Annotated in this window: 54 protein-coding genes (2 of these 54 cut by a window edge); 23 read left to right on the top strand and 31 right to left on the bottom strand. The window is 53.5% G+C overall.

Going from position 1 to position 57,671, the window contains the following annotated elements:
• The 8 genes from F7231_RS26020 to F7231_RS25985 all read right to left on the bottom strand — a co-directional run.
• Positions 1-760: the 5' portion of a helicase-like domain-containing protein gene (locus F7231_RS26020; protein ID WP_166694166.1), read on the bottom strand. Its footprint begins 4,409 nt before the window's first position; only the first 760 of its 5,169 coding nucleotides appear in the window; its start codon is at positions 758-760; the stop codon falls past the left edge of the window.
• A gap of 129 nt (positions 761-889) precedes the next feature.
• Positions 890-1,105: a hypothetical protein gene (locus tag F7231_RS26015; protein WP_166694165.1), complete on the bottom strand. Its 216-nt coding sequence runs from the start codon at positions 1,103-1,105 to the stop codon at positions 890-892.
• A 57-nt stretch (positions 1,106-1,162) separates the two neighbouring features.
• On the bottom strand, positions 1,163-1,879 hold the full coding sequence (locus F7231_RS26010) for a PD-(D/E)XK nuclease-like domain-containing protein (protein WP_166694164.1): 717 nt from the start codon (positions 1,877-1,879) through the stop codon (positions 1,163-1,165).
• A gap of 76 nt (positions 1,880-1,955) precedes the next feature.
• A complete protein-coding gene (locus F7231_RS26005; protein ID WP_166694163.1) occupies positions 1,956-2,615 on the bottom strand; it encodes a hypothetical protein in 660 nt (219 codons plus the stop codon).
• Positions 2,616-2,863: 248 nt separating this feature from the next.
• The gene (locus F7231_RS26000) at positions 2,864-3,559 is read right to left on the bottom strand and encodes a hypothetical protein (protein WP_229370392.1); all 696 of its coding nucleotides are present in this window, start codon (positions 3,557-3,559) and stop codon (positions 2,864-2,866) included.
• Positions 3,560-3,618: 59 nt separating this feature from the next.
• Positions 3,619-6,375 (bottom strand): toprim domain-containing protein, encoded by a 2,757-nt coding sequence (locus F7231_RS25995; RefSeq protein WP_166694162.1) that lies wholly within the window; start codon positions 6,373-6,375, stop codon positions 3,619-3,621.
• Between the two features lie 13 nt (positions 6,376-6,388).
• On the bottom strand, positions 6,389-6,673 hold the full coding sequence (locus tag F7231_RS25990) for a hypothetical protein (RefSeq protein ID WP_229370389.1): 285 nt from the start codon (positions 6,671-6,673) through the stop codon (positions 6,389-6,391).
• Between the two features lie 5 nt (positions 6,674-6,678).
• Entirely contained in the window at positions 6,679-7,017 is a 339-nt protein-coding gene (locus tag F7231_RS25985) for a hypothetical protein (protein WP_166694160.1), read from the bottom strand.
• A 172-nt stretch (positions 7,018-7,189) separates the two neighbouring features.
• Here F7231_RS25985 and F7231_RS25980 point away from each other — a divergent pair, with 172 nt between their 5' ends.
• Both F7231_RS25980 and F7231_RS25975 read left to right on the top strand, forming a co-directional pair.
• On the top strand, positions 7,190-7,795 hold the full coding sequence (locus F7231_RS25980) for a M23 family metallopeptidase (protein WP_208295697.1): 606 nt from the start codon (positions 7,190-7,192) through the stop codon (positions 7,793-7,795).
• A 6-nt stretch (positions 7,796-7,801) separates the two neighbouring features.
• Complete coding sequence (locus F7231_RS25975) at positions 7,802-9,979, top strand: YWFCY domain-containing protein (RefSeq protein WP_166694159.1); 2,178 nt, start codon at positions 7,802-7,804, stop codon at positions 9,977-9,979.
• A 91-nt stretch (positions 9,980-10,070) separates the two neighbouring features.
• On the opposite strand, the gene F7231_RS25970 is transcribed toward F7231_RS25975, so the two are convergent.
• From F7231_RS25970 to F7231_RS25905, 14 genes are all read right to left on the bottom strand, one after another.
• Complete coding sequence (locus F7231_RS25970; protein ID WP_166694158.1) at positions 10,071-11,069, bottom strand: hypothetical protein; 999 nt, start codon at positions 11,067-11,069, stop codon at positions 10,071-10,073.
• A 186-nt stretch (positions 11,070-11,255) separates the two neighbouring features.
• Entirely contained in the window at positions 11,256-11,573 is a 318-nt protein-coding gene (locus F7231_RS25965) for a hypothetical protein (protein WP_166694157.1), read from the bottom strand.
• 59 nt (positions 11,574-11,632) lie between these two features.
• Positions 11,633-11,890: a hypothetical protein gene (locus F7231_RS25960; protein ID WP_166694156.1), complete on the bottom strand. Its 258-nt coding sequence runs from the start codon at positions 11,888-11,890 to the stop codon at positions 11,633-11,635.
• 211 nt (positions 11,891-12,101) lie between these two features.
• On the bottom strand, positions 12,102-12,383 hold the full coding sequence (locus F7231_RS25955; protein WP_166694155.1) for a hypothetical protein: 282 nt from the start codon (positions 12,381-12,383) through the stop codon (positions 12,102-12,104).
• Positions 12,384-13,433: 1,050 nt separating this feature from the next.
• Positions 13,434-14,171, bottom strand: coding sequence for a COG4705 family protein (locus F7231_RS25950; protein ID WP_166694154.1), 738 nt, complete (start codon positions 14,169-14,171; stop codon positions 13,434-13,436).
• Positions 14,168-17,362 carry an efflux RND transporter permease subunit gene (locus F7231_RS25945; protein WP_166694153.1) on the bottom strand — a complete coding sequence of 1,065 codons (3,195 nt, stop codon included), beginning with the start codon at positions 17,360-17,362 and terminating at the stop codon, positions 14,168-14,170. Before F7231_RS25945 ends, F7231_RS25950 begins: the two co-directional genes overlap by 4 nt.
• The gene (locus tag F7231_RS25940) at positions 17,359-18,330 is read right to left on the bottom strand and encodes an efflux RND transporter periplasmic adaptor subunit (protein ID WP_166694152.1); all 972 of its coding nucleotides are present in this window, start codon (positions 18,328-18,330) and stop codon (positions 17,359-17,361) included. The genes F7231_RS25945 and F7231_RS25940 overlap by 4 nt, the downstream gene beginning before the upstream one ends.
• The gene (locus tag F7231_RS25935; RefSeq protein WP_166694151.1) at positions 18,305-19,639 is read right to left on the bottom strand and encodes a TolC family protein; all 1,335 of its coding nucleotides are present in this window, start codon (positions 19,637-19,639) and stop codon (positions 18,305-18,307) included. Before F7231_RS25935 ends, F7231_RS25940 begins: the two co-directional genes overlap by 26 nt.
• 409 nt (positions 19,640-20,048) lie before the next feature.
• The gene (locus F7231_RS25930; protein WP_166694150.1) at positions 20,049-21,077 is read right to left on the bottom strand and encodes a sulfite exporter TauE/SafE family protein; all 1,029 of its coding nucleotides are present in this window, start codon (positions 21,075-21,077) and stop codon (positions 20,049-20,051) included.
• Positions 21,078-21,842, bottom strand: coding sequence for a phosphatase PAP2 family protein (locus tag F7231_RS25925; protein WP_166694149.1), 765 nt, complete (start codon positions 21,840-21,842; stop codon positions 21,078-21,080).
• A 3-nt stretch (positions 21,843-21,845) separates the two neighbouring features.
• Positions 21,846-22,976, bottom strand: a complete 1,131-nt coding sequence (locus tag F7231_RS25920) for a tetratricopeptide repeat protein (RefSeq protein ID WP_208295696.1) — start codon at positions 22,974-22,976, stop codon at positions 21,846-21,848.
• 39 nt (positions 22,977-23,015) lie between these two features.
• Entirely contained in the window at positions 23,016-23,753 is a 738-nt protein-coding gene (locus F7231_RS25915) for a phosphatase PAP2 family protein (protein ID WP_229370386.1), read from the bottom strand.
• A 108-nt stretch (positions 23,754-23,861) separates the two neighbouring features.
• On the bottom strand, positions 23,862-24,212 hold the full coding sequence (locus tag F7231_RS25910) for a hypothetical protein (RefSeq protein ID WP_229370383.1): 351 nt from the start codon (positions 24,210-24,212) through the stop codon (positions 23,862-23,864).
• Between the two features lie 71 nt (positions 24,213-24,283).
• Entirely contained in the window at positions 24,284-25,105 is an 822-nt protein-coding gene (locus F7231_RS25905; RefSeq protein WP_166694147.1) for a hypothetical protein, read from the bottom strand.
• A gap of 159 nt (positions 25,106-25,264) precedes the next feature.
• Here F7231_RS25905 and F7231_RS25900 point away from each other — a divergent pair, with 159 nt between their 5' ends.
• The 13 genes from F7231_RS25900 (at position 25,265) to F7231_RS25840 (ending at position 40,066) form a co-directional block, all read left to right on the top strand.
• Positions 25,265-25,852, top strand: coding sequence for an RNA polymerase sigma factor (locus F7231_RS25900; RefSeq protein ID WP_166694146.1), 588 nt, complete (start codon positions 25,265-25,267; stop codon positions 25,850-25,852).
• Positions 25,845-27,290 carry an outer membrane beta-barrel protein gene (locus tag F7231_RS25895; RefSeq protein ID WP_166694145.1) on the top strand — a complete coding sequence of 482 codons (1,446 nt, stop codon included), beginning with the start codon at positions 25,845-25,847 and terminating at the stop codon, positions 27,288-27,290. The genes F7231_RS25900 and F7231_RS25895 overlap by 8 nt, the downstream gene beginning before the upstream one ends.
• Before the next feature lie 235 nt (positions 27,291-27,525).
• Positions 27,526-29,967 carry a TonB-dependent receptor gene (locus F7231_RS25890; RefSeq protein WP_166694144.1) on the top strand — a complete coding sequence of 814 codons (2,442 nt, stop codon included), beginning with the start codon at positions 27,526-27,528 and terminating at the stop codon, positions 29,965-29,967.
• Between the two features lie 250 nt (positions 29,968-30,217).
• Positions 30,218-31,108, top strand: a complete 891-nt coding sequence (locus tag F7231_RS25885; protein ID WP_166694143.1) for a sterol desaturase family protein — start codon at positions 30,218-30,220, stop codon at positions 31,106-31,108.
• A complete protein-coding gene (locus F7231_RS25880; RefSeq protein ID WP_166694142.1) occupies positions 31,105-33,630 on the top strand; it encodes a DUF5686 family protein in 2,526 nt (841 codons plus the stop codon). Before F7231_RS25885 ends, F7231_RS25880 begins: the two co-directional genes overlap by 4 nt.
• 22 nt (positions 33,631-33,652) lie before the next feature.
• Positions 33,653-34,138, top strand: a complete 486-nt coding sequence (locus F7231_RS25875) for a DUF2147 domain-containing protein (RefSeq protein ID WP_166694141.1) — start codon at positions 33,653-33,655, stop codon at positions 34,136-34,138.
• A 201-nt stretch (positions 34,139-34,339) separates the two neighbouring features.
• Positions 34,340-35,296 carry a PepSY-like domain-containing protein gene (locus F7231_RS25870; RefSeq protein ID WP_166694140.1) on the top strand — a complete coding sequence of 319 codons (957 nt, stop codon included), beginning with the start codon at positions 34,340-34,342 and terminating at the stop codon, positions 35,294-35,296.
• Positions 35,297-35,424: 128 nt separating this feature from the next.
• Positions 35,425-35,805 carry a hypothetical protein gene (locus tag F7231_RS25865; RefSeq protein WP_229370380.1) on the top strand — a complete coding sequence of 127 codons (381 nt, stop codon included), beginning with the start codon at positions 35,425-35,427 and terminating at the stop codon, positions 35,803-35,805.
• Between the two features lie 53 nt (positions 35,806-35,858).
• The gene (locus F7231_RS25860; RefSeq protein WP_166694139.1) at positions 35,859-36,098 is read left to right on the top strand and encodes an acyl carrier protein; all 240 of its coding nucleotides are present in this window, start codon (positions 35,859-35,861) and stop codon (positions 36,096-36,098) included.
• Between the two features lie 206 nt (positions 36,099-36,304).
• Positions 36,305-37,636: a chloride channel protein gene (locus F7231_RS25855; protein ID WP_166694138.1), complete on the top strand. Its 1,332-nt coding sequence runs from the start codon at positions 36,305-36,307 to the stop codon at positions 37,634-37,636.
• A 50-nt stretch (positions 37,637-37,686) separates the two neighbouring features.
• On the top strand, positions 37,687-38,364 hold the full coding sequence (locus F7231_RS25850) for a response regulator transcription factor (RefSeq protein ID WP_166694137.1): 678 nt from the start codon (positions 37,687-37,689) through the stop codon (positions 38,362-38,364).
• A complete protein-coding gene (locus F7231_RS25845; RefSeq protein WP_166694136.1) occupies positions 38,361-39,632 on the top strand; it encodes a sensor histidine kinase in 1,272 nt (423 codons plus the stop codon). Before F7231_RS25850 ends, F7231_RS25845 begins: the two co-directional genes overlap by 4 nt.
• An 8-nt stretch (positions 39,633-39,640) precedes the next feature.
• On the top strand, positions 39,641-40,066 hold the full coding sequence (locus tag F7231_RS25840) for an EamA family transporter (protein WP_166694135.1): 426 nt from the start codon (positions 39,641-39,643) through the stop codon (positions 40,064-40,066).
• A gap of 57 nt (positions 40,067-40,123) precedes the next feature.
• On the opposite strand, the gene omp85 is transcribed toward F7231_RS25840, so the two are convergent.
• Entirely contained in the window at positions 40,124-41,530 is a 1,407-nt protein-coding gene (gene omp85 / locus F7231_RS25835) for an Omp85 family outer membrane protein (RefSeq protein WP_166694134.1), read from the bottom strand.
• Between the two features lie 67 nt (positions 41,531-41,597).
• Positions 41,598-42,218 (bottom strand): DedA family protein, encoded by a 621-nt coding sequence (locus F7231_RS25830; RefSeq protein WP_166694133.1) that lies wholly within the window; start codon positions 42,216-42,218, stop codon positions 41,598-41,600.
• A 323-nt stretch (positions 42,219-42,541) separates the two neighbouring features.
• Between F7231_RS25830 and F7231_RS25825 the strand changes: the two genes are divergently transcribed.
• Complete coding sequence (locus tag F7231_RS25825; protein WP_166694132.1) at positions 42,542-42,994, top strand: PepSY-like domain-containing protein; 453 nt, start codon at positions 42,542-42,544, stop codon at positions 42,992-42,994.
• 46 nt (positions 42,995-43,040) lie between these two features.
• Here the strand turns inward: F7231_RS25825 and F7231_RS25820 are convergent, their stop codons facing one another.
• The 5 genes from F7231_RS25820 to F7231_RS25800 form a co-directional block, all read right to left on the bottom strand.
• Positions 43,041-44,105 carry an AI-2E family transporter gene (locus F7231_RS25820; RefSeq protein ID WP_166694131.1) on the bottom strand — a complete coding sequence of 355 codons (1,065 nt, stop codon included), beginning with the start codon at positions 44,103-44,105 and terminating at the stop codon, positions 43,041-43,043.
• A gap of 27 nt (positions 44,106-44,132) precedes the next feature.
• A complete protein-coding gene (locus F7231_RS25815) occupies positions 44,133-44,651 on the bottom strand; it encodes a hypothetical protein (RefSeq protein WP_166694130.1) in 519 nt (172 codons plus the stop codon).
• An 81-nt stretch (positions 44,652-44,732) separates the two neighbouring features.
• Complete coding sequence (locus tag F7231_RS25810) at positions 44,733-45,839, bottom strand: efflux RND transporter periplasmic adaptor subunit (RefSeq protein WP_166694129.1); 1,107 nt, start codon at positions 45,837-45,839, stop codon at positions 44,733-44,735.
• Positions 45,820-49,068 carry an efflux RND transporter permease subunit gene (locus F7231_RS25805; RefSeq protein ID WP_166694128.1) on the bottom strand — a complete coding sequence of 1,083 codons (3,249 nt, stop codon included), beginning with the start codon at positions 49,066-49,068 and terminating at the stop codon, positions 45,820-45,822. The genes F7231_RS25810 and F7231_RS25805 overlap by 20 nt, the downstream gene beginning before the upstream one ends.
• Positions 49,069-49,079: 11 nt before the next feature.
• Positions 49,080-50,468 (bottom strand): TolC family protein, encoded by a 1,389-nt coding sequence (locus F7231_RS25800; RefSeq protein ID WP_166694127.1) that lies wholly within the window; start codon positions 50,466-50,468, stop codon positions 49,080-49,082.
• A 180-nt stretch (positions 50,469-50,648) separates the two neighbouring features.
• On the opposite strand from F7231_RS25800, the gene F7231_RS25795 reads away from it, so the two are divergent.
• Positions 50,649-51,326, top strand: coding sequence for a response regulator transcription factor (locus F7231_RS25795; RefSeq protein WP_166694126.1), 678 nt, complete (start codon positions 50,649-50,651; stop codon positions 51,324-51,326).
• Positions 51,323-52,696, top strand: coding sequence for a sensor histidine kinase (locus tag F7231_RS25790; protein ID WP_166694125.1), 1,374 nt, complete (start codon positions 51,323-51,325; stop codon positions 52,694-52,696). The genes F7231_RS25795 and F7231_RS25790 overlap by 4 nt, the downstream gene beginning before the upstream one ends.
• A 107-nt stretch (positions 52,697-52,803) precedes the next feature.
• Here F7231_RS25790 and F7231_RS25785 read toward each other — a convergent pair whose 3' ends face one another.
• The gene (locus tag F7231_RS25785) at positions 52,804-53,409 is read right to left on the bottom strand and encodes a YceI family protein (protein ID WP_166694124.1); all 606 of its coding nucleotides are present in this window, start codon (positions 53,407-53,409) and stop codon (positions 52,804-52,806) included.
• A 115-nt stretch (positions 53,410-53,524) separates the two neighbouring features.
• Here F7231_RS25785 and F7231_RS25780 point away from each other — a divergent pair, with 115 nt between their 5' ends.
• The 5 genes from F7231_RS25780 (at position 53,525) to F7231_RS25760 (ending at position 57,530) form a co-directional block, all read left to right on the top strand.
• A complete protein-coding gene (locus tag F7231_RS25780) occupies positions 53,525-53,911 on the top strand; it encodes a DUF8478 family putative metalloprotein (protein WP_166694123.1) in 387 nt (128 codons plus the stop codon).
• A gap of 96 nt (positions 53,912-54,007) precedes the next feature.
• Complete coding sequence (locus F7231_RS25775; RefSeq protein WP_166694122.1) at positions 54,008-55,231, top strand: di-heme oxidoredictase family protein; 1,224 nt, start codon at positions 54,008-54,010, stop codon at positions 55,229-55,231.
• A 34-nt stretch (positions 55,232-55,265) separates the two neighbouring features.
• Positions 55,266-55,724: a QcrA and Rieske domain-containing protein gene (locus tag F7231_RS25770; protein ID WP_166694121.1), complete on the top strand. Its 459-nt coding sequence runs from the start codon at positions 55,266-55,268 to the stop codon at positions 55,722-55,724.
• On the top strand, positions 55,724-57,064 hold the full coding sequence (locus F7231_RS25765) for a hypothetical protein (protein ID WP_229370377.1): 1,341 nt from the start codon (positions 55,724-55,726) through the stop codon (positions 57,062-57,064). The genes F7231_RS25770 and F7231_RS25765 overlap by 1 nt, the downstream gene beginning before the upstream one ends.
• A gap of 88 nt (positions 57,065-57,152) precedes the next feature.
• The gene (locus tag F7231_RS25760) at positions 57,153-57,530 is read left to right on the top strand and encodes a hypothetical protein (RefSeq protein ID WP_166694120.1); all 378 of its coding nucleotides are present in this window, start codon (positions 57,153-57,155) and stop codon (positions 57,528-57,530) included.
• Between the two features lie 28 nt (positions 57,531-57,558).
• On the opposite strand, the gene F7231_RS27530 is transcribed toward F7231_RS25760, so the two are convergent.
• Positions 57,559-57,671, bottom strand: the 3' portion of a protein-coding gene (locus tag F7231_RS27530; protein WP_166694119.1) for a GDCCVxC domain-containing (seleno)protein. The gene runs 97 nt beyond the window's last position; only the last 113 of its 210 coding nucleotides appear in the window; its start codon lies off the right edge, out of view; it ends in the stop codon at positions 57,559-57,561.

The following is a 57,671-nucleotide window of genomic DNA, read 5'->3' as shown; positions in this document are numbered from 1 at the left end:
GTCGCTGCAAGATTTGCCCCGATAGCCGGTCTTTCTCGACCGCAACCCACGCCGACCGCTCCCGAATGGCCGGGGGCATAAGTCCGATAAAATAGCCGATACCAGCGGCTGGCTCCAGAATACGCCCACCCGTAAAGCCAAACCCTTCTACGGCCTGCCACATGGCCGCTACAACGTGCGGAGCGGTGTAAAAGGCGTTCAGCGTCGATGCTTCGGCGGCTGACTGCTCGGCGGGGGTCAACAGGTCGGCTAAACGCTGGCGGGTACGTCCGTACTGACTGCCCCAGCGGTTTATTGAATCGTCAACGGCTTGGGTTGGGTCTGCCTGTGCGCGTTGCCATCGCTCGTAAACGTCGTTTTTCCAGACCTGCGATAACCCGCCCCAACCCGTATAAAGCGATAACAAACGCTGTTCCTCTATTGTAGCCGGGCGTTGCTCCTGCTCAATCCGTTTTAGAGTTTCAATGGCGGCAACGTTAGCCCGTAGCTTGGCCGCGTTGCCGGTTGGTAATGTAAAGTCGTGGGGGCAAAGACTGAAAGCGCACGGCTCCGAGGTTGGCCGTAGCTCTATCCGTTCATCAAGGGTCAATAAAGTAGCCGCTTCGGGCCGGGCCACGCTTGGCCGGGCCTCACAAGGCTTGCGTTCTCCCCGCGTAGGTGGTACAAGAACGGGCTGTCCAAACAGCGTGTATTGGTTGGCAACAATGACCACGGGCCGGGCCTGGGCCGAACGAGTGCGGGGGGTTGGGTAGCGCGTCATAAATAGCTGAATAGTTTCACGCTATAAAGATAGCTAACTATTCAGATATTTAAATATTCAACTAACTATCTATCAGTCTTTTACAACCCGCTTGATTCTAACGTTGCTCAGCTGTTACCCCTTGATTTTTTATTCGATGATTACCTCTTCAGCGTACACCTTGAAAACAAGGTCGTGGTTTGTCGCTGAGATAAACCGAAACATGGGCTTGCCATCCGCGTCGATGGTTTCGACATCGGCGGATAACCATCCTATCTTACCGGCTGGCATCAACGGTCCCAACGGTGCGGTAAGTTTTGCCCGGTGGTACTTGCCCTCGGGTGGTTTCGGCTCGGTTCGGTTCATGTAGCACCAACATAAAATTTATCAGATAGCTGAGTACCCAACTATCTGACAAGTTGATTAGCGAAATCGATAGATAGGCGGGTAGCTGGATTGACTTAACCGCTGACTCATCGGCATGAGCAGCGAAGCTACTGGTTTGTCCTGAGTTGTCCAGGCTGAGGGGCGAAACTCGGATCGGGCGAGCAACGAGAGCAGGCGCTGGTAGCGTACCCGGCCATCCTGTATGAACGCCTGACCAATCGCGTCGGCAGTTGGCTCGAAATAGAAGACTTGAAAAGGCTCTGCTTTCTGAACGCCCAGAAAGACAAACCGCCGTGCCTGCACTCCATCTAAGTAAAACGCAGCCTGCCGGTCATACTGATACTCCTCGCAGCACTCAATGAATTGGCGATACGTCCGGGCGCGGGTGGTCTTGATGTCAACGATTAACCCATGCCGCAGCCGAATGTCGGTTTGGCATTTGCAGAGCTGGCCCGTAGTGGGGTCTCGAAACAGATAAGGCTGCTCCTTCTGCCCCCACTGCAAGGCCCACCGGCCAAAGCGCGTAGCCCGAACGGCTTTTGCCATTTTGCCCAACCGCTCCCAGTCGATGGCCTCCTCAAATGGTCGCTTACTCCGTGGCTCCAACAGCAATTGGTGAAAGGCTGATCCTTCAGCAAATGCCTTAACAGGTTTTCGGTTGGGTTCACCCAATAAAAACCGCTCATACTCGGTTAAATCTGTATTGGAAAAAGCGGGGAACTGACGGTAATTGTCTGGCGTAAGGACTTGCATACAAGACATAATATTTAGTTTGTGAACTATATAGTTGAGTAGCCATCTATTTAAATAGATGGCTACTCAAAAAAATTTAGACTACCTCTGCTACTTCAACTTCAGCGGGGGGTACATCTCCGACACTGAGCGAAAGCGGCATGACATCCGCAGCCGGAAGGGCAAAAGTTTCTGAAAAGCTGAAATAGCTTGCCGTTTGTTTCAATGTGTCGCGTCGGTAGATAGGGCAATCAGCCGCGTACTCAGCGAGTTGCTGAACAGTTTCGGAGTTGGCAAACTGGTAGCTAAACCGGCCAATGAACCACGACTTCGTGGGGTCGTTTTTACACGTTAGTTTCTCCGGGCGGATGGTCAGCACCACATCGCAGAGGTTCAGCGGTTCGTTGCCTTCGTAGATGAGTTTTTTCATAACGCCCCGCAACTCCGTCAGCGTAGTGCCGTTGAACATAATGCTCGATACGCAATTGAGCGCGTCGATAAAGAACAATTCCGCCCACGCTTCGCGGTTCCGGTTGAACAGCCCGTCCTCGAAAATGCGGAAGACGAACGGCTGAAACGAAAACTCTTTAATAGGCTTGCCCGACTTGTCCAAAACGGGGGTGTCTCCGTCAATGTTAAACTGCCCGGTCTGGGAATTGTAGCGGTACTGCTTCGGCTCGCCCTCGATGTAGCGGAAGATGTCCGAAATGACGGTTTCACCATGTTTGTTAACGGTTTCTTGCTGATAGGATTTCATACCTGTATAGCGTAAAAAAGGGGTTGGTGCCTGGGCTTACATCGGCCAAGCGTTTGCGGTTTCAACATTACAAAGATAGCCAACTATCTGACTATTTAACTATATGTCTATTGATAAACAGCACTTTACAAACCCGATTGATTTAGGAACCAGCAACAGGACTAGTTTACAAACCCCTTGATTAAAAAAAGGTAGCTGACTATTTGAATAGCCAGCTACAGATTTATTTTTGTAGATTCTACGAATCACTACCGTTTTAAACGCGTCAGTTCCTGCTCACGGAGCCGAAGCTGATGTTGTTGCTGGCGCGTGTCAAGGATGCTTTCCAAGCGTTGCAGTTCAGCGTTGAACGTAGGCGATTTGTAAAGCGAATCGGCATCTGACAGCAGCCGTTGCAGCGGTACGGTTCGGGCCACGGCTATCTGAGCTGATACGTACCGGTGCTGCCAATAGCCAGCGGCATATGTATCGCGCTGTTGGCGGGTTTGCAGCCAGGCAAAGACTAACCCACCAACGAGCAGGCCAGCGACGACCATGCCCGCCGTCAGGTAACGAACCAGTTTAAGCAACGCCGAACCCGGCTGCTCCACCCTCACTACCTTCGGGACCAATTTATCCAGATGCTGCTCAAGGGCAAGGGTGAGAGTTGCCGGAACCTGGGGTAGCCACTCGGTAAGCTGGCGATTCAGGTGCTCCTGCTGCGACCGGCCCATCTTCTCAATAACTTCCACCAGCCCGGCAATCAGGTGGGGAGGCAGTGCATCGGTTTGCGTAGCCGGGTGTGGCAGCACTTCCTTTGAGAGTTTGGCCTGTTCCGTTTCGTCTGGTGGCTGGGGGCTACGACTCCAATACGGATTCGATGAATAAAACTTGTTGGTTGGAGCGGCAACGGGCCGGTCGGAGCCGAGTGTGTCCATATCGGGATGAGTAGGGGAGGGGGTCATAGGTTACGTAATAGGGTCCGGGCAAGATCAGGTCGACTTTGCCCGGACCTGGGTTACCATTACAGTTTAGCTTTGTACGTACGGGCCGAGTCCGAAGCGGATTGAACCGTTTCGCGCTGAGCGGCCTGTTGCGCCTTGATCTCGGTGTGGGGTTTGATGAGGGGCGGAGCACCCATCTTCAGCGGACTCGAATCAGGCAAGGCCTCGCCCTGACGGTTTTGCAGAATATCATTGAGGTCTTTCTGCTGCCTTGTAGGTCTGACAACGTGGTAGAGCGACTGCCCCTGTCGGCTGTTGATTTCGTCAGTAAGTAGCGTGAGTGCTTTCACCAGCAACCGCCCATCGTTGGGAAAGTGAATCCGGGTGCGGGTAACGGCCTGCCCCTGATCGGGGTCAACCAGGGTTTCGCGCTGAAACTCCTGCACCCGTTTCTCCTTGTCGTTCGGGTCATTGTTGTAATTGAACTGCTTGGTGAAGCGGTTCATCTCGTCCATAAAGCGATGGAGAAACGCTTCGTTTCGACCACCAGCGACGTCGGCGCCCGCGCCACCGGGCGACAGGGGTTGCCGTAGTTCCAGGTCCAACTTGTTCACACCCGAGTACAGATCCTTTTCCAACTTGGCATCCTTGTGGTACTGAATGCGCTGATCCATCTCATCAGGCGAAATCATAGCTCGTTCCCGTGCCACCCGAAACTCGTTCCCAACCTTTGTCTGCATGTACTCCGACTGAGCCAGTTTTCCAATTTCCTCGGGCATGGAGATACCATATGCCTTCGCATAGGTAAATGCCGGAATCACTGACTGCACCATCTCGACAGACACTTTAACGTAATCATCAGGCATGATTTCTTTAAACCGGGCCTGGTGGTTAATGGCCAGTTTATGCCCTTCCGACAAGTTGCCATCAGGTACGTCGAACCGCTTCAGCACGTCGCTGAATGTTTTTATCTCGGGGTCGAACGCAAACTTAGGTCCCAGTATGTTAGTGAGTGGATTCGGCGGAAGGTTCGGGCCGGAATAGGCAATGTCGGGTTTGACGCGCAGAGCCGGGTCAGCAGCGGGATGTTGCAGGGCGAGGTAGTTAATGCCGAACCGCAGGCCGGCGTTATCGCCATCCTGCGCGATGACAAACTGCGCCTGTGGGTTGCGGTCGAGCACCTTCTGAACAAAGCCCATCTGACGGCTGCCGGGCTGGCCACCCGTCGCCATGTAGAACCGCCGTTCGCCCTCGGCTTCGGGGTTAAGCTGCTTAAACGACATAGCGTCGATTGCTGACTCCGCGACAAGGATGCGCTGGGCGGGAACCTCCCTGAAGGCCGGGCGGGCGGTTTCGAGTGGTAACTGCACCTGCTGCGGCTCACCGTCTTGTATAAAATTGAAGGAAACCGTTTCGGGACTAAGCCGAACAACCGTCCCGACGGTGCCTGTCGGCAGGTCAGGTTTGTCGTGCATCGCCAAGGGTGCCTTCAGTTCATAAAATCGGTTGGAGTGCCACATAGCTTCCCCGCGCTCCCCGGAAGGAAATGACTTGAATCGTTCGTTGCGGATGTCCATTGATACCAGGTGACCATCCTGGGCGTACATCGGAAAAGAGGTGTTGCGGTGGGTAGTGCCCTTCTCCGTCGTGTAGGCAATGTTGTGAATGCGGCCGTTGAACTCCGGGGAGAAGAGCACGTCTTTGTGGAGCGAGCGTCCCGCCAAATACCGGGTGTCAGTCAGGGGAGCGATGGCGTACCGGTCGTGCAGGTCTTTCTCCCGAAGTTTCGTGTCGATCAAACTATCCTTCACCTGCTTGAGCGGAGCCGTAACGCTCTTTTGCAGTACGTAGTCTGTTGACGACATAATCCGGTCGACAGCCTTGAAAACGTTACGGTAGATGCCGTTCTCGACCCGCTCCAGAAACTTGATCACGTCGCCCCGCCAGCCCCGCTGATCGTTCATGTCAACGAACATCTTTTGCCCGTATTTGTCGCCGGTATAGACGGCTAAGCGTTCTTTTGACCCTTTCTCGCCCCGCTCGTAGATCAGCCACTCGTCGCTCGGTTTCGATTTTTTGGTATCGAGCACGAAGCCGTAGTCACGCAGCACTACCTCCAGATCCAGCTCACGCTTGATGGCATCGAAATCGCGCACCAACTTCTCTGCGCGGGGCTTCGGTGTCGGCTCTGGCTCCTGTTGCGCGTTCTCCGTTGCCTTTGCCGTCGCTTCGGGATTCGCGGAGGCAGTTTTGGCCGTTTCCTGGGCCGTTTGTGTTGCCGACACTGACCGAACCGGGGTCAGGTCGATGCGGTGGTCGTCGGCATATTTTTCCAACGTCTGAATATTCCACGCTTTGTGGTAGGCCGTGGATTCCCGCACATTCTGGTAGAGGTCGGGCACGGCCAATTGGCGATACGCTACCGAACCGTCCAGCTTTCCCCGATTGGTGATCAGCGCGGCACGGTTCGTCTGCGCCCGCATGAACAGTTCGCCAAACTGGTCCGGCGAAAAGCCGTTGATGGCGGGGTATAGACCCACCTTCTGCGGGCCATCGCCGAGCGTGAGCATCTTACGGGGCTGCGGATTCTCAGCGTGCTCTGGCTTGGTGCGGGTGAGTACACGCGGGCCGTAAACCTCCTGAATGGCTTTGTCGAGCCGCTCGAAATTGGCTTTTGTCGGCTCAATCCAGAGCTGCACGTTGCCGATGGCACGGGCCGGGTCGATGGCATTCATGGCGTAATCACCAAACGCGACGTAACGTACCCCGGCTTTGTTCAATTGGCGGAGAATGGCCAACTGCTCGCGGGTAGCGCGGTTTTGTGCTTTTTGCTTCATAAGACGAAATGGGTTACAGGGCCGTCAGTTCAAAACCACCTAGTTCCGGCTCTTTGGCTCGGTAGAGGTCGGTGGCCAGTTCAGAGAGGTCATATTGGAGTTCCATGAAGGCCAGATACAGTCGTTCGCGCTCCTCGTCGGTGAGCTGCTGCCAAAGTTCCGGGTCGTTGACGGATGCGTTCAGGACAGTAATAGGCGGGTCGCCGGGTTCTTCACCGTCGCCGATGTACAAGGGTTGAATGGCCTGATGAATGCGCTCCCGCCCCCACCGCACTTCCAGTGTTTCCAAATACTGCATGTGCATTACAGGCTGGTTTTGACGGTAGGTGTTAACTCGTCGGGTACAACAGACTGCTCTTGTGCCGATTGCAACCGGGTAGCCCCGGAAGGCGCAGGGAGCAGACTAAGCGATAGGGTAGGAGAGACCTCACCGGGCTGCTGCCGACTTTCGATCAACACTGGACTTACTGCATGAACGACCTGCTCATGAATATCCCTGAGCACGGGGTGCCATACTATTGGCTTTCCCCCGTTGTCAGCGGATTGCGTCAGGCAGGTGTCGAACGAAGGCGCGAAGAGTTGAACCAGCCGACTGGCCTGCTCATGTGGTAATCTGAAATCAGGTTCATTACTTTTTTTCATTGCTTTAGTTTAATTTTTTATCGAATTTACTTTAATTAACTAAATATTGTGTCATTTTCGGGCTTATTTTTGCCCAATGGATAATAGAAGAAAATGGTATAGGAGATATCGAAACGGGCCTTTTTGGACTGTGTTCAGCCTGATTCTGAGTGGAGCAAACAGTCCAACGGCAATGAATCAGAGTAGCGAAAAGGAGCCTTTTGCAGCCCATAAAATCGGGCGGTTGACTTCTCCTAATTCATTGAACCAATGGATAGAGGAGGCTACGTCGGCGCAGGTCGTAACCGCCTTTGCCCGATTGTTCATAGCATCGCCAGAGGCAGCACAGCGCATTCCCTGTCTGCCCCCACTCGGCGACTGGGCGGGCAATCGGGTTTCGTCAGGATTCGGGGTTCGGCAGCATCCAACACTGCATACGCTACGCCACCACGACGGTGTCGACATTGCCGGGCCGCATCAATATGTTCGGTCGGCGGCTACGGGACGGGTGATCAGTGTCGACTATAGCAACACGCTGGGACGCTACGTGAAAATTGACCACGGCAACTCCTACCAGACGGTGTATGGTCACTTAGCCCTGACCTCGGTGCGAACTGGTCAAGAAGTGGTCATCGGCGAAACGCTCGGCATTACGGGCAGTACGGGCCGGGCCACGGGTGTGCATCTGCATTACTGCGTCCTCAAGAATCACGGGGCGGTTAATCCCGCCGATTACCTCACGCTGGCCATTCGATTCGTAGCCCATTATCAACAGCAACAACGTACCCAAACACGCTAACTCATCATGCCCGAAATGACCAACAAGGAACGCGAGGGACACACCCAAACCGTCGAACTCTTCATCATTGCCGCCATCGGACTACTGATCCTACACTGCTTATGGTATTGCCATGAAGTTATCTATACAAATAGCTGGCTACACGACTATTTGTATAGCAGCCTATCTACTTTAGACGAACGGCTGGGATTGTTTAATAATCCGCTCATTACAAAAGCACTGGTACTGTTGCTCTTGTTTCTGTACGCTATCGGCTCAAAAGGAAAAATAGATCCTTCGATTGGCCGGCACCAGGTGTTGCGCTACGCATCGGTCGGATTGCTCCTCTTCCTAGGTTCTGTGCCGCTACTTTACGCAAAAGTCATCGTAGCTCCATTGGCTATTGATGTCCTGTATGTGGGCCTGACGCTGGTCGGCACGATGCAGCTCATCAAAGGCGGTCAGTACCTCTCCCGCATTCTGTTTACCCGCAGCCCGAATGACATTTTCAACGATACCAACGAAGAGTTTCCGCAAAACGAAACGCTGGTCCAAAACGAATACTCCATCCACTTTCAGACCCTATACGCGTTTAAAGGAGCATGGCGACGGGGGTTGATCAACATTGTCAATCCGTTTCGCTCGGTCATCGTGCTGGGGTTACAGGGGTCAGGTAAAACGTTTGCGGTGCTGGTTCAGGCGCTTTGGCAGAGTATGTACAAGGGGTACGTAACCTACGTCTATGACTTCAAGTTTCCCGACTTGACGCTGGAGGCATATAACGCCTACCGGAAAACCATTGCCGAAAACACCTATGCCTGGACACCCGCTGATCAACTGGCCGACCGCAGACGCCGGAACGACCCACTCATCCCAAAGTTTTATGTCCTGAACTTCGACGACATCGAGTATTCACACCGTTGCAACCCCATCGACGCCGACGGCATGACCGACGTAATGGATGCCTACGAAGCAGCACAAACGGTGATGCTCAACCTGAACCGGACGTGGGCGCAGAAGCAGGGTGAATTCTTTCCAGAATCGGCCATCAACTTCCTGACATCGGTACTCTGGTACCTGCGTACTGTCAGCCTAAAATACCGCGCCCTGCACACGGCAGAAGAAGCCAAACCTGCCGACCAGCAGAACCCGGATAAGTTGGCCATCTACGCCCGGCTGGCTGAGTGTTGCACCTTTCCCCACACCCTGGAATTCATCAACCGGCGCTACGATGAATCGTTCGCCCTGATGGAGAGATACCCCGAAGTGGAGATTTACGTCAGGCCATTCATCGATGCCCGCGACGGAGGTGCTATGGAGCAGTTGGAAGGGCAAATCTCATCGGTACGTATTCCAATGGCCCGGCTGTCTTCGCCTACCCTGTACTGGGTGATGACTGGCTCCGACTTTACGCTCGACATCAACAACCCCGCCGACCCCAAGATTCTCTGTACCGGCAACAACCCCGAACGTACTGCCATATATGGTACTGCATTTTCGCTCTACACGGCCCGGCTCATGAAGCTGGTCAACCGCAAAGGGCGGCTCAAGTCGGCCCTCTTCTGGGACGAGCTGCCGACGATGTTCCTGAAAGGGCTGGACATGCTCATCGCTACGGCCCGTTCCAACAAGGTGGCCACCTGGCTGGGCATTCAGGACTTCGAGCAGCTCACCCGCGACTACGGCGAAAAAGAAGCCAAAGTCATCATGAACCTGGGGGCCAATGTGTTTTCGGGGACGGTCGTGTACGAGACGGCCGAGAAGCTATCGCGCCGTTTTGGCAAGACCAACCAGACCAAAGAGTCCATCACTTACTCGAAAAATGACACAACCGTTAACGTATCCCAGCAACTTACGGAGATGATCCCAGCGGCCAAGATTTCACGGCTGAAGCAAGGAGAGTTTGTAGGGCAGTTCGTGGATAACTTCGGCGAGGAGTTTGACCTGAAAACGTTTAAGTCGTTCATCGGCGTAGAGACTGAGCAAATGAAAAAGTCCCATCAGCTTCCGCCCATGCTTGACCTCGACCGCATCATACGAGACGTGTATGGCTACGACCCCATCGACGTAACGCCCGCCATGCGTCAAACCTTCAAATTCCAATTGCTTCAGGATAACTACCGCCGGGTAAAAGAAGACATTCAGCTACTGGTTGATTGTGAGGTGGCAGATTTTGGGATTGTTTTTAAGGAGCGGAAAGGATGATTTTACTATACCATTTATTGAACCGAACAATGAACAGCTAACTACCCCTTTGTTCCTTTCTGACTGCCTTTAAGGGCAGTCAGCTTTCTTCCTACAAAATGTAGTGGGCAGCTATGGCGTGAAACGCCTTTTCATCGAGAGCATAGCGGGCGGGTAGCGTCAGCCCGGAATTGCCGTTAAAAAGGGCGTGGTTTACGCCGTTGTAAAGCAGCCAGGCGTTGGGGCGTGAGCCTAAAACGCATTCCTCGGTGGCCATACGTTCCATAGCGGCATCGACCAGTTTTTGCGAAACCCCCACTTTACGTACTAATTGGGCGGCTTCCTGCCGGTCGGTTACGGCGGTGTCCTGCATCACGGTAAATACGTCCTGCGTAGGGCTTGGGCAATCCTGTGCGTAGCGTAGGAAGTCACGCAGAAAGTTGACCAGAAAGGCCCGGAACTGATTTAGGTTGATACCCCGATGGGTAAAGATGTGCTGGTAGGCGCGTAGCGTCTCGGCGCTCTCATACACCCATTCCAAACCTTTTACTTTAGCTTTCTCCGGCGTCTGACCCGTTACGAGCCAATCAAGGTACTGGTCAAGGCTAACAAACTCGTCGGCCCATCCCATCATGCCGTTAGAACAGATTTGACGGTAGAACGCCACCCGAACTTTCTGCTCCCGTACCCGCTTCATCTCCGTGCCCTGAATCGTGAACTGTGATTTACCCGTGTACGAATTGGTAAACGTTAACTGCCGTTGAATCACGTCGTTGGGGCCTACCGTTGTTTCATCGGGCAGAATAACGTTAATCGCGTATTCACCGTTCCGGCTGTAGCGGATATGTACCGGCTGCTCGATACCCGTTACCTCTGTGACGGCGTCGCGGATAATCGAATTGGGAATGAGCGAGTAGCGGGGCGACTGGGCAGCAAAAATCTGTCGTTCCTCGCTGGGCATGGTACCGACGATAAAATGTTGTCGGTCGGTGGGTATGACCCGGTAGGGGTCGGGCAGGATATCGCGGGCGGGAACAGACTTAACGGGAAAGCAAATAGTGTCCCACAAATCAGTTGTTAAAAGTTGGTTGTTGACATTGGCTTTGCGCATGGCGATCAGCAAGTTTAGTAAGGTTATCCGGCCCTACCGTCAGGCCGTTTGCTGATATAAAAATAGCCAATTCAATATAACATAACTAATTCATAATCAATAACATAATCCTTTATTAGCCCGCTTGAATAGTGCTTATTTTACAACTACCCCTTGTTTCAAAAAGGGCCGTTAAAGGCCCTTCGCTCAGGCATACACACGGGAAAGCGAAAGCCGTAGGCCAGTCATGCGTTCAATGGTGGCGTGCAGTTCGCTCACCTCAACCTGCTCAATGACAATTTCAGAAATAGTCCTGGCTGTCTCGGTCAGAAACGAAACTTCGTACAAATCGGTGGCGATGTCGTAGCGCACGCGAACGCTTTTAATCTTTGAATTCGCAATCTGCCACCGTAGCGAGTTCGCCCGGTTATCGACGCAGAAGCGTTTGGCTCCCATCATAAGGAAAGCCATACGGCCAATTTGGTTGTAAAGGGTCTGCACGTAAGGGTTCATAGTCTTTGTCATAACAGAACGAAAGGAGAATAAATGGTAAACGATTACAGGGTATTGGCGGAGGCTGCTTGTTACCGCATTCGCCGGGATAAGTACAATAGAAACAGCGTGGCTTCAATGGCCTTTCCCATCAGCCAGTGCATAACGTCGGGCGTACACATGAAGGCTGGGTTTTCTAAGTCGGCGATGGCCACGCGCTCCCAAATAGGGAAATCCTCAGGCGGGTTGCTAAACACAAACCCCTGCTCTCTGGCGGTGGCGATCAAGTCGCGGTTGATTCGGCTGTCGATGGCTAACCGAGTGCGGGCAGGGCTGCAAATACAATTCATAAAAACCGTAGCATCAGCGGGTTAAATCTGTCTTTCGCTGATTCATTACTTAAATTTACGGCCTATCTAAATAATATAAAACGTTGAATTTCAATAGATTAATCTTTTAACTCCCTCCTTGATTGACACATTTATCTTCGCCTATATCCCCTTTGATTGTAACCGTTTAGACGTAAAAAAACCCGCTCTCAGCGGGTTGGTGGTGGAACGTTTACGGCGTATTTGGTTCAGGTAAAGGCATATTTTGTTGGTCAATCCAAGCCCGTTTATAGACAGCAAAACACAAACTAAAGACTTGTTCAGTTGGTAGTTCGAGGAACATGGCCAGTTCACTTATTTCGCTAAGGCTTAGATTGCGTAAGTGATTCTGCTTGGTTTTATACCAATTGTTGTAGGACATCTTCATAACCTCGGCGATCTTGCCTTGTTTGATGCCACGAAATTCAAAAAGGCCGTAGATGTCTTCGTAAAGAAGTTTGGGTTTCTGTTCCATATTCACATAGCAGAGGGCCTGCTTACCAAGCCCCTGCGGTGCAAATAAGAGTATTTTCGATGGTTGTTACTAATAAATTCAATAGTTTTTTGTTTAATTTTTTATACATTCACCTTCCTCTCCTCTTGCGATTGGGAAGCCAAAATCCTCCACCATCTTGCAAAACCCCGGGCTATAGTAATGTTTTCCGGCGCATATGGCCCCGAGAAGCCGCCCAATTTCTTCTTTAGTGTCTATGGCTGCACAGCACCCCGCCAGATCACTGTTAAAAGTATGAATGAACTTACCTAAGTCTGGCTGGTCAAAGTAGATAACCGGCGAAAAGAGAGGGTTCTGCTCTTTGAGGTACCGAATTTGAAAGATAGTTTCATGTGATAAGACACTTACATCTGCCACTAAAACAAGCCGTTTAGGCCAGATGCAGTTTATTGTGCTGGCCGCTCTCCGAAACGACTCCCAATCAGCCACTCGGCGTGACCGAAATGTGTTAACATCTTGCTCAGATTTTGACAGATGTAATAAAGACCAGACGGCTTCAACTGAGGGTCCAAGAAGCCAGATGTCCTGGGTACGTGATAGTAAACTTCTGCACATGTTGGGTTATAATGGCAGCTCTTTCCGTTCAACCAGTAGTCGATTACAGCGGCCATGATTCAAAAAAACAGGTTGAAGCGGTGCGCCCCAACCTGTATTCGATTAACCCTGTTGTATTTTCGACCAATCGGCGAAGAGGTGTTCCTGTTCGGTGAATTCGTAAGGGTGGTGTCATTTCATCTGGTGAGCCTACCGAAAAAAACATCCCACGAAAAAGCCGCGCTCATGATTCTGGACGCGGCTTTTTCATGCTGGTAGGTGTGCCGATGAAATTACTGACTTTATTCCAAAGCGTAAAACCGAGACAGGCCACCCCTAAGGATATGGTTTATTGATGAGATCATTATTTTCTGGTTGTTAATTATCTTGGAGTTTTACCAGTGATTTTGGCAACAGAACAGCTCCTTGTAAACAGTTTTGATCACAACTAAGCTGATGGATAAACGCTGTATTTCTTCAACTTAGTCCGGGATTTTGCCGCCGAAGGGATGCAAATACAATAAGCCCTACCAGCAAACTAAACAGGATCAGCGAAGACCCCTGCGTACCAAAACCAAGTCCGCCTTTATCAGTTGCTTTGGTAAGCAGGTCACCAAATGTGGCACCAAATGGCCGAGTCAGTACAAAGGCAATCCAGAACAGCACAACTGAAGAAATTTGGGTGAAGTAATGCGCCAGAATAACCAGACCAATCAGCGAGCCAATCAGCAGCGCCCCACCTCCGAAGCCCAGCCCTGAATCATCGGCCAAGTAATCGCCCAGAGCCGTCCCCAGTGTATTGGAGACGAGAATAGCGGTCCAATAAAATCCCTCGGGCCGGGCCGTTTTGATATCCGACACTGACAGACTTTTCTCTGACCGATACCAAACCGCCAGAATGATCCCTAACAGCACCACCAGAATAGCCGCGCCAGTAGCGTAGCCAAGCCCAAGCGTTCGGTCCATATAATCCGACATCGTTGTTCCGGCGGTGCTGGTCGCTAAAATCACCGACCAGTATAGGGCCGGGATGTAGCGATTAGCACGGAGCTGTAACAGCAGAACGACCACGAAAAAACCAATAAGTATCAGCGAGCTAAGACCGTAACCTACGTTCAGCGTTTGAGCCAGTAAATCCCCTGCTGTTTCCCCCAGGGTGGTTGCGCAGATTTTCATCACCCAGAATAACAGGGTGATTTCAGGTACTTTTTTCATGATGGATTGATTAGGCGCCCGTGGTACAAAGTTCTGAGCGCAGTGGGAAGTACTAAAAGCAGGAGTGGTAATCCGGCAACGAAACCTCCGATCACCGCTACCGCAAGCGGTTGTTGCATCTGTGCGCCCAGTCCAAAACCCAAAGCCAGCGGCATCAGGGCAAGGATAGCACCGATGGCAGTCATCAGTTTGGGTCTAAGACGCAACGCAATGGCATACTTGACGGATTCGTCCACGTTACCGGTGCGGGCCAGGGTGTATTCAAACTGATTGACGGTGAAAATGGCGTTCTCAGCAATGATCCCCACGATCATGATAATGCCCGTGTAGCTGCTTACATTCAGCGGAATGTTCGTTAGATAAAGGGCAGTGATGCAGCCAGTGATGCCCAATAGCGAGAGCATTAGTACCAAGACCGATAGCCACCAGTCTTTGAACAGAAACATCAGCACGGCCAGTACTAATAGCGAGGCCAGCGTCAGAATCAGCAGTAATTCGCTGAATGACTGCTGTTGCTCGGCGTAAGCCCCGCCGTAGCCCACCGTATAACCTTGGGGTAGGGGCAACTTTTGGGCGAATTGGGTTTGTATGTCACGGATCACACTGCCCAGGTCCCGTCCGTTCAGCCGGGCGGTCAGCACTACGGTAGATTTGAGGTCCTCCCGGCGTTGCTCAATTTCTCCGCCCAACACCGTTATTCGACAGAAAAACGCCAGCGGACGCGTGGTGCCGTCGGGCAAAAAGATCAGTACATTACGCAGTTTCTCTAAATCATTCTGTTCAAAGTTTGCAAAGCGCAGCAACATTCGGCGCATCTGCTCGCCATCCTGAAACGAGCCGACCTGAATACCGGCCGTGAGGGCTGCCTGCGCGGGTGAAGGTACAGGCTGGGCTGCGTTGGGACCGAGAGCCACGCCCCCTGTGTAGGCCGTGAGCTGAGTCTGAAAGTCGGTCAAGCCAATTTTGTATTGACTCAACTTAGCCTGATCCGGCTCAAAAACCAACGACGGCCCCGCTTCAATCAATCCGTCGTTTATGTCGACCACCCCCGGTATCTTTTCCAAAATGCCCGATGCTTGTTTAGAGAGTGATTGCAACAAGGCGTAATTATCACCAAACAGCTTGATTTCAATTGGCTGGGGCGTACTCATCAGATCACCCAACAGGTCGGCTATGCGCTGGCCGAAGGAAATATCCAGCACCGGCTGAGCGGCATTAATGCGAGTCCGCAGTTCGTCAATGACTTCGACAGTCGTTTTAGTTCGGGTCGCTTTTAGTTGAATCGAGTAGTCGCCAAAATTGGGCGGAACACCCCGAAACGCCATACGGATGCCCGTTCGTCGGGAGTAGGTCGCTACGTTGGAATCGGCAACAATAATCCTCTCTGCTTCGCGCAGAATCCGGTCCGTTTCCTGAATGGACGTACCGGGGGGCGTGAAGTAATCCATGACGATTGTTCCCTCGTCAAGGTCTGGCAGAAAACCGGTTTCCAACCGTCCGTATGAAAACCACGCGCCGAAACCAAGCAGACTTACCAGGAGCAATGAAAAAACGGGTTTAGAAAAAAGCTGCGTTAGCCAGTGCAGCCGCCGTACCTGAGCGGATTCGTCAACAGCATGAGCGTTCTTGGTCGAACCGCCCCGGCGGACCGGCGACCCCGGCGGCTTAAAACCAATCAATAGGTGTAGCACCGGTAACAATAGCCACGTTACTAAAAAGGAGCAGACCATGGTGATCTGCATGGTGTCGGATAATTCACGAAAGAAACTTCCTGCCAGCCCGCTCATCAGCCGAAACGGAAAATGAATAACAATGGTGGAGAGCGAGGAGCCAACCATTGCCGGAAACAGGTTGTGGATGGCCTCCTGCACCACGGCGAAGCGGTTCTTCTCCGGCTCCTCTTCATGGACGCGGTAGATCTGCTCGATGATAACAATGGCATCGTCGATAATCAAGCCGATTGACGCGGCAATCGCCCCCAGCGACATAATGTTGATGGTGATGCCCACTACGTAGAGCACTAAAACTGTGAAGGCCAGCGTAACGGGAATCGTCAGCAGCACCACCGTGGAGGCCCGCCACGACCGCAGAAAGACGACCATCACCAGAATCGCCAGCAGCAGCCCCTCGTAGATGGTCTTGATCACGCTGTGAACGCTGGCCCCCACAAACGCCGATTGGTCGTAGTAGGACTTGAGCCGCATGCCGCGTGGAAGTATTTTGCGAATTTCGATTGCTTTAGCCTCCGCGTTTTTGGCAAAGTCAATCAGGTTCACGCCCGGCTGCTTGACCAAATCAATTTGCACAGCCTGATGACCATTGGCATTGATGACTAAAAACTCCTGTTGCTGTTCCTGCACTTCCACGCGGGCCACTTCGCCGAGCGTGACAATACGGATACCGTAATTTTTGACAATCAGTGCGTTCAAGGCATCTACGTCGAGCACTCGTGTGTCGGTCAGCGTCAGATAAAGCCGCCGGTAGTTGGCTACGTAGCCGTTGGAGAGCACGTTGTTATTGGCATTAATGGCAGACATCAGAGCCGAGATGGGCAAGTTGACCGAAGCCAATTTCACTGCATCGGGTATCACCACAATCTCTTTGGCCTTCCCGCCCCGCACAACGACGTTGGAGATGCCCGACACCTGCGAGAACAGGGGACGAACCAGTAGATTGGCCCGGTCACGCAACGCCACTAACCCGTGATTATCGCTTTCCAGGGTGTAGCCATAAACCGGAAATAACGACTGGTTCATGGCCTCAATGGACAGGTTTACGCCCGGCGGCAGGAAGTTGCGAATCTCATTGACGCGGCTCTCGACCTGCGTTTTCTGGGTGTAAATGTCCTGCCCCCACTCGAAAAACACGTCGATGGTGCAACTGCCCCGGCTGGTGCTGGTCTTAACGATCGTTACGCCATTTACCTTCTTGACCGCGCTTTCCAGCGGCTTTGTGACGGTAATCATCATCCGGTTAATGGGCTGCTGGCCATTGTCGACAATGATGGACACGCGGGGAAAAAGTACTTCAGGAAACAGGTTGGTCTGCATCCGGGTGTAGGCGTAAATGCCCGCGATCAGCAGCAACACACCCGTAAACAGAATGGGGCGGCTAAACACCTCAAAATACGAGCGACGAATATGCCTATTCGTTGGCATAGTCGTATCGGGCACAGAGGGCTGTTCGATCATCGCTTTAGCGGAGTTACCAGTACACGGGCCGTGTCGGGCAGGCCATAGTTCCCTTCGGTAACGATGCGGTCGCCAGTTCCGAAAATAGGGGAACGTACCTCAACCGTCGTGGTCGTTCGTTCGCCGAGCTGAACGGGCACTTTGATCGCCGTGCTATCATTCAGCAGTTGCATCACCCAAAAGTGTTGGAGCATCTCGTCACTGAGCACGGCAGCTTTAGGCAATAGTTGGGCCTGGGCGTTGGCCTGGCTGGTCACGTCTACCTGCACGGTTAGGTTTTCAGGAAGTGGAATGGGTCGACTAATGCGAGCCAACACGCTTTGTGTTTGGGCCAGCGCGTTTACCGTCGTTAACGGTGTCTGAAACGTAGCGGTCAGCGTACGGCCGTCAGGCAGACGTACCCGGCAAGATCGGCCCGGTTTAGCCAGTGCCTGGTATTCATACGGTACGTTGACCTGCACAGCTAAGGCGTTGTTTTCGGCGATGGTGCATAGCTGGGTGCCCTCCAGCACGTAGTCGCCCGTTTGCTGCTTGTCGAACGTACTAATGACACCCCCCGAGGAGGCCCGCACCGTGACTAAGCCGATAATGGCCGTATCGCCCGCAATAGCCAGTCGCCCTAAAGCCCGCCGTTCTTTGGTTTCCAATTGGTAGAGCGGTTGGCCAGCCCGTACCTGCGCTCCCAGACTGACGTATACCTTCGTAACGAAGGCCGCCACCGGAGCCGTGATGGCATTCCGGCGCAGATACAGCGTTGTCCCGAACAGCGTCAGGCTATTGCTGATGCCACCCCGCCCGACGGTCTGCACTGTAACGGGTGTTCGGGCTACAGTCTGCGCCGGGGCCGATTCGGTTTGGGTTGTATCGGTAGCCTGCGGTTTGTTGCAGGCTACCAGTCCCATCAGCAGCACCCCTGTGGATAGTTGAAGAGCAAGCCGTTCACTACCAGTTATAATAATTGTACGCATTGACGAGCAGTTGACGATTCGATTGAATCAGTAAGGCATCGCGCCGAACGGCGACCATATTTTTCAGAACGGTGATGTAGTTAATGATGGAAAGCTGACCTTGTAGCAGTTCGCGCCGGTAGGAATCCAGTACTGATTCGTAACCCGCTATCTGCTGCCGGAACACGGCAAGTCGCTCGTTAAGTCCTCGCAATTCACCCCGTATTCGCTCCCGGCGCACGGCATTCTGGGTGTCTATGAACCGGCGGTAGTTGCCCAGGCTCTGTTGCAACAAACTCGTTCGCTGGGCATTGACGCGCTTCTGATGGCCGTCGAAGAGTGTCCATACCAGTGAAACCCCCGCACTGAAGCCAAAGCGACGGGGTATGTCGGGGATGTAGGACGTGTTCAACCCGGCATTTCCGAAAGCAATCCATTGAGGCCGGTAACGTAAATCGACAATGGTTTGCTGGGCGGTCAGGGCTACACTATCTAAGCCATATCGTTGCGTGAATCCAGAAGGCACAGAGCCAATGTCAGGAACCATCATCAAGTTTAGTGAAGCCAAATTGACTAAAGTTGTGTCAGCAATACCGCTTAAGGCGTTCAACTCCAGCACATCGCGTCGGTAGGCCGTTTGGTAGCCCACCCGTAAATTCTGCTGGGTTTGGCTCTCGATGTCCACCAGCATTAGGTCAGATTGCTTGAGTAGGGAAGACTCGACAAACTTCTGCACAATCTGTCGCTGTTCATGCAACACCCGCAGCAGACTATCCGTGTACTGCACCTGCAAACGGTCCTGCAAACAGAGGATGTACTGATCGGTGACGATTTTCTCGACATCGTGCTGGCCCAGCCGGATAATGGTCTGACCCACCTGAGATGCCAGCACGGATGGTTCAGCATACGCTTTTGCCCGAAACAGATTGGAAATCGGTTGCGTAGCTGAAACCATACCCTGATATAACCCACCGTTCGACACCGCCAGATCGTACCCGTAGTAGTTGGTAGCACCACGCGAGTTAAGCTCCGGCCGGAAACTCCCATTGTCCGTTGAGAAGATGGGAGCGAATTGTACGTTACCCATCACCTGCACGAGCGGTTTGGTGTAAAACGCCTGAAGTCGCTGCGCTTCAAGAGTATTGGCCTGCAACTGGTTTTGATTGTCGCGGATAAGCGGACTTGTCTGCCGGGCATTTTCGAGGTAGTAGTCCAATGCCCGCCTGGGCTGGCTGGATTGAGCAATTACTCGAACTGCTGAAGCAAGATATAGTCCAATCAACAACAGCACTACTGCCTGCTTGACGCCCCCCGCTAGTTTTGTTTGCATACGTCGTCCATCGGTAAGCTACCCGATGCCCTGAGAAGTGGGCACCGCACCCAAATCCGATTCCGTTTGGGGTGACGCAAACGTAAAGACCAATCTTGAAGGAAATCTGTGGTTGGCAACGGGCCTATTCGAATTGGCCCTGCTTTTGAATGATAGTTGCCTTCAGCCAGTCGCCCTGCTATTATCCTGGGTCGTCTACATCGTGTTTGGCGTTGTTAACCCGGTATTGCTGGCACTCGCTATTTTACCGTTTGGATGGCCAGTTCCTTACTCATTCTTAAGCTAACCGATGGCTTGTGGCTGAAAGCAGGCTGGTCGGCATCGTCGGTATTGTTGGCCTGAAATGGGCTGAATCAACGCAATAAAATGCTTTCAAGAAGAGATAATTTGATTAGAAGTTCAGGGCGCTTTACAAATCAAATTTTTCTAATTTTCCCCGACGATAGATGTAAGCCTCGTAATTGTGCCGGTCGATACCATACACTTCTTCCAGAAATACGTTGTCCGCCCCCCGGCTGAGTGCGTTCACACGAGCCTGTTTATCTGGCGGTAGTTCGGCAAGCCGAATACTACGTTCAAACTCGAATCCCTCATCGTATTCAAACTCAAGGGCAAACAGCTTCTTTCGCCATTGAAGCTGGGTTTCAAGACCGTCAGGAAAAGGCGCGTAGTCGATATCAACACCATTCTTGCTGACGACCTGCGCCGATGCTTCGGTAAATAAACTCAGTCCCGACACGACCATAGCGGCATAGCCAACCCGGCGGAATAGGCTCTCACTCAGCCGGGGCAGCAGCCATTTCATACCCCAGGAAGACACGAATGCGGCCACGGCAATTACTGCTCCAAACGTCAGTGCTTTGCCCGTCAGCAGTCCAAATGACGAATACAACGCTAACTTCACTACGTGTAGTAAAACTTCGTTAGCGGCCCGCGTAGCGACGATTTCTTCCTTTTGCAGGCCGTAGCGCAGGTAGAATCGATTAAAGAGCAGACCAACGGCACCAGTCAACCCGGAGACGAAACCCGCAGCAGCACCAATGATTGCCAAGTACCCTTTGGGCAACGGATTGGTAGTCTCCAGTTCGACAGTAGGCCGAAAAATTAAGGGTAAGTTAGCCATCAGGAACAGGCCCATCAACCCTTCGAGGTATAATGGATTGATGAAGCTGAGCAGCCTGGCACCCAACCACACCGCCGGTAGGGCGGGTGGAACAAACCAGACCACAACATCCCACCGGATGCGCGACCAAAAAGCCACGATTCGGGAGGCCGAACTGGAAACGGTTCCAATCGACAGGGCCGCCGGTACCTGTGCACCAGGTACGATAGATCCTAAAATGGGAAGCAGCAAAAGACCAGCCCCTCCGCCACAAACGGCACTAAGTGAGAATGCCAGCAAGGCACAGCCAAATAATAGCAGACCGGATGCAATCATTTACGTTGGTCTTATGGGACTTTTTGAGTGGCTGGTTCGCTGCCACTCGGTTAACACGATGCCGACAATTAGCCAGCAAAGACCCAGCAGGTAGCCGCCTAATACATCACTTAGGAAATGAACTCCCAGATAGATCCGACTGAACCCAACCATTAGAATTAAACCAACGGCCGCTACGCCAATGCCAACCCGGCGGGTAACAGAGCGTTGCCCTCGGATCAGCCAGTACGCCAGCAATCCGTACAGGATCATTGCCGTTGCGGAGTGACCACTGGGAAATGAGTAACCCGTCTCAGGATAGTAGGCTACCTGCAAGGGACGCTCCCGCACAAAGGTACGTTTACCAACCTGCACAAAAGAGGCTACCCCAGCAATCAGCGACCAGAGAATAAGCACATTCCGTTTTTTATGCTGACGGAGCAGCAGGATTGACCCCAACAGGGCAAAACCAATCGTTGCCGGTAAGGAGCCGAGCCACGTAACCCCGTAAAAAAATGTACTCAGGCCCGTGCCACGGGCGTGAAAAAGCATTTGGGTAAACCACAGATCTACCTGAACCATTGGCTCAGCGTTGATGATATTTTCAGCTACTTCCGATAATATCATTATGTTGACCAGTAGCAACATAGCCAATACCGTAAGGGGTAGGCCGCTAAATTGATCGGTCGATAGTCGGGCTGCTACCCAGCGGACAGCGGCAGGGTACTGACAGGATAACCAGTTAAACCGATTGCGCAACCGGATAATGAGTTGGTTAGTGGTCATTTTTTACTTTAAATACTGTTTGGCTTCGCGGCTCAGAATCGGGTACTCAGCCAGATCAAGCACCTTTTTATAAAACACACGCGCCAGCTTCGGCTGATTCGTCTGAGCCGCAACCCGCGCCCGCACGGCGTAGGCCCATGCTTGATAGGCTTCGTCTTTCGGTGGATTTTGCAGTACAGTCTGTGCCAGACCATCGGCTTCGGTCAAAGCACCCTGCGCCAGTTTAAGCCGTGCTGTCAGTAATTGGCCAAATTGCTGATAAAAGAGAAATCGAGTGGCCATCAGGCTATCGATTAAGGGAGTTGCCTGTGCCAGTCGTCCTGCATGAAGCAATACCTCAGCATACCGTGCAGTGAAAAAAGGGTTGTTCGGATATTGCTTAGCCAATTGTGCCAGGTAGGGTAACGCTTCCGAAGCCCGGTCCTCGTAATCCGTTAAAATGTGCGTTAGGTAAAGCGTAGCTTCCACCTGTGAAAACAACGATTGCCGCAATGCCACGAGCAACTGAGCCAGTCCGTTTTGCTTATCGCCAGATTTCATAAACCAAACCAAGGGCTTATAAACGGGGTGTAATGCTGGATACTCTTCGCGATAATAGTCGTACAGGCCTGATGATAAACTAAAATCAGGGTACTGCTGTCGATAGGGCCGCCCTTTCTGAAGATAACTGTAGGCTTTTTTAGCGTAACCAACCGATTTGAGCGTCTGATGATCGAAATACGCCATACGCGTCAGCATGGCTTCTGTAGTGAAATAAGTAAATATCAGTTCGGGATCGTCGGGCCGTTTGTCGAGCTGGGTTTGGGTTTCATCAGCCGTTTTTTCGAGCAGGTTCACCAACTGATTCCGTAATCGCTCGTCCGTCCGGGCCGGAAACCACTGCCAATGTAGCCGAACCGCCCGCAGTAGGTCCACGGCGGGGTGGTGCGCCGTGCGTTGATCCAACTGGTTCAGCAACCCATTCGCCTGACCCGGATTATTGTTATAGATTGCCTGTAAGGTTTGCCGGACCAACGCTTGCTGAGCAGCCATGATACCGGAGCCAATTGGCTGGGCGTACAGACTATTTGTCCAGAACAAACAACACCCAAAAATGGCAAGTCGACATGTAGTAATCACCGCAAATAGCGTCATAACGTTAGCATAAAAAAGACATAGGCTACCGGGTAGCATTTAGTTCGACAGCTTGTGCCGGTTTCGGTGCCGGGTCAGTTTTCGTTTGACCCAGGGATATACGTGGTAGGCAGCTTCGGCGGATAACAAACCGATACCGGCTCCAACCAGCACATCTGAAATCCAGTGTTTGTCATTTACCATGCGTAGATAACCTGTTGTACCGGCCATCGCGTACCCGGCTATCGGAATGAGCACATTGGCTTGTCCAAACTCACGGTCGAGCACGCCCGCTCCGGCAAACGCAAACGAGGTATGGCCCGAAGGGAAAGACTGGTTGTTGGAGCCATCAGGCCGAACATACCCAGTGGTACGTTTCAAGCCGAATGTAATGGCACCCGCAATGGCATTGGCTGTTACCCATAAACCCGCCTGGTCGAATGGTGTGGAGCGGCCTTTGACACCCGCAACTGTTAACCCAGCCAGCAACGCGCTGGGTCCATAGGCCAGGTAATCATCAAGGTGAGTGCGATACCCATTAACGTGGTCCTGGATCTCACCCCGTACCCGGAACCGATTGAAGGCATGGTTGTCCGAGAGCGTATATAATCCCGTGCCGATAAAAGCGGAGGGGAATACCAACCGGGCAATCGACAGCCGGGGGGCGCGGTACGGCGACCCGTTCGGCAGTGAATCGGACTGAGCCGAACTTTGAAGCGTCCAACCGGTAAAAACCAGTACCCACAACAGCCGGGAATGCCAGCAATGCCTCGGCTTAAGCATTAGCGAAAAATTCATACCGTTGAACAAAGACAACATCGGGCAAGAATAGCCCTTGATTCTGTAGGAAAACTGAGGGATTGCCGAAGCACTACAAACAACAGTAGGCCAATCAGGTGTTGTCAGTTAGTTCAAGTTAACGCTGCCAAACACCACAAGCGTTGGCGCATAGTTGTTGGCGAGAAACCCTTCTGCTAACTTGGTTGGAATAGGCCCGTAGTAGTAATCAGCTTCCTGGGTTTCAGGCAACCGCAGAATGACATGAATGAGCAGATCAAACACATCAGTCAAATGCTGCGCGGTATCGGCAGGAAACGAAAGGCCCGTGAGTTGACTGATTTCGGCCAGGGTCAAATCGATTTGCGAATCCGTCAGATGGAGGTCCTCACGAAAGTCGCTGAGAAGGTTGACGCGCCAAGGCGCAAGTCCTGCGTGCCTGTGCAAGATGCGCCGTAGTGTTCGTATGTTGAAGGTCATGGCAGACGTGCAGGAAGCGTGAAAAAATTCTGGAACCGACTCGCTGAGCGAAACTCGGTTCCAGAATCCGGTCAGAACGTCAAAACGGCTCCTAATCCAACGCCCCGGCGACTGGGAACAAACCGGAGGGTCGTAGCGGCCCGGCTGTTGTAATGGTCAGCCGCCCGGCGGAACTGGACCGTTGCCCGGTGATTTAGCCAGAGTGACGTAGCTCCCAGCAAGACCCCGCTGCCCGTAAGTACGGCTCCTACCACCAGCCCATCGCCGTGACCGTCACCTTTATTGTCTTCGGAAGTATTCGTGTCAGTCGGGTCATTATCCCTGTTCTGGTAATCATTACCCATACCGTCGTGACCTCTTCCGTCTTCACCACTAATCATCAACCCCACACCCGCACCGATTAGGGCGACGGCGGGAATAGCCGTTGCCACCGACCAGGTACGTAGTGAACGGCCTTTCTCGAAGCTCGTTAACGCGTCGGGCTGAGTATAGAGTATGGATTTGACCTCCGGGTTACTCAGCCGCTGCCCATTGGCCGAGTAGAACCGACTAAATAAACCACCTTTGTACCGCAGGCCGTCTATGCCCGGCTGCATTACGGTAGTTGATAAGGAAAGGCCCTCCGATTTGGGGGTTGGTTTGGCCATCAATGATCCGCTGGTAGTGCCAAACGAATCTTTGCTGCCATTGGCATATTTGATAAGCAGCACGTCGCGGAGCGGAGCCATATAAACGGGGCCTTCGGGATTAGCTGACTTACGGTACTTTAAATCGGTTTGGTTTATTTCCAACACTTTGGCCGGAATTTCCTCGCCATTTCGAAGAACGATGTTGTCCTGGGCGTAGGCGAATGTAGCCGTTAGCAGAGAGGCTATCAGGGTGAGTACACGCATAAAATTAAACGGTTAGATGCTCGTAGTTGATTATCAAAAGGACATACGGCATCGTAACCCTTCGCCGTTGCCTGACAGGTGTCACAGAAAAATATATTTTTCGGAGGCAACGGTGGCCGTCGAAAATTCCGTAGGCTACTACGGTACATAATCCCCGTAATGCCTGTGATATTTCGACGAAGCAAAAACCTGGCACTGCCTGACATCCTTGAGGGTTGCCGTCGCGAAAAACCGGCGGCCCAAAAGCAGTTGTTCGAGGCTTATTACAGCTTCGGGGTCAGTATTTGTCTGCGCTACGCGGGTAGCCGGGAAGAAGCCGAGGAAATGTTCGACGACGGCTTTCTGCGGGTACTCAACAAGATTTCGTACTACGACCCCGAGCAGCCGTTTGATGCCTGGTTTCGGACGGTCATGGTGCATTCGGCCATTGACCATTATCGACGGAACAAATCTCCGCTGACCTATACAGATATTGACGAAGCCTATGATGTTGGGGAATCGGACAACCTGCTGGAGCGGTTAGCTGCCGAAGAAATTATGGCCGTGGTTCAGCAGTTACCGCCCGCCTACCGTACCGTTTTTTCATTGCATGTGGTCGATGGCTATTCCCATCCCGAAATTGCCCAGATGCTGGGTATTCACGAAGGCACCTCGCGCTCAAATCTGGCTAAAGCGCGCCAGAAACTACAAGAATTGCTTATGGATTGGACTACTACACATCCAGTAAACCGACGAAACTATGTCTGACGAACGTTTCGACCGATTGATGAAAAAAAATTTGGAATCGGTCAGGCCAGCCTACCAGCCGAGTGCCTGGAACCGGTTTCGGAAACGCCTGCCGCTGGGCTTTTGGTCCAGGCTATTGCCCTATGGTGGCTGGGTACTCAGTGCCCTGATGCTGACGGGCTGGCTGACTACGTTGTACACCCTGCACGAAAACCAGCAGGTGATCCGGCAACTAACTAAAACGCTGGCTGTACGAACCGACACAGGTACTGTAACTCCGGCCCTTCCGATTCCACCGGCTTTAACCCACCGGGTGGATACGGTGTATGTCGTACAGCGGACGGTAGTCGAGCATCGATATGGGCGCGAACCGAAAGCTGAACCGCTGAGTAGCGTTGACCGGGTTACTGGTCAAGTTCGGCCAGCCACCGACCAGGCTGATCGTCGATTGACCCTACCCGAGCGGCAAGTTGATAGCACACACTTAAACGTACCTTCGGCGGAGTCGCATCCTATGGCGATTACCCGCTCAACGCATAGCGAAAGGCCCGAATCGGGTCAGGTAAGTCGGGGTAATCAAACCGAACGTAAGTTGTTGGTCAAACCAGGTGAGAATACCCCCATCCTTAGTAATAAGACGCGCCAGGCTACGCCGTCGTCCGAAAAGGAGTCCGTAACCGATTCGGTGAACCGGGTCATTGCCCAAGCTACAGCCACCATTCCGGTCGACTCGAACCAGACTCAAAGAGACAAATCTATGTTGGTCAAAGTTGACTCAGCGACCCAGAAACCAGCAAATCCACCAATTACGCCTACAACTCCGGTTGCTCAACCCGATAAGCAAAGCCGCCCGCCGTTCCGGCTGTCTTCCCTACAGCCGCGTGTTGGCATTGAGACAGGGGCTACCTTAAACGGCGTGGGTGTTGGCCCGGCCATTGAAATTTTTCCAACAGAAAATCTTGGCGTATCGCTGGGTGTACAGGCGTCGCAATTACAACTTGAAGAACATAAAGAATTAAGGGATTTCAATGCCGCAACGGGAACAGAGTTCATTGAACAGTACCGCGCTTTTTTACCTGCTCAGTACGATCAGATTCGGGACATTTCGGTACGTACCTCATTGGTTAGCCTGCCCGTTTACCTAAAGTATTATATACCCCTACGCCGAAACTGGTCGTTACTCGTTCAGACCGGTACCAGCTTTGATGTAGCCGCTTATCAACAGGTACGTTATGAGAGTTACTACCGGGGTGACGAGCAGTTTCATTCGTTTGACGTGGACACTCAGCCGCGCTTCTTTCACAACTTTATCTTTGGGGCTGGCCTACAGTACCGACGTCCACGGATCTCGGCTCAGGTAAGCCCGTACTACATCTACGATTTCCGAAGCATTACCAACACGCCAGCGGGCAGCAACGTGGGCATCAAAGCTTCGGTATGGCTGGATTTGTTTAAGTAATCTTGCTTTAATCAAGACAGCTACTCAACCTGCAATGCTACTATAGGTATTCGTTCATTAAAATAGTCTATTCGACAGGTAAAAAGAGGCATTCGGCTTGGTTGTTTTAAATGGTCAACAAATAGCCGATTACGTTTATGCACAAATGCCAGATTTGCTTCAGATTTCAGCAGAACCTTTGTGGCATCTTGGTGGTCAACCCGTTTGATCGCGCCCCTCTAAATACCATTTTCGTATGAATCTTCGTTTTTTACTTCTGCTGAGTGTTTTTGTACTATCACTTTGTCCGGCATGGGGGCAGTTGACCGGGCGGGTACTGGATGCCGGTACGCAACAAGCCATGCCCTTTACTTCCGTTGCCATTTGGCAAAAAACTGGTCGCGACAGTACGCTGCTGGGTGGTAGCCAGACTGATACCTCAGGCCGCTTTGTGGTGAATAACCTGCCGACTTCGCCTGTCTGGGCCAATATCTCGTTTGTGGGCTATCAGGCTATTCATCAGCGTGTAGCACTTTCGGGTACGCCGGGCAGGGCCGATCTGGGGACTGTCATGCTGCGGGCTGATGCCCGCCTGTTGAACGAGGTGAAGATAACCGGCGAGAAAGCTGACCTTACCATGAATGCTGAGAAGCGGGTGTTCAACGTGGGCAAGAACCTCACCAGCTTAGGTGGAACCGCCGAATCGCTGCTGCGTAACGTCCCCTCGATCAATATGGATGAGGGCGGTAACCCCAGCCTGCGTGGTATGGCCACTACCATATATGTCAATGGCAAGCCAACCCAACTAACCCTGTCCCAAATTCCGGCTAATCAAATTGAATCAGTCGAGGTGATTACTAACCCATCAGCCCGCTACGATGCATCAACATCGGGCGGTATCGTCAATCTGATTTTGAAGAAGAACCGGGAACCGGGCTATAACGGAACGGCGAGCGTCGGGTTGGGCATCAACCACCGTTACGATGCCACCGCAAACATCGACTGGCATGAAGGCAAGTGGAACGTCACGGCTCTTTACAGCCTGAATGCCACCCAAAATCCGCTAACGGGCTATGTCAACCGCGTTAACCGGCTGGCGGGTTCGGGAACACCCACGAGTTATTTCGACCAGAATACGCTGATCAACCTGAATAATCGATTCCAGAACAGCCGCGTGGTAGTGGACTATGCGGCTGACAAACGTAATGTATTTTCGCTGGCGGGGACATTGGCGGGTGGGGCCTTCAACACGGTCTCGGCCCAGCAGTACGCCTACCGCGATGGAACTGGTAACCGCATGGGCTACGGCAGCCGCAACCTCGACCCGCAGAACAACTTTACGAACCTGGGGGCCGAATTTGAGTGGAAGCACAGCTTTGCCCGAAAAGGGCAGGAAATAAGCCTGATGACTTCGCTAACCCGTAATCGCGTGTCGAACGCGGCTAACTGGCTGACAACCTCCTACAACGCGGATGGGACAAGTCAGCCCACGTACCCCGAACGAGACCGCATTGACGGGCGCATCATTGGTAATCAGTACTTATTTCAGCTTGATTATGTCCACCCGGTGAGTGATTCGGCTAAGTGGGAGTTTGGGGTACGTAGCTTTACCTATAATCGCGATACGCAATACTTCTTCAATCAGTTGCTCGAAGGCAACAGCGATTATGTGCTGTTGCCGACTTACTCGCAGAATGCCGACATCCGGGAAATGGTCAATGCCGCCTATGCCCTTTACACCCGGCAGCTCCGCAATGGTATCAACTTGCAGGCGGGACTGCGGCTGGAACAATCGAGCCTACACGGACTTTCCCGGATTGACGGCACCCGCTTTGGTTACGATTACCCCTCCCAAACGGGGCAGAATATTTTCCAATCGTTTTTCCCCTCCTTCTCGGCGACCAAAATGCTTAATGAGACCTCCGAACTGGGCCTGAGTCTGAGCCGAAAGGTAGGAAGGCCCAACTTCCGACACGTATTCGTAGGCATTCAGGCCAATGACCGTCAGAACATAACGATTGGTAATCCAGCCGTGCGTCCCGAGTTCGTTAATACCGCCGAACTAACCTACACGAAGACAAAAGGCTCGTTGCAGTGGCTGGCAACGGCCTACTACATTTACGAAGACCATACCATCAAGCCGTTTACCCAACCCTCAGCTACCGACTCGACCATCCTAGTTACCACGTTCATCAACGTAACGGCAGATATTCAGTACGGTCTGGACCAAACGCTTAAACTGGACCTGAGCCACCGGTTAAGCTTAACTGGTAATGTGAACCTGCGTAACTTCAGCATTCAGTCAGAAACGCTCCAAAATCAGTTGTGGGTTTACAACGCTAAACTCAATCTGACCTACCGGTTCCCAGCCAATATTACCGCACAGGTAGGAGCTTTCCGCGATAGTCGGGGTGTATCGCTACAAGGTTACCGGCAGGCCGTTAACTCAATGGACGTTGCCCTGCGGAAGAGCTTTATGCAGAACCGTGCCAGCGTGGTCTTTACCGTAAACGACGTGTTTAACTCCCGACGCTTCATTACGACCTACGAGCAGCCAACTATTTTCCAGTCGTCGATGAACCGGCGCGAAGTGCGGTTCTACAAAGTAACACTGCAACTTCCTTTGGGTAGTCCCGGTGCAGCCGCCCGGCGTAGCAATCGCAAACTCGACCGCCCCGACGTGGATTTCAGCAATTAAAGAAGAGTAAGAGAACTCATAAAGGTATAGTAACGCATTCCGACAGCGGTGCTGATTTCAACCAATGGTGTGAGCCTATGGCCGAAGTCAGCACCGCTGTCGGAATGCCGTTTTCACCAGTATGCCAGGCAACGGTATGGATTAAAAAGCCCGTATGTGATTGGGAAGGCAAACGAACGTGACGCTCATGCACGGCTTCAGATTGCCCACAGAAACGCCCTCCAACTTTGTGAAGGCCAAGCCGAAACACATGCAATCACTGATTCACTATTTTTCCAACGTACCTGATGGACACCGCGTGCTGTTGCTAACGGTTTCCGTCACGTTATTCTGGTGGTTAGAAAACCCCGCATTGCTTTTAGCAGATAGCTCCCGCTGGCACCATGCCCTGACCAACGCGACGTTTGTTTTCCTGGGAGCCTTTGTGCAATTAGTCTTCGGCTATTCGCTGCTGAACGCCCTCAACTGGACGGCCCATCACCACTGGGGACTGGTACGGCTCCTACCAATAGCGCAACACCCGCTGTTGGGTTTTGTGCTATCGTTCCTACTGCTCGATTTGCTGGAATACACCTATCATGTGCTTATGCACCGGTATGGATACCTGTGGCGGTTCCACGCTGTACATCACGCCGATCCGGCATTAGACGTATCGACCGTTTTGCGCGAACACCCCGGTGAAACGGCCATCCGGCTTGCGTTCCTGCTGGTCTGGGTGTTTATCAGCGGCATTACGTTCTGGGCGCTCATGGCTCGGCAGTTCGTACAGATTGTCTCAAACGTGGCGGCTCATGCGCACCTAAGGCTGCCGGAGCGACTCGACCGGGTTTTGAGCTGGTTGCTGGTGACACCCAATATGCACCAGGTGCATCACCACGAAAGTCAGCCCTACACTGATAGCAATTACGGTGACGTGCTAAGTATTTGGGACCGGCTGTTTGGGACCTTTCGCCGGATGCAGGCCAATCAGCTCATTTTTGGGTTGGACACCATCCGCGAGCCGCTAAACGGCGCATCGTTTGGGCATTTGCTCAGACAACCCTTCGGGGGAATCCATACGCAGGAATCACCGGCCAATGCCCCGTTTCCACAACCCGCTCCGGCGCAATCGGTGATTGACGCCCCCCAATCTAACGTATGAGAAACTTCCTTGCATGCCTGCTCTTAAGTTGGTGCTTCCTGTCGGGCGTAAGCTGGGCCCAGGTGACGACACCGGTCTCGGTTACGCTGACCGTCAACATCACGGAAAAAGGAACGGGCAAACCAGTTCCCTTTGTCAGCGGATACCTCAAGCGCGGACGTAACGGTAACACTGCCGACGAAAATGGAACCCTTTCATTGGCAGTTAGACAGCTACCCGATACGTTGCTGCTCTCGGAAGTAGGCTATGAACCCGTAACCGTGCCGATTGCCACTCCGCCTGCCGCTCCTCTGACCGTCAGTCTGCGGGCCGTAACGGGGCAGTTAGACGAAGTAGTGGTAATGGGCTACCGCGATCCGGGCAAGGCCCTGATGAAAAAGGTCATTGCCAACAAGCGAACCAACGACCCGCAACGGCTCACCCGCTGGACGCGCAACGGCTACCTACGTACCGAAGTGGACATAGAAAACCTGTCGGCCAACCGGAAGCGTAAGCTGCTTTCTACCATGCTGAAGGTGTATCAGCAATTTCAAAACGATTCGTCGGCCCGCACGTCGCTACCCATCTTTTTTCGCGAACAGTACCGCAAAGAGTACCACACCCGCTCCCCACAAAGCGATGCCGCTTACCTGGTTTCTGAACAGAACCTGGGGCTGCAAACCGATGAAATCGGGCCCCGGCTCGACCGGTTCAACGAAGCCGTCAATCCCTACGACGGCATCATCGCCATTCAGAAAACGTCGTTTGTCGGCCCCGCATCGGACATTGGACTGGCCGTCTATCAGTTTGACAAACCCGATACATTGATTGATGGGGGGAAATATCGGTATCGGCTGACGTTTCGGCCCCGAAGTGCCACCGAGAACGGGTTCGTGGGAAATATGCTGATTGAGGACGGTTCTTACGCCATCCGGGAGGTCGATATGCGAACCAACGCCGGAGCCAACCTGAATTTTATTCGTTCGCTCACCATTCGTCAGACGTACCTGCCCATTAATGATACCGAGCGCGGAACAGTGTGGGTCCTGTCCAAAAATGCACTTCGCTACGGCTTTGAAAATGGGCTTGGACTGTTGGGATTGCCCACCCGCATCGACTCGACGAGCCGCACGGTAAGCATTCAGAGCACGAGCGTATACGGGAATTATCGGATCAATCCAGAGGGCGTTACGTCCACCAACTTCGCCCTCGCCGAGCAGACAACTTTAGCGGCATCCCCGTTTACGGATGCGTATCGGCTGAGTCCGCTCACCATCCGGGAACGAGCCATTTACCAGGCGGTGGACTCCCTCAAAAATAACCGGCAGTTTCGTAACACAACCCGGATGGCGGCTTTCGTAACTACTGGCTACTGGGATGTTCGCAACAAAATTCGGTTTGGCCCTTACAGTTCGTTTTTCAGCTCCAACCTGACCGAAGGACTACGGCTTCGGACGGGTCTCTGGACAATGGAAGGTTTCGATCCGCGCTGGTGCCTGTGGGGGTACGTGGCTTACGGCACCCGCGACCGCCGGTTCAAAGAAACGGTTGGTATCAAATACGTACCCAATCGAGTTCCGTACCGGAAATACGAACTGACCCTAAAAAACGACTACGACGCGCTGACGGCCAATGATGACGTATTAGACAACGACAATCTGTTTACGCTGGCCCTTCGCAAGCCCATTCCGGCCTACCAGACGTTCATGCGCCAGATCCGATTCGCGCACGAACGGGACTTAAGCCCCCTCTGGTCGGTGAAAACATACTACAGCTACGGGTCAATGACCCCTACGTTCAAGTTCAGTTACGCGCCGTCCGATGAGATTGTTAACGTGGCCGATTCGGCCGTGTCGTCGCTGAATACCCTCTATAATTCAGAAGCAGGTATCACGTTTCGCTATGCCCGTAACGAGCGGGCCGCCATCGTGAACTATGATAAGTTGAGACTGTATACGCGCTTTCCGGTCTGGCAGTTTCACGTGGCGGCAGGCTTACCCCTTTACCAGACTACCTATTTTGATTACTGGAAGCTGAGCACCAGCCTGACTCAGGAGATGCCTGCTCCATTTAAAGGCTCGTTCTATTATAATCTGACGGGCGGGGTTGTTCTCGGCACCGTGCCCCTGCTGCTGTTGCACATCCCGCGCGGCAACCCGAACTATGTGGCCGACAAGTACGCCTTTTACGGGATGAGTCCCTACGAATTTGCCGCCGACCGCTACGTGAGCCTACTCACCCGCTATTCATTGGGTGGCCTGATTTTAGACCGAATTCCGCTTATCAATAAACTCGGCCTTCGGGAACGGGTAACGGCTAATTTGTTCTGGGGTGGGTTGAGTGGAACCAACCGCGATTTTAATAAAATCAACAGTTTCCGTACCACCGGGTCCATGCCTTACGCCGAAGCGGGCGTGGGCGTTGAAAACATCCTGAATCTGTTCTCCATTGATGCCATCTGGCGACTCAACTACTTGGATGGCGTGGATGCAGCCCGCAGTACCCGATTTGGCATCTATACCGGCCTTAAACTTCAATTCTGATCTAACCATGCGTAGGCAACGAATGATGACGATAATTCTGCTGTTAAGCGGATTATCGACTCTTACCAGCTTTACGGGTGGTACAGGGGAAGAGAAAGGCATTGTGGGTATCTGGCAATCGGCGGCTAACGATTTGCGCGTTGAGATGTACGCCCATCATGGGCAATACAATGGTCGCCTGGTCTGGTTTCTGTGGGAGGGTGACGATCCGCCGATGGCCGCACAACTCGATACGGAAAACCCGAACCCCGCCCTCCGTAGTCGCTCTTGGCTGGGAATGAACATTGTTGAACAGCTAACCTACATAGGACACGATGAATGGAGCGGGGGCAAGGTCTATGACCCTAACTCCGGCCATACGTTTGAAGCCACCGTCCGACTGATTGATTCTGACAGGCTCGTGGTCCGGGGGTACTGGAAGCTTCCGGTATTGGGGCGCAACATGCAATTCCGCCGGGTGTCTGGTGTGATAAGCAACCGGACGAATTTTCTGCAAAAAATTAAGTAAGCCCAGGCAACGGTTACGGATTCAATGCCCGTAATAGCCTTTGAGGGAGAACACCTTTATCACTACTGACCGCCTATTTGCCTCGGGTAGTAAAGTTTATACGTCGCTGTACGCTTCGCGGGCATACAGAGGCCTACTCGGACCGGACGAGCCGCCCACCGTAACCAGTTTGTCAATCACTATTAGTTATTTGGTCAATCCATGAGAAACACCCTATTCGCCACATTTGGTGGACTCCTGTTGCTGGCTTCCTGCTCCCAGCAAAACGCTTCGATCACGCCCGCAACGGGTACAACCGTTGCGATTAGTTCAGTACCTTCTGTCGTAGTGGCATCGTTGCAGCAAAATTTTCCGGTGGCCACTGCGGTAAGCTGGTCGAAGGTATCTTTGCAAACGTATCAGGCCAGTTTCACGGCCAACAGTAAAGCCCGCTTGGCCAACATCAGCGCGACGGGTACGTTCATGGCCGATTACGGCGTAATCGACGTGACGACGCTCCCCAAAGCCGTTACTGACTACATCACGGCCAATTACGCCGGGGCTACATTGGTACGGGCGGGTACAAAAACCGATGCTGCCGGGGCCATCACGCAGTACGAAGTGATTATTACCCTCAACAATGTGCAGTATGAACTGGAGTTTGACGGGGCTGGCAAGTTCCTGAAACAGGAAACCGAAGATGGGCATCAGCAGGGCACAGCCGTCGCCCAGTCAGCACTGCCTGCCGCCATCGGCACGTACCTGAACACAACCTATCCCGGCTATGCGTTTGTGCAGGCCAGTAGCCGCAGCAGCAACGGGTCCGTAACATCTTACGTGGTGGATATCACATCCAACGGCGCAAGCTATGATGTGCTTTTCGACGCAACTGGGGTCTTCATCAGTGTCCGCGCTGAAGGGCAGGGCGGTGGCGACAAGGGCAAAGGGCCGGGTGGCGACGGACACGACGGCACCGAGACGACCATCGCCCAGGCCGATCTGCCCGCTACTATCTCTACGTACCTGACAACTAATTACGGTGGCTACACGTTTGGGTCAGCTACGGTTGATAAAGACGCTGCCGGAACCGTGACTAAGTATGAGGTGAAATTCACCCTCAATGGCAAGAACTACGAAGCGGAGTTCGATGCTACCGGCAAGTTTCTGAAACTCGGTTAATCTAAACAGTGGGGTGCCGTTCCGTTTTTGGGACGGCACCCATCCTACTTAGCTTATGAAATACGAAATACGCACTTATTTTCCTCGCTACCTGCTTACTGGCAGCCTGTACCAAAAAGCAGGACGTAATGCCTGATGCAGCCAGCACCGTTGCGGGCACCTATCCGCTCACCTATGTACGAAGCGATTCGACGGGCGTTAAACTGTATGAATATAACCTGTCCTACACGGCTGGCTCGAATACCCTATCGGGTACGCTGACCGCCCGACGCGATTCAGCCGCCGTAGTCTTCCTGACGCAGACGGTTAAAGCAACGGGATATAGTGATCAGACCTCCGTAATTGGTTCTGTGCGGTTGCAGGCCAATGGCAGTAGCTACGACATGTACCTAAGCAACCAGAAGATTGGTACTGCCGACGGTACTACGCTCAGCATTGATAAACAACAAACAGACCCTGCAAACGGTACGGTGTACCACGACTGGATTACGGGGCGTAAGACTCAGTAAGTAACTTATAATGTATTCAATCATACTTACTTGTACGAGTAATTTCATAAGAGATGCAAACCATTGAAGCTCAAATCTGCCACTATGTAACGAAGCGTTACACCGTACTGCCGCTCACGATTCAGCCTGACCACCGGTTTCAGCAGGATTTAGGCTTGAGTGAGTGGGAGTTCCTGGATGTGCTGGTTCATATTGAGCATTTGTTTGGCGTCAGCTTACCCGATGAATTATTAATCGCTCCGCTGACAATTAATGGACTGAGCAGGCTGATTGACCGATACGCATTAATATGAGCAGGTCATCTCACGCATACCAACGCTTGCTGTACTCCCGCGCTTCCACGCTCGTTTGTTCGCCTTCAACTATTTCAATGCGATAGTTGCCGGACAATGACTCGTCAGGGGTGGTGTGAAAGTTACGCTGACACGTGCAGTAGCTCGCTTTCGGGAGGATAGGTAAAATCATGAAAGCGAATTTTTTTCATAGCGGTTAACTACCTATGCGCGTTAACGAGGAAATCATTTTATTTTTTACCGTCCTGAAATGGCTGGTCCTTTCCACTTTAATCGGGTGTACAGTCGGGCTGGCAGCATCGGGGTTTATTAAGTTCATTCACTACATCATTGAAGCCGGTAATCGCTACGAACACGTATTTTATTTATTGCCGCTCAGCTTTTTTCTGGCCAACGTACTGAGTCAATTTGTACTTAAACAGCACTTAGGCACCGATACACTAATTGCTGCAATTAATAAAAATTACGGTCGGGTTGAAGGTAGTCTGATACCAACCAAGATCATAAACGTCGTCTTAATTCTGGCAACGGGCGGCTCGGCGGGTAAAGAAAGTCCCTGCGCGCAAATTGGCGCGGGCATCGGCAGCGTGTGTGCCAACCTGCTTAGGGTCGATGATGTGGATCGCCGGAAGATGGTGCTTTGCGGCTTTTGCGCCGGGTTTTCCTGCGTGTTTGGTGCTCCCATTGCCGGGGCCTTATTTGGCATTGAGGTGCTGGCTGCCGGTGTCATTCTGTACGACGTGCTGTTGCCCGCGTTCGTGGCCTCCATTACGGCTTACCAAGTCTCTTCGGCTCTGGGTGTCACGTTTTTTTACTACCCCCTGCAATTCGTACCCGCCTTTGAGCAGGGCTTTTTCATCCGGCTGTTGGTGGGCGGCATCTTCTTTGGCGTGTGCGCTTACGGCTTTATTCGTGCCGTTCGAGTCAGCACTGCTTTTACCACCCAAATTCCAATCTGGCGACCACTTAAAGGGTTGATCGGCGGTTCAATCTTAGTGGGGTTAACCGTGCTTTTTGGCCGTGATTACTTAGGTTTGGGACTGAACCTGATGGAGACCTGCATTAAAGGCATACCGGTGCTAGGGTATGCTTTTTTATTGAAAGCCCTGTTTACCATCATCACCCTGAGCATCAGCCGCAGTGGAAGCGTGATTACGCCCATTCTGTTTGTTGGTGCAACGGCGGGCAGTTTCTTCGCCGAGGTTGTGGGGGCGGACCGGGCGACGTTCGCAGCCATCGGGTTTGTCAGTGTGCTGGCCGGAGCCACCAACACACCCATCGCCACCAGTATCCTGGCTATTGAGTTGTTTGGGGCAACTGTAGCTCCTTACGCGGCTGTGTCGTGCGTCATCAGCTTTCTGATGTCGGGCCACCAGAGCCTGTACACCGCCCAAATGCTTGCCGTCCAGAAATCGCGGAGCTTACCCAATCAAGTTGGTCAGGAGATCGGTACATTGCCTAATGAACACAATGCGGAGATTCGTAGTCCACTTGACTCAGTGCGAAGATGGCTGCGCCGTTTTTCGCGGTCCGACTAATACAGATTTACTTCAACTTTGACGAGTACGTTTGATAAAATGCCGCATTTATGAAAATTCTGTTGGTGGAAGACGAACCAAGCCTGCTCCAAGCGATGCGGCAATATCTTGAAGTAGATGGCTACATTGTGACAACGGCCACTACGTTCGCCAAAGCATCTATGGATCTGAACGACTACGACTACGATTGTGTCGTGGTGGACATCGGCCTGCCCGACGGAAACGGTCTGAACCTGATTCGCCAATTGAAGACGGCTGAGAAAGGCAGCGGCCTGATTATTATTTCCGCTAAAGACTCGCTCGACGATAAACTGACGGGCTTGGAACTGGGATCGGACGATTATATCACTAAACCCTTTCACCTGCCGGAACTCAATGCCCGCATCAAGTCCGTATTGCGTCGGCGGTTCTTCGGAGGCAACAACCTGATCCGTTACGGAGAGATTGTCGTAGACCCGCTTTCGCATCAGGTGACGGTTGCGGACCACCGGCTCGACCTGACCGAAAAAGAATACCACTTGCTACTCTTCTTTTTGGCCAATGTCAATCGGCTACTGACCAAATCGGCTATTGCCGAGTATGTCTGGGGGGATCACATGGACTTGGCCGACTCCCACGATTTTCTGTATACGCACATCAAAAATCTCCGGCGCAAACTCATTGACGCGGGCTGCCCGGATTACATTAAAACCCGTTACGGAGCCGGATATCTGTTCGCAACGCTATGAGCCTGCTCCGCAAAACGTTGCTGTATCTGTTGCTGGCGGCTGTTCCTGTCGCGCTGGGTGGCGTGTGGGTTTTCGATACGCTCGTCAACCACGTCATACGGTACGAGGTGGATGAGCAACTAAGCAGTGACCTGGCCTATATTCAACAGCAACTTCAAACCGCCCGAATACCCCTAAACCGGGGGCAATATTTGTTGGATAATCCGCACATTTCCCTACTGCCATCAGGACGGGTCATCCCGCCAACGTTTTCAGATTCTGTCGAGTACGACCGGCGCGAGAATGAACCCGTACCAGTCCGCCGGTTAACAGCTACAATCCAAATTGGTAAGCGCACGTATCTGATCGTTGTGAAACAGGCGATGGGCGAGTTTGAGGAAGTCGCTCAGATGCTTTCAATGAGCGTAATCGCGTCCTTTCTGGTCCTGGTTATTTTTCTGACCGTACTCAACGGCTGGGTGTCGCGCCGACTGTGGCAACCCTTCTACCGGCTTATCGACCAATTAAGAGCATACCGGTTGAACGAACGTACCCCAGCTATATTCGATCAAAGTAGTATTGCTGAATTCGGTCAACTGAGCATTGCGCTAAATGATATGAGCCTAACTCTACACCATCAGTACGTGGTACAGAAGGAGTTTACCGATCATGCCGCCCATGAAATGCAGACTCCTCTGGCGGTCATGACCACGCAGTTGGACCGGTTGTTGACCACCGAACCGCTCACTGACGAGCAGGTTAGCCTGATGGAACAGGCCCAAGCCTCCGTTCGGCGATTAACGCAACTGAACAAAAGCCTGCTCCTCCTGACCAAAATTGAAAACAACCAATTTGCTGACCAACAACGCGTGAATTTGAGCGACGTATTGGACCGGCTGCATCGGAACTTTGCTTCGTACGCCGAGCATCGGGGCTTAAGCTGGGCAACCCATATTGAACCTGACGTTATCCGACTGATGAATCCGCATTTAGCTGAGGTGCTGTTCAGCAATTTGCTCAAGAATGCACTCACCCATGCCTTACCCAGTACGTTCGCCCAACTGGGCCTGACCAAATCGCAATTTACGGTAACGAATGTTGGTCCTCCGCTACCCTTCCCGGCTGAACAACTTTTTGACCGATTCGTAAAGAACTCGGCTCGCCCGGAGTCAACCGGCCTGGGGTTAGCCTTAGTCAGACAGATTACCGAACGATACGGTATGACCGTCGAGTACAGCTACGACGAGCGAGGAAGGTTGCACACATTTACTGTTTTATTTCCAAACTGACCACATCTATGCCAACGTGGGTACTCTACAGCTTGATCTCCATGCTCTTTGCCGGGTTAACCTCGGTTATAGCCAAGCTGGGTCTGAAGGATATCAGTGCCAATCTGGGGCTGGCCGTGCGGACGACGGTCGTCTTTGGGCTGGTATTGCTCAACTTCATCGTTTTCCAGAACGTCCGGGAAGTGGGTCAACTCAACGCCCGCACGGTGGGGTTTCTGGCCGTGTCGGGTCTGACGACCTCCCTATCCTGGATATTTTACTACAAAGCCATTCAGATTGGCCGCGTCTCCGACGTTGCTCTGATCGACAAGGGCAGTATTGTCCTGACAATTCTACTGTCCGTTACGCTGCTGCGCGAACCGGTTACACCGAAATTACTGGTTGGCGGAGGGCTGGTTTTGGCGGGATTGCTGGTGCTGGTTTGGCCAAAATAAAGCTAAAATACCTCCGCATCGGCGACGGTCCCGTGACGGCGTGACGCGCCCGTCTTATTAAAAAATCTGCCCGATGCCAAAGTAGAACAGCCGGTCTTCTTTAGACAGTCCATAGTCGAAAAAAAGGATTGTCGAGAGGTTCCAGGCTACCCGTGCCCCCGCGCCATACGATGTCTTAATGTTTTTGAAATCCAGGTCTTGCCAACGGTCACGGACGGTGCCCGCGTCGAAAAACGGTGCAACGCCCAACCCAAAATTTTGTCGGCCAACTTTCAGATCGGCCAGCCGGACCCGAACCTCCACATTGGCAAACGCGAGCGAACGAGCTAGGAAACGGTTGGCGCGATATCCTCTCAACGATTGCCGCCCACCCAATGCATTGATGCTACCATCCGGACTCCACTGGTCCTGGTATTCAAAGAAGGGGGCTTGGCTACCGAAAATAGTCCCGGCACCAATTCGACCCGCTAGTATGGTCCGACTACCCACCGGCAGTCGTTGATAAACACGTCCTTGGAGAAACAGCTTGTTGAAATTGAACTCCGACCCAATTGCCTGGTTAGAAAACTCATTGGCGGCCTCAAAGTACGCACCCCTGGTTGGGTCTGGTTCAAAATCACGGGTATCGTAAATCAGGGCAGCCTGCAAGAGCGAAACCCGGCCACCATCAAGGCCAAAAATCAGGCCCTGCTCGGCATCACGGGCCAGCAATGACGTTCCATTGGGTGCTTTCGTTTTTTCTCCGTTCACCGGGTTTACCGCATCCGTTTGGGTTCCCTGAAAGGTCCGGTAAGCGAGTGATTGAATTTCGTACCCACCCATTACTCGCCATTTGCCCTTACCTAAAGCGTAATCGGCTTTGAGATTAAGCATAAACTCAGTTTCCCGAAACCGATTCGAAAGGGCATCGCTTACAAAAGCGGCTTCACCTGCCTGACCGGGCCGTAAGGCACTACGTGCGTTATTGTAGGCTCCGTACGTGTTAAACGTCTCGTTGGGATTAGAGGGTAAGCGAAGCGGACCCAATGTACTTTGATTGGACCCAAAATAAAGGTTAGACGGGTTTTGCTGCGCCTTAAAGTCTGCTCTGAAACGCCAGCGGGAACCCCGGTAGTAGGGAACATCTACGGAGAAAGTAAGTTCGCGGGCGTTGGTTGTATAGTAGGCTACGTTAGCCCGTAGTCTTATTAAGTAAGGCGTGTACGCAAAAAGTGGGTTGGCGCGGGTGCCATTCCAGTAGGTGTTGGTTCGAATACCCACCCCAAAACCCGTGACTGGGTCTGATGACAGGTCGGGGAGACCTGTCGTGAACCGGCCTTCGCGTTTTTTAGCCAGATCAGCATCGGACATGCGCTTTGATCGGATGAACGAAAGACTATCGGAGTAGAGACTATCAATACTCTGGGCCAGTGTTGTCTGGGATAGACACCCAGTTAGGATGATGAAGCAAAGTAATCGTTTCATTGAGTGAGTAATTGAGGACAACAGAATAATCGTAAATTCATGAAGATTTCTTACGGGTTCTTACCCACTACGGTAGGGTATCAGTCTTACGTAACCGCTGTACGACGAGCGTTCCAATCACCAGCAGCACCACGCCCAGAAAGATGTATTCTACGTACTGCCCAACCTGCGGAAACTGCTGGCCTAGCCAATACCCAGCCAATACAAGCACCGAAATATAGGCTACACAACCCGTAGCGGTCAGGAGCAGAAAACGCGGCCAAGGCAATCCGCTACTTGCGGCCAGCAGTGGGTTGAAGGTGCGGATGATGGGCAGAAACCGGCCGACCAGCAAGGCCCAGTTCGGATGTTTCTGGTAAAATGCATTGGACTGGTCGAGGTAGCGTCGTTTGAAGAGGACGGTGTCGGGCTGTTTCCGGAGCCGGTCTCCGAGTTTGTAGCCAATCCAATAGCCCGTTAGATCGCCCGCTACGGCGGCTACAATCAATACCCCAATGAGGGCCAACACGGGCAGGTTAAGGGTACGGACCCCTGTCAACAATCCCGCCGTGAACAGCAGTGTTTCTCCACCGGGTACAATCAGGCCGAGCAGGAAGCCCGTCTCGATGAATACCAGAGCGGCAATCAGACTGGTACCGCCCCACTCCAGCCAGGCGGTGTTTAGTGCCAGAATACTTACAATGTCCATCTACTTATTTTTGGTATCCGGGACAAAAGTGCCTGCCAAATCTGAAGTGTTTCTGAAGAATTTAATAAGTTTTTAATGATATACCAGGGCCACCATAGACGTGATTAACTTTGGCGAGAGGCAGAATCTACATGTTGGAGTACCAATGGGTTAAGCTTCATTGGAACGCTGTAACCGGCTGTCTACCCAACCCGCCACGCAACAACGCCAGTACTACGCCTTTGTCGGTGAAGCAGGAGGGGCATCGTCAATAACTCCAGTATTGCTTCAGATTCAGACTGTAGGTTTGAGTCGGTTAAGCAATCAACTAACCAAACAAACATATGAAAACCATCCTGTTTGCGGGCCTGCTGAGCGGGTTCGCGCTCTCGGTCGCTCTACCGACCAATGCCAGTCCTGCCCTCACCACCGCACGTGTTGTTGGCTTGGCCGACGAAACGCCAGCCGCCGTGAAAGCGACCATCGCCCGGTTGTACCCAACCGTAAAGAACGTGAAATTCGATAAAGAGAACGGCGATTACGAAGCGGGTTTCAAACACAACGGCAAGTCGATGTCGGTGGTGCTCGACGCCAAAGGAACGGTGAAGGAAACCGAAACCGAGATACCAGTTAGTGCATTGCCTGCCTCTGTACGTGATTATGTTGCTAAACAGATGCCAGGCAAGAAAATTAAGGAAGCCGCTGAGATCGTGGATGCTAACGGCACCAAGAAATACGAAGCTGAGGTCGGTGGTAAAGACCTGATGTTTGACACGGCGGGTAAGCCGTTGAAATAAATCACTACGTTTGAGCAGTGCCCTGTTACGGCGTTAACTGCGCTGCTCAAACTTTTACCGACCTATCATCCAGCACGTCCTGCACGTACAGCATCTTCACCAGCACCAGTATAATCGCCATAACGGGTGTGGCCAGAATCAGGCCGATACCACCCACAAAAACACCCATGATAAGCTGTGAAATCAGCACCAGCGCGGGTGGCATGGAAATCATTTTGTTCTGTACCAGTGGCGTTAGCAGATTGCTCTCGATTAGCTGAATACCGGTGTATAGTAGCACGACATAAAGCACCTGCTGCGGCCCATCGGAAAAGGCAAACAAAACCGCTGGAACCAGGGCCAGGATAGGACCGAAATTGGGGATAAACGTAATCAAACCGGCGAAGAGGGCCAGTGCAGCGGCTAATTTCACCCCCAGCAGCCACAGGCCCAGAAAGCTCAGCACCCCAACGACGACCATTGAAAAGAGCTTGCCAATCAGCCAGTTGAGCAGGGTTTCGCCAATTTTATTCAGCACCTCCGCCCCCCGCTTCCGCCCCGGTTTGGGTAGCAGCAGGAGTAAGCCTTCGCGGTAAAGATCAGGTTGAGCCGCCAGAAAAGCAGATAAAAAAAAGATGACGTACACATCGGCCAGTACGCCAGCCGTAGAGGAGACGGCCCCAAACACCCGGCTCAGCGACCGGCTACGACCTTCAAACAGGCTGTCCATCGAAGGTACAGCATCAACAAGCCTCTGCCCCCACTCCGAACCGGTGAGGCTCTCTCGGGCTTGTTTGATTGCGCCGGGAAGCTGCTTGGTCAGACCATCCATCTGCCCACCAATGGACGACGATAACGCCCAGACGATTCCTGCCAGCAGACCCAGCGTTACCAGAGACACCACCGCTAAACAAATGCCTTCTTTCCAGGTGGTCTTACGACTTAGCCAACGTGCGCCCGCCCGCAGGGGTAGCGCAATCAACAGGGCGGCTAAGACCAACATCAGGATATCAATAGCCGCCCCCAGAAGGCCCAGCACCAGCAGGAAGGCCAGCGTAATACCGACCACAACGCACACGCGCTGAACGAAACCTGAAGAAGTGACGAGTTGAGATGGCTGGTTGTTGTTCATTAGCTGATTATTGGGATAGAATTCGTTTTACCGCTTGGGCGTATCCCGGCAGTGGCAAAACGAATACGCATTAGCTAAACCGTAGGAACCATGACCGTCCGTGCGGAGTATGTGCCGTTCGCGCATCTGGCTTAGTAGTCGTTGCATACATTCGTCATCTTTGAAATAAGCCTTAGTAGTGCGTTGGTCCAAGTCGTAGATGTCGCCGTTCGGAGTTAAGCTAAAGTAAAAACTTAGCCAGTGTGCATCACCTGCCCATTCGTCAAGGCAATAGACGGTGAGCGGTCCCCGCTGCAATACCTCGTAAAACGTATCCTGGTAAAGCCGGTATAGTTCATTGTGTCTGGTGCGATATCCCCAAACAGACGAAGCCGCTACAGCCTGCTTGTGTCCGGGTTTGCTTACCACGATAACCTGATGCTGACGGGGCTTTTCACGAACGGCATGTACCCAACCCGTACCGTTTGGACTGGCTATGTCGTTGGCCGAATGCAGAAGCTGAACGGCTCGGTTCGTACAGCCCGATAGTAACAGTATAATCAGCATTGAGCTTAACCTGAACAATCGGTCTCGCCTACGAAAACATTGGCGCATGATCGTCATCGGGACAAAAGGTATCAGGATTCGTTAGCGAAGGGCAACGCCTTCTTTAATGTCGTCTCGGGCGTTGACCACGATCTGATCAGTGGGCCGCAACGCGCCAAACACCTCCGTCATGCCGCCCGCTTTCTGGCCTTTCCGCACGGGTACGTACTGCGCCCGACCGTCGGCCACCCGAATCACGTACTGTCGCTCGGTGGAGGTCACCACCGCCGTCGTCGGCACGGCCAGCGCACCGGGCGTACCGGTGGTAGGCAGGGTAATTTCCGTGAACATGCCGGGACGCAGCGTCCGGTCGCCGTTGGGTACGTCGATTTCGACCGTCTCGGAGCGGAATTGCTGGTTCATGCTGCCCGACCGGCGGCTGATTTTGCCCGTAAACGCCCGGCCCGGCATAGCACTGACCGTGAAGCGGATCGGACTGCCTTCGCGCAGCCCCACGCTGTAGGTTTCGGGAACGTCGGCCACCAACCGCAGGCGGTTCTGCTGCTGGAGCACCAGCATCGGCCCTTCCTGCTTCGCGCCCGATCCTACCAGTGCCCCCGGATGCACATTGCGTTCGGTAATGATGCCGTCGAAGGGTGCCCGCACCTTCAGGTAGTCGCGGAGCTTGGTCAGAGCACGGTAGCTGGCCCGCTCACCCAGCACCGAGGCCGAGTCGGCCCGCAGCCGGGCCTGGGCCGTTTCAAGGTCAAGTGCCGAGACCGAACCGGGGATTTTGTTGCTGGCCAGCAAGCGCCGGTAATGTTCGCGGCTGGCCGTCAGCATGGCTTCGGCCTTGAGCGTGTTGGAGCGGGCGGCTACTAATCGCTCTTCGGTTTCGGGCGCGTCGAGCACCATCAGCACCTGCCCCCGCCGAACGGCCGTACCCCGGTCTACCAGCACCCGCTCCACGAAGCCACTGGCGCGGGGAAAGATGCTCACTTCCTGATAAGCCCGGAACTCGCCCGGCAACTGCACGGATTCGCTTACCCGCTGCCGCGACACCGGGGCAAGCTGATAGGCTGGTGCCGACAGGGTCGCCTGCGCTTTGGTTCGTTTGGGTTTCTTCGACTCCGACGAGCCGTTACACGATTGAAACAACACGCCCAGCCCCAGCAGGGTCATGATACGGCTATATCCGGTGATTTTCATACGCTTCAGTTTGAGCCTGTTGGTTGTTGAATTGATCGGCGGTATCGTCGGCCATTTGTACGGCGTAGGCTGACTCGGTGGGCAGTAGTGATGGGTCGTTGAATGGGGTACTGCGTTGCAACCAGACGTACACCTGCGGTACGATGTAGAGCGCGGCCAGCGTGGAAGCAATCAGCCCGCCAATTACCGCCCGGCCCAGCGGAGCCACCTGTTCACCCGCTTCGCCCGTGCCTAGGGCCATTGGCACCATGCCCGCAATCATGGCGAAGGTGGTCATCAGCACGGGCCGCAGCCGAACACCCACACTATCCACGGCAGCCCGGTTCACGTCTCGGTACTCCCAACGAAGCCGTTCGGCGTTGGTGACAATCAGAATGGCGTTGGCCACCGAGATACCTACCGACATGATGATACCCATGTACGATTGCAGATTCAGCGTACTGCCCGTCAGCAGGAGCAGACCGATGGCCCCCACCAGTACGGCGGGCACGGTGGATAGCACCACGAAGGAAAGTTTGAACGACTGGTAATTAGCCGCCAGTAAAAGAAAAATAACCAGTACGGCAATGCCCAGCCCGGTCTGTAGGCTGTCTAAGGTTTCAGTCAGCAGCGACGACATACCTTTGACCTGCGTCACTAAACCTTTCGGCGTTTCGCCCAGGTCAGTGAGCGTTTGCTCCACCGCCCGCGTGGCCGTACCAAGATCGCGCCCGTGAATATTGGCCGAGACGGTCACGAACCGGCGCGGTCCGGTGCGGTCATACTCGCCCGGCAGCGTATCGACCGAGAACGTAGCCACGTCGCTCAGCACGGGACGTACCTGACCGGCCACCAACGGAACCTCGCCCAGTTGGGTCATGTCACTCATGGCGTATTCAGGAATCTGAACCTGCACCTGGTACGTGTAAGCAGACCGAGCATCGAGCCATTGGTTTTTTTCGGTGAACCGACTTGACGAGGTTGAGGCCGTAATGGAGCGGGCGACCTGCTGCAAGTTCAGGCCCATCATAGCCAGTTTCTGTCGGTCCAGCGTAATGTTGATGACGGGAAACTTCAGCGGCTGCACAATCCGCACGTCGCGCAGGTAGTCCACCTCCGAGAGGCCCGCCACCACCTGCCGGGCATAGGCTTCGATCTGCTTCATGTCGCGCCCAGCCACCTGCACCTCAATCGGCGTGGCGGCTCCTCCGCTCATGAGCTTCTCGGTCAGGTCGGCGGGTTCAAACGACAGCGTCAGGTCCGGGAACTGCTTCACGACAGCCTCCCGAATTCGTTCCTTCACCGCCTGCATGTTGGCGTGATACTCTTTATTGAGGGCCACCTTGATAACCGCATCGTTGGGACCTGTCGTGCTAACGTACAGATTGGTCGTCGCGTAGTTGGTGGGTACCACGCCTACGTAGGCCGACGATACGGCCAGGTTTCCATCAGTAACGTCATCGACTAAAGCCGTCAGTTGCTTAACCCGCTCTTCGGTGCGTTCAAGCCGGGTGCCGTCGGGCGTTTTCATGCGAATCACCATCTGCCCGGCGTTGAGCTGGGGCAGCATATCTTTTCCGATAAAGGCAAATCCTAACCCGGCCAGCACCAGTACAGCCACAAAATACGTGGCAATAATCAGTTTGTTACGCCGAAGCAACCCCTCAGTCTGATGCACAAACCCGCTGCGTATCCGGTCGAACAAACCGGGCTTTTTGGGAACTGTTATTTCACTATCAGGTACGTCATTTGGTGCGTGCGCCACCGGGTGCGGATGGCTTTTGAGCAGCCAGTTGGCCAGCACGGGCACTAAGCTCTGGGCCAGAAAATACGACACCGTCATGGCAAAGCCGATACTCAGCGACAGGGGCAGAAACATGGCGCGGGGTACGCCCGTCATGATAAACGACGGGGCAAACACGGCCAGAATACACAAAAGAATCAACAAAAGGGGAAGAGCCACCTCCTTACAGGCATCGTAGATGGCCTGCTGCTTGGTTTTGCCCATTTCCAGATGCTGGTGGATGTTTTCAATTGTCACCGTGGCCTGATCGACCAGTATACCGATGGAGAGAGCCAGCCCCGACAGGGTCATGATGTTGACCGTCTGCCCGGCCAGCCCCAGCAGCAGCACGGCGGCCACGACCGAAATTGGGATGGTGATGATGACAATGAGTGAGGAACGCCAGTCACCCAGGAACAGCAGCACCATCAGACCGGTCAGGATAGCCCCCAGCCCGCCCTCGAACAGCAGGCTTTTGACCGCATTGATCACGAACACCGACTGGTCGAACTCGTAGCTGACCTCGATATCGTCGGGCAGCAGGCTCCGCATTTCAGGCAGTTTGGCTTTCAGCCGCGTCACCACGTCCCAGGTGGAAGCATCGGCGGTTTTCACGACGGGGATGTACGATGAGCGACTGCCGTTGACCAGCGCGTAACCCGCCGTCACGTCCGACGCATCGGCTATGGTGGCCACATCGTGCAGGAAGACGCTGCGGTGCCCCTTGGTTACGACGGGTATTTGCCCAAAGTCCTCCACCTGATCTTCCAGCGAGTTCAGCGTGGTGATGTAGGTTGAATTGTCGATGCGGATGTTGCCCGATGGGGTCATCGCATTGTTGGCCGCTAAGGCTTCAACCACCTCATCGGGCGAGATATTCAGGCTGCGAATCTTTTGCGGGTCGAGGTTGATGACGACCGTGCGGGCGTTGGTGCCGATGGGGGGCGGAGCGGTCAGGCCCGGCACCGTCGAGAACAGGGGACGGATGCGCGTGGAGGCCATCTCATGGATTTCCCGCAACGGACGGGTTTTACTTGAAAAGACCAGATCGCCGATGGGCACCGACGAGGCATCGTAGCGCACCACCTGCGGGGGCAACGCGCCGGGCGGAAAGAATTTCATGGCCCGGTTGACCTGAATAGCCACTTCCGCCGATGCTTGCGCCATGTCGGTGCCTTCATAGAAAGCCAGCTTCACGATGGTTAGCCCCTGCGTGTTTTTGCTCTGAATTTCTTTGATACCCCCGATATACAGAAACTGGTCCTGCATCCGGGTGGCAAAGAAACCTTCCATCTGAGCGGGCGACATACCACCATAAGGTTCGATGACGTAGATGGTCGGCGAGTTCAGGCGGGGGAAAATGTCGATGGGGATGCGCATGGCGGCCAGCACCGAAAAGACGACCATCCCGGCCACCACCACCAGCACCGCAATCGGGCGTTTTAAAGACGTTGATAGTAAAGACATAGTGCGTTGGGTTAGCTTCGGAACAGGGTATAGAAATCGGCGAAGTTGTCAGTGGCCTGGGCACGTTGAAATCGAAGTCGAACGGCCTCAGTGCGGGTCTGCACCACCTCCCGTTCTACGGTAATGAGCAGGTTCAACGCATCGGTCAGGTTCAGAATCGTCTCGACGCCGTTGTTGTAGAGCGACAGCCGCTGGGCGTAGGCGTCGCGGGCAGCCCGTAACGCATTCGGCAGTTCAGCCAGTTGCTGACCGACCACCGCCAACTGCGCGTCGGCACTGAGCAGCGTGTTTTGCAGGTCGATTTGCTGCACGGCCAGTTGCGAACGGGCCTGCTCGATACGGAATTGCTGCTGACGGACCCGCACTCCGGCCCGCTTAAAATCGGGCAGGTTTACCGTGGCGGCAAACCCCAGCAGGTAATTGGTGCGGTTGTAGCCCAGCCCCGACCCCAGCGGGCCGAACTCGTTATCGACCCCTAAGCTGGTGCCCCGCGCCCAGGTTGCGGCCAGCACCGAAAGCCGGGGCAGGGCCGTTTTGCGGATCAGGTCAATCTCGGCGGTTTGCCGGGTCACGAGCCGCTCACCAACGCGCAATAGCGGGTGATTGGGCGTGGGCTGGGCTGGCGGACTACCGATAAGCAGTGGGTCGGCCCGAAAGGTCGTATCGATTTGAAGCGTCGTTGCGGATTGACCCGTCAACGTACCCAGCAGTACCCGCGCCTGCTGGTAATCGGCCTCCACGCGCTGGTAGGCGAGTTTCGCCCGCGAGAGGGCCACATTGGCCAGCGAGGAGTCGAGGCCGGGTTTGATGCCGTTGCGCACTAAGTTGCCGATAATTCGGCGCACCGTATCGACGCGGGCCAGGTTCTGTCCTTCTAAGCGAAGGGTCTGCTGAGTCCAGAACACATCGAGGTATGCCCCAATGACCGACTGCCGTAGTGAGAACTGCTCGCGGTCCAACTGCGCTTCGCCCACTGCTACGTCGGCCCGCACAAGCTGATCTTCTGCTCTGAACCGGCCGAAGTTGTAAAACTCCCAGTCGGCGGTGGCTAAGGCGATATTGCCCGTCGCTAAGCGGCCACTATTACTCTCCCGGCGTGCCCCGGAGGTGGGAACAATCAGGCCCAGTGAGAAATAAGACCCCGACAGGCCGTTGGCCGTGCCGATGTTGGTCTGGCTGTGCAGCCGCAGATTGGGCAGTCGGTTAGCCCGCAGCACGTCGGTGTTCGCCCTAAGGGCTTCAATGGCCGAGCGTTGGGTCGCCAGCGTCGGAAACTGCCGCAGCGACTGGTCAACGGCGGCTTCTATATTGAGTGGCTGCGCTTGTAGCCCGCCCAACAGACTCAGGCTAAATCCCAGCAATCCTACATACCAGAAACAGTTCGCTCGATAAAAAGGCATACCAATGACGTTGAGTAATTGCCGCCGACAGCCAAAAACTCGCCCGGTGACTCCGTCAAAGTAACCATCCGACTTATTAGAAACCTCTGAGAAAGGTATTACAATCTTTTAAGTAGGTTCAAACCGGCTACCTGAAACGACCTTTAAGCTGTATTTTCGGGTCGTTAACGACGCAACGCTATGCATGTTTTGGTGGTAGAAGACGACGCGGAAGTCAGCCAGTTTATTCAGAAAGGGCTGCAATCGGAGGGGATCGGCGTATCAGCCGCCTACGACGGGGTCATTGGCCGCTCAATGATCAACGAGCATCAATATGACGTGGTGGTGCTGGACGTGAACATGCCCGGTATGAACGGCTATGACCTATGTCGATTTGTGAAACAAAACTGGCCCGCCATTCCAGTCATTCTACTCACGGCCCTTGGTAGCCTAGACAACAAAGTGCTGGGGTTTGAATCGGGGGCCGATGACTACTTAGCCAAACCGTTTGCGTTCAAGGAGCTGGTCTTTCGGCTAAAGGCCCTGGCCCGGCGGCACCCGGCCCGCGCACCCCTGCCTCAGCGTCTCGAACTGCTGGATTTAGTCGTTGATACCAGTTCACATCAGGTTTGGCGGGCGGACGAGCGCGTTACCCTGACGGCGCGGGAGTACGCGCTGCTGGAATACCTGCTCATGCGGCAGGGCAAGGTTGTAAGCCGGACGGAGTTGCTGGAAAACGTCTGGGACGTGCATTTCAACACAAATACGAACGTCGTGGACGTGTACGTAAACTACCTCCGGCGCAAAATCGACCGGGTCGAGCCGAAGCTCATTCACACCATTTTCGGCGTAGGGTTCATTCTTAAAGTTGAACCATGAGCATCAAGCAGCGCATCACCGTTGGGTTCACTATACTGGTGGCCGCCCTGCTACTGCTGTTTTCCGTCTTCATTTACCAGACCTACGAATCGTACCGACGGTCTCAAATGAGTACCCGACTGCAACGGCGGGCCATGTTAGCCCAGCTTTATGTACAAAACAAGCCGGAGTTTCTGCGGGCCAGTTACCTAACCCTCCCCGAACAATACGAGACGTTGTTTAACGCGCTGAATCAGCGAATTTATCAATCGTCCGGCCCATCCGATTATTCCGTAATGCCAGCCTTATTGCAGAAAGCACGCGGTAATGAGGTTTATTTCACCTACCCCAGCCGCCGGTGGGAAGACCCTAAAGAGGGCGTTGCGTTATCGTTTGATAGCGAGGGGAAACGCTATGTGGCGGTCGTCACGGCGTATGATCTGGCCGGGCGGCAAACCAGTAGAAACCTCCAATTCATTTTAATTGCGGGCAACGTATTGTCCTTAGTGGTCATCGGTCTGGTCGGGTTCCTATTTGCCCGGCGGGCCATGCGGCCTTTCGATGAGCTGATTGGTCAGTTGAATGCTGCTACCGTCAACGATTTCTCCTTCCGGCTGGGTCACCCCAACCGGACCGACGAAGCCGGTTATTTAGCCTCCTCCTTTGATGAACTATTGGGTAAAATAGGCGAGTTGGCGGCCAGTCAGGAAAACTTTGTCGCCTATGCCTCGCACGAACTACGTACCCCGTTAACGGTGGTCAAGGGAATATTAGAAACCTCCTTAGCGTATGACCAAACCTTGCCCGACGTGCGGCTGAGCACCGAAAAAGCCCTTTTCAGACTGGAAGGAGCCATTGACTTAGCCAATGCGCTACTACGGCTGGCAGAAGTGGAGGGGTTGAAAGCCAGTCAGCTTCAGGATGATGTCAATGTCGTCGATACGCTGTTTGACACCGTCGCTTATTTTGGGGAAAAGTACCCCCAGCAAACCATTGATATTCAACTTACCGACGAGTTCACCGAGCAAAGTTCCGCCATTCGGATACTGGGTAACGCGACCCTGATGCGGACCGCGCTCATTAACGTCATTGACAACGCCTGTAAGTATTCGGACTTCAAGCCCATTGCCGTACGCGTGGATTACCAGCCGAGCTGGGTGCTGATAGACGTGGCGGATGCGGGAATCGGTATCCCCCCGGCCCAGCTTAACGACGTGTTTCTGCCCATGATGCGGGCCGAGAACGTGGGCCAGGTACGTGGGTTTGGCTTGGGATTAACGTTAACCAGGCGAATTGTGGACATGCACCAGGGCGAACTAACCGTAGCAGCAGGCAACCGGGGTGGCACCACTGTGTTAATTCGCTTGCCTGCTCTCCCGCTTAACTCGTAGTCGCTACCACCGAGGAAATATTTTCGAGTACGACGGTAATGCTTTAATCAACGGTTCATACTACCCCAGTTTTTAGAAGAGGTCAGCTTTCAGCACGGGTAAACGGCTTATCTATTGGCTATTAATTTCAATTCAATATCAAAATCATCGTAAATCGCTTTATCACCGAGAGCATCAAAGAAAGATGTTGAGCCATACTTGATGTCGTATTTGGTTCGGTCGAGCGTCACTTTGCCCTGCGCTTCTACCGTGGCTCCATCTTGTTTCACCCGAACGGGAAACGTTAGGGCATTAGAAATCCCTTTGATCCGCATAGTACCCGTTACTACGTATGAGGAGGCTCCCTTCGGCATCACCTTCGTAATCGTAAAGGAAGAGGTTGGGTGCTTGCCCGTCGAGAAGAAATCGTCTGACTTCAGGTGCCCGATCAGTTTGGCGTTGTATTCTGGATCGGTTAGGTCAGTGCAGACAATGCTGTTCATATCAAACGTAAATTGGCCACCCGTCAGCTTATTATCATCGAATAGCAATGCGCCATCGGTAAGCTTTAGCGTACCCATATGCTCACCCGTTACCTTCCTGGCCTTCCAGTGCAGGCTGCTTTTCGACACATCCACTTTGTACGTGTCTGCGTAAGTTGTGTGCTTACTGCGCGTGGCCATTGTGCCGCCCGTGATGAGTAACATAGCGGCCAGTTGATAGAGAATTTTCATTTCAGAACAGATGGATACATCCTGTATAGTGCAATGTACGCTAACGTTGAAATGAATAGGAAATTGTACTTATATGAATTTTCAGTAGATTGCGCCCAATAGCTTAAAACGCAGCTTGTTAGCACACGCGCCCATACGGCAACGTATTGCCCGGTTTCTGCTGGGCTTACTCCTGTTGATGCAAATCAACTCGGTGGTATTCCGCCATGCCCACCGGCTGGCTAACGGGCAGATTGTTACCCACGCGCACCCCTACAACCTCTTTAGCAAATCCTGTCCGCTGTCGGCTAACCCGCACACGACCCACGAATTGCTCCTGCTGGATGCCGTCAGCAACGCGTCTTTCGTACCCACGTTTGCGCTACTGATCGCCTTTCTGCTGCTATTGGTGCGCTTTATTATCCGTTCCGTTCCGGCCGCCCCTACATACGGGATACGAACGGTATGCCTGGCCCGGCCCACGCTGCGCGGCCCGCCCTCCTCGCTCTCTTTCCGGCATTAACAGGCCCTTCAGGTCTGGTTCTGGCACTGAGTAGCCACTGGTTCATGACGACCGGGGTGTACGGTGCCACTGTATTCACTTTTTTCCTGCTTTTTGATGAAGAAGATAACACTACTCTATCTGGTGCTTTCGGTAATTTTGCTCGTGGCAGTGGCCTGCGAAGCGCTGTTGCCAGCGGCTCCTGCCGACGATGCCCTGCTCGACGGGCCAATTGCCGAGCTAACCCCGGAACAGAATGCCCTGTTTGCGCTGGGTGATGCCGCCTTCAACCGCGACATTTTCACCCCGGCCACAGGCCTGGGGCCTATTTTCGTGGCCAGCTCCTGCGGCTCCTGCCATGCCGGTGATGGGAAGGGAACGCCCTTCACCACCCTCACCCGCTTTGGACAGCACGATGATACGGGTAATCGGTTTATGGGGCAGGGCGGGCCGCAACTTCAAAACCGGGCCATTCCGGGCCATACCGCCGAATTACTACCTGCGGGTGCGGTCTTCTCTAAGTTTACGCCACCAGCCAATACCGGACTGGGCCTGCTGGCCGCCCTTTCCGACGAGCAGATTCTGGCAAATGCCGACCCAACCGACCGGGACGGGGACGGTATTTCGGGCGTACCCAACTGGATTCATGCTCCCCATTACTTCAAACCGCAGTGGTTCCATAAAGAACAAAACGACAGGTACGTTGGGCGGTTCGGCAAAAAGGCAGCAGCGATTGACCTGCTGCACCAAACAGTCAATGCCTACAAGCAGGACATGGGTATCACTTCCGAGTTTGATTCCGAAGATCCGATCAATTACAATGTATCCGGGCAGGCTGGCGACGGCGTAGATGACCCGGAGGTATCGTCGGCAAAGATCAATGCGGTGGTGTTTTACCTGCGAACCCTGAAAACACCCGTGCAACGTACCCCAATCGACCCGATGGTGGTGGCGGGTAAGCAATTGTTTATCAGCCTGGATTGCGGCAAATGCCACACGCCCGACTGGAAAACAGGGCAGTCGGATGTAGCCGCGCTGGCCAACCGGACTTTCTCACCCTACACCGACCTGCTGCTGCACGATATGGGCGCGGACCTTGACGACGGATACACCGAAGGGATGGCCAAAACCGCCGAATGGAAGACACCCGCCCTGTGGGGCCTGGGCCTGTCGCAAAATTCCCAGGGGGGGCGGGTATTCCTGCTCCACGATGGTCGCGCTCACTCCGTAGACGAGGCCATCCGGCTGCACGGCGGGGAAGCCAGCCGCAGCGTGGAAAAGTACGCCAAACTAGCTGAAGCCGAACGCGGTAAGCTGCTTCGTTTCTTAGACACTCTCTAACCTCACCTGGCTCGCCAGTCCGAGCCTTTCTCTTATGAAAAAAGAAGTAAAATTAAACCGACAGGACTTCCTGAAAACCTGCGGTATGGCCTGCCTGAGTACATCAGTGCTGACGGCTGCCCTGACGAGCTGTGCAAGCGTCTATTACGCCCAGGCCCCGCGCATCAAAGGCTGGGCGATTCAGATCAGCAAGAAAGAATTTGACCTTGATCCCAACGGCAAACGGCAACGCCCGTTTATGGTGGTCGAAATGAAGAACCAGACCCACCCGATTTACCTGCGCCGGGTTGGGGGCGACAACTACACGGCGGTATTGATGCAATGCACTCATCAGGGCAACGACTTAAACGCTCACGACGGGTACCTGTCGTGCCCGGCCCACGGCAGCGAATACGACACCGATGGGCGGGTAACGGAAGGCCCCGCCGAGGATAGCCTGAAGCGATACAACGTGACGACCGACGAACAGTATATCTACATCAATATCGCCTGATGATGAAAACACTCTATTTTCTGATTGGGTCTGTACTGATGCAGGTGGCGGCTTATGCACAGCCTGACGCGGCCCGACCCGTTTCGACCTCGGTTACAACTACTTCGGCGGTGACCGTGACCAAGCCGATACCCGCTGATTCGACCCCCATGCCCAAAGCATTTGCCGACCTGTTTTACCGGGATTCGACGCTTCGCAAGGGTAAACAGGAGAAAGGAGCACTCAAGATCAACATGGATGCTACGTATGATCGACCCTTTCTCACGTCAACGAAGGCCCCCGTGTCGATTGGGGGCTATCTGGAAGCCAACACCCAGTATATGCAGACCAATGGCAAGACTGATGGCCTTTCGTTTCAGGCCCGCCGGATGACCATCTTCCTGGCATCAAGCATCAACCGGCGGATCAAGTTTCTCTCCGAGATCGAGTTCGAGGACGGTACGAAGGAAATCAACATCGAGTTTGCCGCAATGGACATCGAACTGACTCCGTTGCTGAACCTGCGCGGGGGCATCATCATGAACCCGATTGGGTCGTTTAACCAGAACCACGATGGCCCTAAGTGGGAATTTATCGACCGGCCCATTTCGTCGGTGACGATTATTCCCTCCACCTGGAGCAATGTGGGCTTTGGCTTATATGGCAAGAAATACACCGCCAACTGGGTGTGGGCGTACGAAGCGTACCTGACCAACGGCTTCGATGATCAGATCATTGCCAACGGCCAGAACCGCACGTTCCTACCAGCCACCAAAGCCAACCGTGACCGCTTCGATGAAAGCTTCAATGGGGTACCGCTGGTGACGCTTAAAACGGCCTTCAAACGGCGGAAATGGGGTGAAATTGGCCTGTCGTGGATGGGAGGGGTGTACAACAAATTCCAGATTGATGGGCTGGTACTCGATCAACGTCGGCGGGTCGATGTGTGGGCACTGGATTTTAACACAACCCTGCCCACGGGTACATTTATCAACAGCGAATTCGTGTGGGCCAGCATCAACGTCCCCGCCACCTACACGCAGCAGTTTGGCCGGATGCAGCAGGGGGGCTGGATTGACATCGTGCATCCGTTGGTGAAGAAGACCATGTTTGGCTGGAAAAAAGCGGTCGTCAACGCCGCCCTGCGCGTGGAGCGGGTCGATTACAACGTGGGTACGTTCGCCGAAACGGGTGATCCCCTACGGGATGATCTGTGGGCTATCGTGCCGGGCCTGAGCTTCCGCCCATCGCCCACGACAGTGATTCGAGCCAACTACCGCTACCACTGGCAAACCGATTTACTGGGCAACCCCCCCGCCCGAACAGCCGGATTTCAGTTTGGCTTTTCAACGTACTTCTAACTCGTTGGGGGTTATAAACTGCCTGTTATAACCCCCACCATACTTATTCTCAACGTCCTGGCTATGTGTACTCCTAAACCCCGTTGCCATGAAACTGCTGTACTGTCTCGCGCTGTCCCTGAGTATTGGACACGCTCAACCGCGCTCGATTATACGGGCGCACCACCCCCATTGGTGTGAACAACCCACCCGTAAACTCCGCTGGCTGAACCAGATGATCCAAAACGCCCAATCCTGGGCACCGTATCATTATGGTTGGGAGGTGCATCAGGCCCGCTATCGGGAGCAGGAGGTGTTCGTACTGCATTTATGCCGATACTGCGGGCAAAGCCGTGGCTTTTTGCTGTATAATCATCACGGTGAACTGATCGGCAGGGCCGAGGGGGCCGACTCGGTTTGGATTGCGACACTGACGAATGACCGGCTACTGACCGCCCATCCAGGGCGGTTTATGGCTGGGCAGTAGCAGGATTCCTGTTCAGTTATGAGTTATTTTATTGACAGCATCGTTGCTGTTGCTGAAGCGGGGGACACTTCGCTGACCCGTAGGAACAGAATACGCAACAATCACCCGCCAGCGGCTTTAAAAGTGTGTGGCAGGAGGTGC

Origin of the sequence: Fibrivirga algicola (assembly GCF_011742925.1) — a bacterium.
Lineage (GTDB): Bacteria > Bacteroidota > Bacteroidia > Cytophagales > Spirosomataceae > Fibrella > Fibrella algicola.
The sequence above is the reverse complement of the archived record's forward strand: the minus strand, read 5'-3'. Positions and strand labels throughout refer to the sequence as shown.

Bases quoted from the DNA above. Each gene is read 5' to 3' on its own strand.
- F7231_RS25785 (WP_166694124.1), bottom strand. From the start codon at position 53,409: ATGAAAATTCTCTATCAACTGGCCGCTATGTTACTCATCACGGGCGGC.
- F7231_RS25970 (WP_166694158.1), bottom strand. From the start codon at position 11,069: ATGCGCAAAGCCAATGTCAACAACCAACTTTTAACAACTGATTTGTGG.
- F7231_RS25925 (WP_166694149.1), bottom strand. From the start codon at position 21,842: ATGACCACTAACCAACTCATTATCCGGTTGCGCAATCGGTTTAACTGG.
- F7231_RS26005 (WP_166694163.1), bottom strand. From the start codon at position 2,615: ATGAAATCCTATCAGCAAGAAACCGTTAACAAACATGGTGAAACCGTC.
- F7231_RS25930 (WP_166694150.1), bottom strand. From the start codon at position 21,077: ATGATTGCATCCGGTCTGCTATTATTTGGCTGTGCCTTGCTGGCATTC.
- F7231_RS25815 (WP_166694130.1), bottom strand. From the start codon at position 44,651: ATGCTGATTATACTGTTACTATCGGGCTGTACGAACCGAGCCGTTCAG.
- F7231_RS25980 (WP_208295697.1), top strand. From the start codon at position 7,190: ATGAATCAGAGTAGCGAAAAGGAGCCTTTTGCAGCCCATAAAATCGGG.
- F7231_RS25975 (WP_166694159.1), top strand. From the start codon at position 7,802: ATGCCCGAAATGACCAACAAGGAACGCGAGGGACACACCCAAACCGTC.
- F7231_RS26000 (WP_229370392.1), bottom strand. From the start codon at position 3,559: ATGACCCCCTCCCCTACTCATCCCGATATGGACACACTCGGCTCCGAC.
- F7231_RS25805 (WP_166694128.1), bottom strand. From the start codon at position 49,068: ATGTCTTTACTATCAACGTCTTTAAAACGCCCGATTGCGGTGCTGGTG.
- F7231_RS25855 (WP_166694138.1), top strand. From the start codon at position 36,305: ATGCGCGTTAACGAGGAAATCATTTTATTTTTTACCGTCCTGAAATGG.
- F7231_RS26015 (WP_166694165.1), bottom strand. From the start codon at position 1,105: ATGAACCGAACCGAGCCGAAACCACCCGAGGGCAAGTACCACCGGGCA.
- F7231_RS25820 (WP_166694131.1), bottom strand. From the start codon at position 44,105: ATGAACAACAACCAGCCATCTCAACTCGTCACTTCTTCAGGTTTCGTT.
- F7231_RS25860 (WP_166694139.1), top strand. From the start codon at position 35,859: ATGCAAACCATTGAAGCTCAAATCTGCCACTATGTAACGAAGCGTTAC.
- F7231_RS25810 (WP_166694129.1), bottom strand. From the start codon at position 45,839: ATGAAAATCACCGGATATAGCCGTATCATGACCCTGCTGGGGCTGGGC.
- F7231_RS25890 (WP_166694144.1), top strand. From the start codon at position 27,526: ATGAATCTTCGTTTTTTACTTCTGCTGAGTGTTTTTGTACTATCACTT.
- F7231_RS25910 (WP_229370383.1), bottom strand. From the start codon at position 24,212: ATGACCTTCAACATACGAACACTACGGCGCATCTTGCACAGGCACGCA.
- F7231_RS25790 (WP_166694125.1), top strand. From the start codon at position 51,323: ATGAGCATCAAGCAGCGCATCACCGTTGGGTTCACTATACTGGTGGCC.
- F7231_RS25760 (WP_166694120.1), top strand. From the start codon at position 57,153: ATGAAACTGCTGTACTGTCTCGCGCTGTCCCTGAGTATTGGACACGCT.
- F7231_RS25950 (WP_166694154.1), bottom strand. From the start codon at position 14,171: ATGAAAAAAGTACCTGAAATCACCCTGTTATTCTGGGTGATGAAAATC.
- F7231_RS25885 (WP_166694143.1), top strand. From the start codon at position 30,218: ATGCAATCACTGATTCACTATTTTTCCAACGTACCTGATGGACACCGC.
- F7231_RS25915 (WP_229370386.1), bottom strand. From the start codon at position 23,753: ATGAATTTTTCGCTAATGCTTAAGCCGAGGCATTGCTGGCATTCCCGG.
- F7231_RS25985 (WP_166694160.1), bottom strand. From the start codon at position 7,017: ATGAAAAAAAGTAATGAACCTGATTTCAGATTACCACATGAGCAGGCC.
- F7231_RS25900 (WP_166694146.1), top strand. From the start codon at position 25,265: ATGCCTGTGATATTTCGACGAAGCAAAAACCTGGCACTGCCTGACATC.
- F7231_RS25935 (WP_166694151.1), bottom strand. From the start codon at position 19,639: ATGCAAACAAAACTAGCGGGGGGCGTCAAGCAGGCAGTAGTGCTGTTG.
- F7231_RS25965 (WP_166694157.1), bottom strand. From the start codon at position 11,573: ATGACAAAGACTATGAACCCTTACGTGCAGACCCTTTACAACCAAATT.
- F7231_RS25850 (WP_166694137.1), top strand. From the start codon at position 37,687: ATGAAAATTCTGTTGGTGGAAGACGAACCAAGCCTGCTCCAAGCGATG.
- F7231_RS25800 (WP_166694127.1), bottom strand. From the start codon at position 50,468: ATGCCTTTTTATCGAGCGAACTGTTTCTGGTATGTAGGATTGCTGGGA.
- F7231_RS25895 (WP_166694145.1), top strand. From the start codon at position 25,845: ATGTCTGACGAACGTTTCGACCGATTGATGAAAAAAAATTTGGAATCG.
- F7231_RS25875 (WP_166694141.1), top strand. From the start codon at position 33,653: ATGATGACGATAATTCTGCTGTTAAGCGGATTATCGACTCTTACCAGC.
- F7231_RS25990 (WP_229370389.1), bottom strand. From the start codon at position 6,673: ATGCAGTATTTGGAAACACTGGAAGTGCGGTGGGGGCGGGAGCGCATT.
- F7231_RS25830 (WP_166694133.1), bottom strand. From the start codon at position 42,218: ATGGACATTGTAAGTATTCTGGCACTAAACACCGCCTGGCTGGAGTGG.
- F7231_RS25955 (WP_166694155.1), bottom strand. From the start codon at position 12,383: ATGGAACAGAAACCCAAACTTCTTTACGAAGACATCTACGGCCTTTTT.
- F7231_RS25995 (WP_166694162.1), bottom strand. From the start codon at position 6,375: ATGAAGCAAAAAGCACAAAACCGCGCTACCCGCGAGCAGTTGGCCATT.
- F7231_RS25870 (WP_166694140.1), top strand. From the start codon at position 34,340: ATGAGAAACACCCTATTCGCCACATTTGGTGGACTCCTGTTGCTGGCT.
- F7231_RS25775 (WP_166694122.1), top strand. From the start codon at position 54,008: ATGAAGAAGATAACACTACTCTATCTGGTGCTTTCGGTAATTTTGCTC.
- F7231_RS25765 (WP_229370377.1), top strand. From the start codon at position 55,724: ATGATGAAAACACTCTATTTTCTGATTGGGTCTGTACTGATGCAGGTG.
- F7231_RS26010 (WP_166694164.1), bottom strand. From the start codon at position 1,879: ATGCAAGTCCTTACGCCAGACAATTACCGTCAGTTCCCCGCTTTTTCC.
- F7231_RS25945 (WP_166694153.1), bottom strand. From the start codon at position 17,362: ATGATCGAACAGCCCTCTGTGCCCGATACGACTATGCCAACGAATAGG.
- F7231_RS25825 (WP_166694132.1), top strand. From the start codon at position 42,542: ATGAAAACCATCCTGTTTGCGGGCCTGCTGAGCGGGTTCGCGCTCTCG.
- F7231_RS25880 (WP_166694142.1), top strand. From the start codon at position 31,105: ATGAGAAACTTCCTTGCATGCCTGCTCTTAAGTTGGTGCTTCCTGTCG.
- F7231_RS25865 (WP_229370380.1), top strand. From the start codon at position 35,425: ATGCCTGATGCAGCCAGCACCGTTGCGGGCACCTATCCGCTCACCTAT.
- omp85 (WP_166694134.1), bottom strand. From the start codon at position 41,530: ATGAAACGATTACTTTGCTTCATCATCCTAACTGGGTGTCTATCCCAG.
- F7231_RS25795 (WP_166694126.1), top strand. From the start codon at position 50,649: ATGCATGTTTTGGTGGTAGAAGACGACGCGGAAGTCAGCCAGTTTATT.
- F7231_RS25770 (WP_166694121.1), top strand. From the start codon at position 55,266: ATGAAAAAAGAAGTAAAATTAAACCGACAGGACTTCCTGAAAACCTGC.
- F7231_RS25960 (WP_166694156.1), bottom strand. From the start codon at position 11,890: ATGAATTGTATTTGCAGCCCTGCCCGCACTCGGTTAGCCATCGACAGC.
- F7231_RS25940 (WP_166694152.1), bottom strand. From the start codon at position 18,330: ATGCGTACAATTATTATAACTGGTAGTGAACGGCTTGCTCTTCAACTA.
- F7231_RS25905 (WP_166694147.1), bottom strand. From the start codon at position 25,105: ATGCGTGTACTCACCCTGATAGCCTCTCTGCTAACGGCTACATTCGCC.
- F7231_RS25845 (WP_166694136.1), top strand. From the start codon at position 38,361: ATGAGCCTGCTCCGCAAAACGTTGCTGTATCTGTTGCTGGCGGCTGTT.
- F7231_RS25840 (WP_166694135.1), top strand. From the start codon at position 39,641: ATGCCAACGTGGGTACTCTACAGCTTGATCTCCATGCTCTTTGCCGGG.
- F7231_RS25920 (WP_208295696.1), bottom strand. From the start codon at position 22,976: ATGACGCTATTTGCGGTGATTACTACATGTCGACTTGCCATTTTTGGG.